The sequence below is a fragment of the Micromonospora chokoriensis genome (genome assembly GCF_000718555.1).
Classification (GTDB): domain Bacteria; phylum Actinomycetota; class Actinomycetes; order Mycobacteriales; family Micromonosporaceae; genus Micromonospora; species Micromonospora chokoriensis_B.
The window spans coordinates 55,309-111,869 of record NZ_JOAN01000001.1; the positions used below are offsets into that span (position 1 = coordinate 55,309).

Here is a 56,561-nt window from a genome sequence, read left to right on the forward strand (position 1 = left end):
ACCCGCACCGACACCGCTCGGGTGGTGCTCACCGCGCTCAGTGCCCTGCTGGCGACCCTGGCCGGGCTCGCGGCGCTCACCGTGTTGGCCATCCCCACGCCGGCGGCGACGGATGAGAACCAGACCAGGTGGTCGGAGCAGTACCACAACGCTCTGCTGGCGGAGCCTGGGTTGCGCGGCGGTACGGCGTTCGCGCTGCTGATGCTGATGATCCCGGTGCTGGCGCTGGCCGGTCAGTGCGCCCGGCTCGGCGCACCGGCACGGGACCGCCGGTTGGTCGCGCTCCGGCTGGCCGGTGCCACTCCGGGCCAGGTCACCCGGCTGGTGGTGCTGGAGACCGGCGTGGCCGCCCTGCTCGGCACGCTCGTCGGGCTGGGTGTCTACCTGATTGGCCGCGATCTGCTGCACCGCCCGGACGCGCGAGGTCAACTGATCCTGCCCACCGATGTGCTGCCGTCGCCCGGCGCGCTGGCCTGCGTGGTGCTCGGTCTGCCGGTCGTCGCGGCGCTGGCCACCGCCCTGATGCTGCGTACGGTCACCACCAGCCCGCTCGGGGTGAGCGGCAAGGCCGCCCGTGAGCGCGGTCCGGGCCCATGGGCCGGGCTCCTGATCGGGTTCGGCGTGGCCTCGTTCGCGCTGGTCCGCCCGGCGGTAGATCGGTTCGACGACAGTGAAGAGTTGGCCTGGCTGGCGCCGCTGTTGTTCGCGGTGGGTGCGTTCGCGGCGATGATCGGGGTGGTGATCGGCACCGGCTGGATCTCGTACCACTGCGGGCGGCTGCTGCGTCGGCACGCCCGCCGTGCGCCGGGCCTGCTCGCGGCGGGCCGGCTGATGGCCGATCCGTGGGCGGGCAGCCGTACGTTCGCGGCGCTGCTCGCCGCCCTGATCTTCGGTGCGGGTGCGGCAGCCCAGCGCGCCTACTTCGCCGCCAAGGACCAGCTCGAGCGGGAGCAGAGCCGACTCGTCGGGGTGGACGGTGGCGGCGACAACCCCTTCTATCTGTCGACGATGGATCTTGTCGATAGCGCGGTCGCCGTGGCCATCCTGATCGCGACGGGCGGGCTGATCGTCGCGCTGGTCGAGGGGATCGTTGCCCGTCGACGCGCTTACGCCGCGTTGGTCGCCACCGGGGTGCCCCGCGCCACGCTGAGTCGTTCGGTGGCCTGGCAGGCGTTGACGCCGGCCGTGCCGGCGATCCTGCTCGCGCTCGGCGTGGGCACGCTGCTCGGCCGGGGGCTCGCGGCGGAGGTGTCGGCGGGCGGCGGGTCGACGTCGACCTGCGAGGCCACGGCTGCGCTCTGCGCCGACCCTGCGACCCAGGAGCAGTACACCCGGATCGTGCACATTCCCGTGGTGCAGCGAGCCGTTCCCGTACCTCTGGAGCACCTGGCGTGGCTCGGGGCCGGCGCGTTGGCGGCGGTGCTGGTGACGGTCGGTGTCGGCCTGCTCTTCCTGCGCGCCAGTACCGCCCTGGACGAGCTGCGGACGACCTGAACCGGGCCGGCGTGACCCGCTCGGCCAGGTCAGGCGCTGAGCAGACCGGAGGAGAGTGCGACAAGCGTGCCGACCACGGCCGAGCAACAGCAGACCAGGAGGCCGGCGACAATCGCGAGGATCAGCCAGACGCGGCGGTCCCGCGCCACCGCGGCCACGCTCGGTCGGCGGACGTCCTCGGCGGCCCTGCCGTCACCATCCGTAGCCTCGGTCACCCCGGAAGTCTAGGCTCCGGCATCCCCTGCGACCCGGAAAGGCCAGGCCGTGCGGCGCGGAACGCCCGCGCATACGGGACTTGGCCATGATCGCGCCCGATCAGGGAAGTAGTGGTCTCCCCGAGCTGCCGAGGGGACTACTTCCACGATCGAGCGCGATCATGCCGGCCCGACGGGTCAGGCGTGACCGATGCGGTCCAGGATCCAGGCGTTGATGAACGCCTCTTCGCGCCAGGAGTCGTAGCGACCGCTCGGGCCGCCGTGCCCGGCACCCATCTCGGTCTTCAGCAGATAGTCACCGCCCGGGGCGACCGCCCGCAGCCGGGCGATCCACTTCGCCGGCTCCGAGTAGAGCACCCGCGTGTCGTTGAGGCTGGTCACCGCGAGGATCGCGGGATAGTCCACGGCGGTCACGTTCTCGTACGGCGTGTAGGACTTCATGTACGCGTACACCTCGGGGTCGTCGAGTGGGTTACCCCACTCCTCCCACTCGGTGACGGTCAGCGGCAGCGACGGGTCGAGGATCGACGTGAGCGCGTCCACGAACGGCACCTGCGCCACGATCCCGGTGAACGCGTCCGGCGCGAGATTGGCCACCGCACCCATCAGCAGGCCACCAGCCGAGGCGCCCCGGGCGACCAGCCGGTCGCTGGCCGTCCAGCCGGCCTTGACGAGGTGCCGGGCACAGGCGACGAAGTCGGTGAAGGTGTTCTTCTTGGCCAGCAGCTTGCCCTGGTCGTACCAGCGGCGGCCCAACTCGCCGCCGCCCCGGATGTGCGCCACGGCGAAGACCACGCCCCGGTCCAGCAGGGACAGTCGGGCCACCGAGAACCACGGGTCCATGCTGGCCTCGTACGAACCGTAGCCGTACAGCTCGGCGGGTGCCGAGCCGTCCCGGGGGGTGCCGACGCGGCAGACCACCGAGATCGGCACCCGGGTGCCGTCGTCGGCCAGTGCCCAGTCCCGGTGCTGCTCGTACTCGGCCGGGTCGTACGGCCGCCCGTCCGGCCCGGGCAGTACGGGCTTCTGCTTGAGCAGCACCATCTGCCGGGTGACCAGGTCGTAGTCGTACACCGAGTCGGGGGTGATCAGTGAGGAGTAGCGCAGGCGGACCTGCCCGGTGCGGTACTCCGGGTTGGCGTCCAACCCGACGCTGTACAGCGGCTCGGGGAAGTCGATGTCGTGCGAGTCGTCGCTGCCCACCGGCAGCACCCGCAGCCCGGTGAGCCCGTCGGTGCGCAGCGACACCACGAGGTGGTTGGCGAAGGCGTCGACGGACTCCAGCCGGGTGCCGGGGGTGTGCTCGATCAGCGGCACCCAGTCGCCCGGCGCGTCCGCCGAGGTGAACGCCAGCGCGAAGTCCTCCGCGCCGTCGTTGTGCAGGATCAGGAAACGGTGGCCGTGGTGCTCCACCGCGTATTCGACGCCCTGTCGGCGAGCAGCGATCACGGCCGGCACGCCGGTCGGGTTGCCGGCGGGGATGACCAGCACCTCGCTGGTCACCTTGCTGTGCACGTCGATGAGGATGAACCTCTCCGACCGGGTCAGCTCCACGCCCACCCAGAACCGCTCGTCGTCCTCCTGGTGGACGACGACGTCCTCGGCGGCAGCGGAGCCGACGGTGTGCCGCCAGACCCGGTTCGGCCGCCAGGCGTCGTCCACGGTCACGTAGAACAGCACCGAGGCGTCGGCCGACCAGGCAGTGCCGTAGAACGTGTCAGGTACCTCGTCCGGCAGCAGCTCGCCGGTGGTCAGGTCCTTCACGCGCAGGGTGAACCGCTCGTCGCCGGAGAAGTCGGTGGAGTAGGCCAGCCAGCGACCGTCCGGGCTGACGTCGAACGCGCCCAGCGAGAAGAAGTCGTGCCCCTCGGCCAGCAGGTTGCCGTCGAGCAGCACCTCCTCGCCGTCGAGCGGGGCGCCGTCCGTGCTGACCGGCGGGTCGGTCTCACCGTCGCGGACCGCCCGCCGGCACTGCACCCCGTACTGCTGCCCTTCGACCGTCCGGGTGTAGTACCAGTGCCCGCCCTTGCGGGTCGGCACGGACAGGTCGGTCTCCTGGGTGCGTCGGCGAGTCTCCTCGAACAGGTCGGCGCGCAGTTCGGCCAGGTGCGCCGTACGCGCGTCGGTGTAGTCGTTCTCGGCGGTCAGGTAGGCAATCGTCTCCGGGTCGTCCTTGGCGGCGAGCCAGGCGTACTCGTCGACGACGGTGTCGCCGTGGTGGGTGCGCTCGCTGGGCACCCGCTTCGCCGCGGGCGGGGCAATCTCGGTGGTCACGGCGGCCACGTTACCGGCCGGCAGTCGCACCGCGCCGGACCAGCGCCATCCCGATAGTCGCCACCACGACTTTCGAACACATGTACGATAGCCGGCATGGCGGCAGCAGCGAGTTCCCTCGGCCGGTCCGGAGCCCTTGAGATCACCCGGCGGTTGGCGGCGATCTGCGGTCCACCGTTCTCCCGGCTGGCCGGGCCCGCTGACGAGGTGGCGGGGCGGCCGGCGCGCTGGGTGGCCGTCCCGGGCGGCCCGCATGCCGCCGCCGAGGTGCTGCGACTGGCTGCCGCGCACGACCTGGCCGTGGTGCCCCGAGGTGCGGGCACGAAGATCGACTGGGGTGCCACACCCGTTCAGGTCGACATCCTGCTCGACACTGGCCGGCTGGCCGGCATTGGTCACGAGCCGGCCCACGCGCCGGTGGTCGACGTGGGAGCAGGCACCCCGCTGCGGGCGGTGCAAGCCACACTGGAGCGCACCGGGCAGCGGCTCGCGATGGACGCCCCATCACCCGGCGCGACCCTGGGTGGTGTGCTCGCCGCCGGCGAGGCCGGCCCGTTGCGCCACCGCCACGGCAGCCCCTGCGACCAACTGCTCGGTGTGCGCTACCTCGCCGCTGACGGCGAGCTGATCAGCGTCGACGGTGGCGCTCCCGGGCTCGACCTGGCCCGCCTGCTCTGCGGCTCCCAGGGCGCGCTCGGCGTGCTGGTGTCGGCGAGTCTGCGGGTGCAGCCGATGCCGGCGAGCAGGCTCTGGGTGTCCCGCCCGGTGTGGACACCGCTGGAGGTGCACGACCTGGTCCGGACGATTCTCGCCGCTCGGCTGGAGCCGTCGGCCATCGAGCTGGACCTGCCCGGAGGCACCCCCCGGCCACGTACGCCGTACCCGCCCGGTCATCCGTCGGCCACCGCTCGAGAACGCCACCCGTCGATGTCCGGTCGGGTCGGCGCACCGTCGCGGGCCGGGAGCCTGGTGGTGCTGCTGGAGGGCGGCCCCGCCGATGTCAATGAGCGTGCCGAGCGGTTGGTCGGTCTGCTGCACGGGGAGGCGACGATCGCCCACTCCGCGCCGACGTGGTGGCGCCGCTATCCGTTCGCGCCCGGCGACACGGCGCTGCGGCTGGAGGTGCCGATCGGCGACCTGCACGCCGCCGTCTACGCGCTGCGCGACGCGGCCGGCGCGCCGGTGCCGGTGCGCGGGTCCGCCGGGCTGGGCATGGTGCACGCGGCACTGCCCGGAGCGCTGGCACCCGACCGGGTGGCGTCCATCCTGGCCGCCGTTCGAGGAGTGCTGGTGGCTCGGCAGGGCCGCTGCGTGGTGATCTCCGCTCCCACGGCGGTCCGCCAGGCCGTCGACCTCTGGGGTGAGCTTGCCGGTCTGGCCCAACTGCGAGCCGCGAAGAGGCACCTGGATCCGGAGCACCGGCTCGCCCCCGGGCGGCTCCCCGGCGGGCTGTGAGCCAGCCCGGTCAGTCCATCCACCACCGGTGTATGTCCAACAGCGGCGGGGTCAGCCGAGCAACCAGCACCAACACGCTGCCCGCCGCGCTGACCAGCAGCAGTGTCCGGGTTGCCCTGGGCATGTCCGCGCCCTCCCGGGCGGCCAGCGCCACCGCGACGATCGCCAACGGCAACCCGAGCACCGCACCCGCCAGGTAGAGCAGGGCCACCACAATGTGGAACACCCCGAACACGGCCATGTCCTTGGGGTCGTACGCGCCGGTCAGCATCTCGGCCGGGCCGACGCCAGCGGTCGCCATCCGACCGACGTAGAGCAGCACCACGGCGAGGAACGCGCCGATGGTCGCGAACTGCGCGACGAGCAGGGCACGAACCATCGGCCGCGAGTACGACGAGACCTGCGCGACGCTCGACATGGCCGCCAATCTACCGAGCGGACCCGAATCCCGAGGCCCTGCGCAGGGTCAGGTCGCGTCGTTGCGGAGCACCAGGATGGCGATGTCGTCCCGGGGTGGCTCGACCGAGAAGTTGATCGCCGCAGCGCGCAGCCGGGCGGCCACCACGTCGGCTGAATAGCCGGCCAGGGGTGCGGCGGCGTCCCGCAGCCGGTCGGTGCCGAACAGTTCCCGGCCCCGCCGCCGCTCGGTGACGCCATCGGTGTAGAAGATCAACGAGTCGCCCGGCCCGAGCGTGATCTCCGCCGTCGGCGAGGTGATCGTGTCGAGCAGGCCTAGCGCGGTGCCGCTGGTGCCGACGAACTCGGCGCCGCCCGACCCCGCCAGCAGCACCGGCCGGTCGTGTCCGGCGAGGTGCAGCGACACGTCCAACTGGTCGCCCTCGCCCGGCCCGACCGCCGCCAGCGCCAGCGTGCAGTAGCGACCGCCACCGCGCTCCACAAGCGTCTCGTTGAGCCGAGCCAACGCCTCCGGCAGCGGTTTGCCGTCGCCGACCAGCACCCGGATCACGTCCCGGACCAGCCCGGTCACCGCTGCGGCCTGGACGCCCTTGCCCGAGACATCACCGATCACCACCAGCCAGCGCCCGTCGGGCAGTGGCACCACGTCGTAGAAGTCGCCCCCCACCTCGGCGTCGTCGCCGGTCGGGACGTACTCGGCGGCGAAACCGATCCCGTCCACCACCGGCAGCACCGGCGGCAGCAGGGACTGCTGGAGCGTCTGCGCCACGCGGCGGCGCTCGGCGTGGATCCGGGCGTTCTCGATGGCCAGCGCGGCCCGCCGAGCCACGTCCTCCAACACGGCCACCTCGTCGGGGTCATGCCGGTGCCGCTGGTGTCGCCCCACCGCCAAGGTCCCGAGTCGCTGCCCGCGCGCGATCAGCGGGACCGCGAAACCCTCCATCGGCCCGCCCAGGGGGATCTGCGCCGCGCTGCGGGACGCCTCGCGCAGGCGGGCCTGGATCGAATCCGGCCCGGTCTCCGCCAGCACCTTGTGCAACTGCGGAAGCATCGACTCGTCGGCGTGGCTGGCCGCCGCCAGCCGGAGCCGGCCCCACTCGTCGGTGGTGTGCACCGCGCACCACTGACCGAGCCGCGGCACCACCAACTGCGGCACCAGCGCCATGGTCAGGTCGACGTCCAACGACTGGGCCAGCAACTCGCTCGCCTCGGCCAGGAACGTCAGCCACACCTGCCGGCGTACATCGGCCCTGCGCAGCCGGTCGTTCTCGAGATGCAGCGACAGCCGCTCGGCGGTGAGCACCGCCAACGGTTGGGCGTACGCCGACGGCGCGGCGTCCAACTCCAACTCCCCGGCGTACGGGCGGTGCACCGTCAGCGGCACCCGGAGCAGCTCGCTGTCGGGGCGGGGCGATCGACCGAAGCGGGCCAGCACCTGGCGGCCCTGCCCGTCGCCCCGGTCCAGGCGGATCGTGCCGCCGGCCGCGCCCACCATCTCGGCGACCCGGCTGAGCAGGCTGGTGGCGAAGTCGGGCAACGGGTCGTCCCCGTACAGGTCGGGGGCGGTCTGCATGAGTTCGCTCATCGCGCTGGCGCTCGGCGTGGACCGGTCGGCGCTCGTTGCAGGGCCGGCGCTGGCGGGTGTCGACTCGCCGATAGTGCCCTCGGCCGGCGGGTCGGCGCCGGGGCGGTCCAGTCGGAACCAGACGCCCTTCCCGGTGGGCAGGTAGGTCGTGCCCCAGCGGCTGGCGAAGTGGTCGACCAGCAGCAGGCCCCGGCCGCGTACGGAGACTTCGTCGATCTCGGTGGAGTCGTTGCGGGCGCCGACGGTCAGCTCGTCGCCCGAGCCGGGGGCGAAGTCGGAGACGGTGACGGTGATCCCGACCTCGTCGGCGACGACCTCGATGTCCAACTCGGTGCGGGCGTGCTCGACGGCGTTTGTGGTCAGCTCGGTGGTGAGCAGCAGGGCCTCGTTGGCCAACTCGTCGAGGTGTGACTCGGTCAACACCGAGCGGACGACGGCGCGGGCGGCGGCCGGCGTACGACGGTCTGCGGGCAGGCGGACACGCCGGACGGCCCCGTCCCGGGCCCCGGCCGTCGCGGCCCCCGCCTCGGCTGACACCCCCGTATCCTCCACCGTCCCCCTGTCAGGTGCCAAGCCGATCACCAATCGTGGGCTGTCGCGTCGGTCAGCGGCACCGCTGGCAGTGCGGGGTCCGCCGCGTCGAAACGACGGGTCCGGGAGCAGGGCGAGGTTTGCGACAGACCGCGTCGATCGGGCGGGTCGACGCGGCGATCGATGCCATCTGGCGGGTCGCGCACCCTGGCACTGCGGCGCGCGCGGGCACAATATGGGGTGCCGGTGTGTCCGCACGGACCGGCGCCCCCGAGTTGAGCGAGGAATGATGACCACGGCGAAGCAGTCGGTGGCGGATCCGTCCGCGCCCGACCACGAGGCGCTCCTCGGTGAGTTGACCGAGGCACTGCGACGGATCGGTCGCGGTGACCTGAAGGTCCGGCTTCCCCGCCGCGCCGGCGCGGCCGGTGAGGTGGCGGACGCCTTCAACGAGGTGGTCTCGCTCCAGGAGCGGCAGTACCTCGACCTGCGGCGGATCAGCCGGATCGTCGGTCGCGACGGCCGGCTTACCGAGCGGCTCGACGACGAGGGGTTGGACGGCTCCTGGGCAGAGGGGCAGCGAGCGATCAACTCGCTGATCGACGACCTGGGTCGGCCGACCACCGAGATCGCCCGGGTCATCGTGGCGGTGGCCGACGGCGACCTGTCCCAGCACATGGCGTTGGAGATCGACGGCCGGCCGCTGCGGGGTGAGTATCTGCGCATCGGGCGCACCGTGAACACGATGGTGGACCAGCTGTCGTCGTTCTCCAACGAGGTGACCCGGGTGGCCCGTGAGGTGGGCACCGAGGGCAAGTTGGGCGGCCAGGCCGACGTGCGGGGTGTCGCCGGCACCTGGAAGGACCTCACCGACTCGGTGAACACCATGGCGTCGAACCTGACCGGCCAGGTGCGGTCGATCTCGCAGGTGGCGACGGCGGTGGCCAAGGGCGATCTGTCGCAGAAGATCACGGTCGGCGCGCGTGGTGAGGTGGCCGAGCTGGCCGCCACGATGAACTACCTCACCGACACGCTGCGGCTCTTCGCCGAGCAGGTGACCCGGGTGGCCCGCGAGGTGGGCACCGAGGGCAAGCTCGGCGGCCAGGCCGAGGTGCCGAACGTGGCGGGCACGTGGAAGGACCTCACCGACAGCGTCAACTCGATGGCGTCGAACCTGACCGCCCAGGTCCGTAACATCGCGCAGGTCTCCACGGCGGTGGCGCGCGGTGACCTGTCGCAGAAGATCACGGTGGCGGCGCAGGGCGAGATCCTGGAGCTGAAGGACACCGTCAACACGATGGTGGACCAGTTGTCGTCGTTCGCCGACGAGGTGACCCGGGTCGCGCGTGAGGTGGGCATCGAGGGCAAGTTGGGTGGTCAGGCGCAGGTACGCGGCGTCTCCGGCACCTGGCGGGACCTCACCGAGAACGTCAACCAGTTGGCCGGCAACCTCACCAGCCAGGTCCGCAACATCTCCCAGGTCTCCACGGCGGTGGCCAAGGGTGACCTGTCGCAGAAGATCACGGTGGACGCCCAGGGCGAGATCCTGGAGCTGAAGAACACCGTCAACACGATGGTCGATCAGTTGTCGTCGTTCGCCGACGAGGTGACCCGGGTGGCCCGCGAGGTGGGCACCGAGGGCAACCTGGGCGGCCAGGCGCAGGTGAAGGGCGTCTCCGGCACCTGGCGTGACCTGACTGACAACGTGAACTCGATGGCGTCGAACCTGACCAGTCAGGTCCGCAACATCGCCTCGGTGACCACCGCCGTGGCGAAGGGTGACCTGTCGCCTGACCGACAACGTGAACTCGATGGCGTCGAACCTGACCGCCCAGGTGCGCAACATCGCCCAGGTCTCCACGGCGGTCGCGAAGGGTGACCTGTCGCAGAAGATCACGGTGGACGCGCGGGGCGAGATCCTGGAGCTGAAGTCGACTGTCAACACGATGGTGGACCAGTTGTCGTCGTTCGCCGACGAGGTGACGCGGGTGGCGCGTGAGGTGGGCACCGAGGGCAAGCTCGGTGGTCAGGCGCAGGTGAAGGGTGTCTCCGGCACCTGGCGGGACCTGACTGACAACGTGAACTCGATGGCGTCGAACCTGACCAGTCAGGTCCGCAACATCGCCTCGGTGACCACCGCCGTGGCGAAGGGTGACCTGTCGGAGGTCGGCATCGAGGGCAAGCTCGGTGGTCAGGCGCAGGTTAAGGGTGTCTCCGGCACCTGGCGCGACCTCACCGAGAACGTCAACCAGCTCGCCTCGACGCTGACCACGCAGTTGCGTGCCATCGCCCAGGTCTCCACCTCGGTGACCCGTGGCGACCTGACCCAACGGATCGCGGTCAAGGCGCAGGGCGAGGTCGCCGAGCTGAAGGACAACATCAACCAGATGATCGTCACCCTCCGGGAGACGACCAAGAAGAACGCCGAGCAGGGCTGGCTGGACTCCAACCTCGCTCGGATCGGCGGTCTGTTGCAGGGTCAGCGCGACCTCGGCGAGGTCTGCCGCATGATCATGACGGAGGTGACCCCGCTGGTCGACGCCCAGCTCGGCGCCTTCTTCCTGGCCGACGACGCCGACGGCAGCATGCGGCTGCGGCTGACCTCCTCGTACGGGTACGTGGCGCGGGGGCACGACGTCACCTTCGGGCCGGGTGAGGGGCTGGTCGGGCAGACCGCGCTCTCCCGTCGCACGATCCGGGTCAGCGCCTCCCCGAACAGCCGGCTCACCCTGCGCTCCGGTCTGGCCGAGACACCCCCGTCCGACCTGGTGGTGCTCCCCGTGCTGTTCGAGGGTGAGCTGCTCGGGGTGATCGAGTTCGCAAGCGTGTCGGCCTTCTCCGAGCTGCACCTGTCGTTCCTGGAGCGGCTGGTGCTCACCATCGGCATCGCGGTCAACACCATCCAGGCCAACCGGCGTACGGAGCAACTGCTGGCCCAGTCGCAGCGGCTGGCGCACGAGATGCAGGAGCAGTCGGCGGAGTTGCAGCGCACCAACGCCGAGTTGGAGGAGAAGGCCACTCTGCTGTCCGAGCAGAAGGGCAACATCGAGACGAAGAACCGGGAGATCGAGCTGGCGCGGCTGGGCCTGGAGGAGAAGGCTCAGCAGCTGACCCGGGCGTCGGCCTACAAGTCGGAGTTCCTGGCCAACATGAGCCACGAGCTGCGTACCCCGCTGAACTCGTTGCTGTTGCTGGCCCGTCTGCTGGCCGAGAACTCGGAGCAGAACCTCAGCCCGAAGCAGATCGAGTTCGCCCGGACCATCCACGGGTCCGGCTCCGACCTGCTGCGTCTGATCGACGACATCCTCGACCTGTCCAAGATCGAGGCGGGTCGGATGGACGTCGAGCCGACCGAGATCCGCTTCTCCGAGCTGCGCGGCTTCGTCGAGCAGGCGTTCGCGCCGCAGGCCGAGGAGAAGAACCTGGACTTCCAGGTACGGGTGAGCAAGGATCTGCCGCCGGCGTTGGTGACCGACGCGCAGCGATTGCAGCAGATCCTGCGCAACCTGCTCTCCAACGCGGTGAAGTTCACCGACAACGGTGCGGTGACACTGCGGATCGCCCCGGCGGCGGAGAACGTGGTCTTCGACGTCCCGGCGCTGACGAACGCTCAGCAGGTGATCGCGTTCACCGTGATCGACACCGGGATCGGCATCTCCGACGACAAGTTGTCGATCATCTTCGAGGCGTTCCAGCAGGCCGACGGCACGACCAGTCGCCGCTATGGCGGCACCGGCCTGGGGCTGTCGATCAGCCGTGATCTGGCCCGACTGATCGGCGGCACCATCACCGTCTCGTCGGCGCCCGGTCAGGGTTCGACCTTCACCCTCTTCGTGCCGCAGGTGTTGGCCCCGGACGCCGTGGTCGCGCCTCAGTCACCGTCTCCGCAGCGCGCTGGCCTGCCGTCGTCGCTGCTGATGCCGCCGCTGGAGTTGTTGCCGGAGCGGCCCGAGGCGCCGGTCACCCGCCAACTGGATGGCGCCACCGTGCTGATCGTGGATGACGACGTCCGCAACGTCTTCGCCTTGACCAGCGCGTTGGAGTTGCACGGGATGACCGTGCTGTACTCGGACAACGGGGCGGACGGTGTCCGCCTGCTGGCCGAGCACCCGGAGGTGGACATCGTGCTGATGGACGCCATGATGCCCGACCAGGACGGTTACGAGACCACCCGCCAGATTCGCCGCAACCACCGGTTCGCCGACCTGCCGGTGGTCTTCCTGACCGCGAAGGCGATGCCGGGTGACCGCGAGTCGGCGCTCGCCGCTGGCGGCAGCGACTACATCACCAAGCCGGTCGACCTGGACGACCTGATCGAGTTGATGTCGTCCTGGATCAACGGCAGCCGGACCGAGGAGACTTCGTGACCCAGATGGCCAAGGCGCTGCTCGTGGACGACCGGCGGCAGAATCTGACGGCCCTGGAGGCGATCCTTCAGGGCCTGCCGGTCCAGTCCGTTGCGGTGGAGAGCGGCGAGGCGGCGCTCAAGCAGCTGCTGGTGGACGACTTCGCGGTGATCCTCTTGGACGCGCAGATGCCGGACATGGACGGCTTCGAGACGGCGAGCCACATCAAGCGCCGCGAGCGGACCCGGCATGTGCCGATCATCTTCCTCACCGCCGCCGACCGGGACGCCCAGCTCGCCCTTCGGGGTTACCAGGTGGGTGCGGTGGACTACCTGACCAAGCCGTTCGACCCGTGGGTGCTTCGGGCCAAGGTGTCGGTCTTCGTCGAGCTGTGGGTGAAGACCCGCCAGTTGGCCACCCAGTCGGACCTGGTTCGGGAACGCGACATGCAGTGGCGGCGGCTCACCGACGCGGTCGACGAGGCGACGGCCCTGCTGCGCTCCGACGATCCGGAGGTCCGCGACCGGGCGGTACGACTGCTCGAACAGGCCCGCTGGGGCAACAACTCCTAAGCTCAGCCCTCGCCGGGTCTGACGTGGCCGGTGGCGGCCCGCCGCTCCCGCCAGCGCTGACCCATCGAGTCGATCTCCTCCTGGACGAAGATGAAGAAGTCGCGCATCTCGGCCACCCGTTCGCCGGCCGGCGTGTTGGGGCCGTCGAGGGCGCTAACGCCGCCATCTGCGACGTCGATGAACGTCTTGTAGAGCACGGTCTTCGTGATGGTGGCCTCGTACCAGGGGTTGTCTGGCATCCGGTAGCGGTCCCGGCGGGACCGGGGGACCGGCTCGCGGATCAGCATCCCGAACTGGGTGAGGTAGCGGACGGCACCGCTGACCGCCGCCGCGCTCACTCCGAGCCGATCGCCGATCTCGGCGGCGGTCAGTGGGTCGTCCGCGCTCATCACCGTGAACAGCACCCGGGCGGCCATCCGCGGGAACCCGACCTCCGCGAAGGCCAACGCCATCCGTTCGACGAAGAGATGCACCGGGTCGTGGCTGTCAGTGGCTGCCATGGCGGTCCCTCCATCGTCACGAGCACCCGATGGTGCCCTGGCTCTCGCAATCTTCACAACTTTGTGAAACAAGTGTAGCTTCCGATATATGGAAACTCCGATTGAGGTTTCCGGCCTGGTCAAGACCTTCGGCCGGACCCGGGCGCTCGACGGTCTCGACCTGACCGTCCGCACCGGCGAGGTGCACGGCTTCCTCGGCCCGAACGGCGCCGGCAAGTCGACCACCATCCGGGCACTGCTCGGCCTGTTGCGGACGGACGCGGGGGTCGTCCGCCTGCTTGGTGGCGACCCGTGGCGCGACGCGGTGGCTCTGCACCGTCGGCTGGCGTACGTGCCGGGCGACGTGACGCTCTGGCCCAACCTCTCCGGCGGTGAGGTCATCGATCTGCTCGGCCGGATGCGCGGCGGCCTCGATCCGGCCCGCCGAGCCGAGCTGCTCGACTCCTTCGAGTTGGACCCGCGCAAGAAGGGCCGGGCCTACTCCAAGGGCAACCGGCAGAAGGTCGGCCTGGTGGCCGCCCTCGCCTCCGACGCCGAGCTGCTCATCCTGGACGAGCCGACCTCCGGCCTGGACCCGCTGATGGAGGAGGTCTTCCAGAGCTGGGTCCGCCGGGCCAAGGCGGACGGCCGCACCGTGCTGCTCTCCAGCCACATCCTGGCCGAGGTGGAAGCGCTCTGCGACCGGGTGACGATCATCCGCAACGGGCGGGACGTGGAGACTGGCACCCTCACCGAGCTGCGCCACCTGCGGCGGACCTCGATCGAGGCGGAGCTGACCGGCCCGGCGGACGGCCTGGGCCAGCTCGCCGGCGTGCACGACCTGCGGGTGGACGGCCATCGGGTGCGCTTCGACGTGGAGAACGCCGCGCTGGACGCCGCCCTGCGCAAGCTCACCGACATCGGCGTACGGAGTCTGGTCAGCCAGCCCCCGACGTTGGAGCAGTTGTTCCTGCGGCACTACCAGGCCGACCAGGTGCGGTCATGACCGCCTACACCGGCACCCGGCACCTCGTCCGGCTGATCCTGCGCCGGGACCGGGTCGTGTTGCCGATCTGGGTTCTCCTGTTGGCGGTGCTGCCCGCCAGCTATGCCGGCGCGTACGCCGAGCTGTACCCGACCGCCGCCGAACGGGCCGCGTACCTCGCCGGCACGGCCAGCAACCCGTCGATCGTCGCCCTGCTCGGTCCGGTGTACGGCGACAGCATCGGTGCCCTCACCGTCCAGCGCGCCGGTCTGCTGGCCCTGATCGCCGGGCTGGCCAGCGTGCTCACCGTGGTCCGGCACACCCGCACCGAGGAGGAGGCCGGTCGCCGGGAGCTGCTCGGTGCCACTGTGCTGGGCCGGTACGCCGGGCTGACCGCCGCGCTGCTGGTTACGTACGCCGCGAATGTGCTGCTCGGCCTGCTCGTCGCCGCCGGCCTGGTCGCTGCCGGCCTGCCCGGCGCGGGTTCGGTGCTCTTCGGCGCCGGCGTGGCGCTCACCGGCATCGTCTTCGCCACGGTCGGCGGGCTGACCGCGCAACTCACCGAGAGCGCGGCGGGAGCGCGCGGGATCGGCCTGGGTGTGCTCGGGCTGGCCTTCGTGCTGCGGCTGGGCGGCGACGCCGGGGCCTCCGGCGGCACCGGTGGGAGTGCGGAGTGGCTGAGCTGGCTCTCGCCGCTGGGCTGGGCGGCCCGTGGCCGGGCGTACGCCGACGAGCGCTGGTGGGTGCTGCTGCTGCCGGTGCTGTTCAGCGTGCTGGTCGCGCTCGTCGCGTACCCCGTCTCGGTCCGCCGTGACCTCGGCGCGGGAGTGCTCCCGTCCCGGCTCGGCCCGGCCACCGCCGGCGCGGGGCTGGCCGGCCCGATCGGCCTGGCGTGGCGGCTGCACCGGGGCCAACTGCTCGGGTGGACCGTCGGTTTCGGGCTGCTCGGCCTGGTGCTCGGTGGCGCGGCGGACGCCGCTGGCCAAGCCGTCGAGGGCAACCAGCAGCTCGCCGAGATCCTGTCCCGCCTCGGTGGCAGCTCCGCGCTCGCCGAGGCGTACCTCGGTGGGACGTTGAGCCTGACCGGGTTGGCCGCCGCCGGGTACGGCATCCAGGCCGCCCTGCGAGCGCGGGCGGAGGAGGTCGCCGGGCGGGCCGAACCGTTGCTCGCGACGGCGGTGAGCCGGAGCCGCTGGCTGGTCGCGCATCTGATCTTCGCGCTGCTCGGCCCGGCGGTGGTGCTGGCGGTCGCCGGGCTCGCCACCGGGCTGGCCTACGGTCTGAGCGTCGGCGATGTCGGCCGTGAGCTGCCGCGGCTGCTCGGTGCCGGGCTGGCCCAGGTGCCGGCGGCCTGGGTGCTGGCCGGGCTGGCGGCGCTGCTGGTCGGCTGGCTGCCCCGTCTCTCCGGGGTCGCCTGGGCAGTGCTCGCCGCCTGCCTCCTGCTAGGTCAGCTAGGCGCGGTGCTGAAGCTCAACCAGTGGGCGCTGAACCTCTCCCCATTCACCCACACCCCACAGGTCCTCAGCCCAGATTGGTCCGTCACCCCCCTACTAGCCCTGAGCGCCCTAACAGCCGCCCTGCTAGCCCTATCCCTAAAAACCTTCCAAACCCGAAACATCCCCACCCCCTGACCTCGTTGATCATGCTGACCCACGCGCTGATCATGAGGTTGGCGGATCGATCGGGCCCTGAATCGCCCGTCAACCTCATGATCAACCGAGGAGGGAGGGCAGGGCGGGGGTTAGCCGGTGGGTTGGTCGTTGCGGATCATCAGGGCGCTGCGGAGGCCCGTGATGTCCAGGACGCGGATCAGGAAGTCGCCCACGTGGGTCAGCATCAGCAGGCTCTGCGCGTGGCTGGCCTTGCGGCTGAGCACGACCAGGGTGCCCAGACCCTGCGAGTCGCAGAAGGTGACACCGCCGAGGTCGAGCACGATCCGCGGGGGCGGGTCGGCCAGCACCTCGTTGACGACGGTGGAGAGCTGCGCCGCCGTGAGCATGTCGATCTCACCGGCCAGGCGCAGCACTGCTTCGTCGCCCGTCCGGTGTAGCGTGATGGACAGTTCGGCACGATCCACCCGGTCAGCCTAGCGCGATCCGACCGACCCGGCCTGTCGAGACCGCGAGCCGCCGACGCCCCAGGCCCCGAGCCACTGCCGCCGCAGGCCTCGAGCCCCCGCCGTCCAGGCCGCTAGCTCCCCGCTGACGAGCGCTGGCCATGGGTGAGCCGGGTAACCCCACCACGGGGTGGCTGCTGGTTGACCCTTCGGCGCTGTCACAATGGCGGCATCGTGACCGACATCTTTCCCGCCGGATCCGGCCGCTACCCAGCCGATGCGCCGGCCTCCGAGGCCCTGTTCGACCGCGCCCGCGCCATCGTGCCGGGCGGGGTGAACTCCCCTGTGCGTGCCTTCCAGGCGGTCGGCGGCACCCCACGCTTCATGGTCCGTGGTGAGGGCCCGTGGCTGTATGACGCCGACGGTCGCCGCTACGTCGACCTAGTCTGTTCCTGGGGTCCGCTGATCCTCGGGCACGCCCACCCGGAGGTGGTGGACGCCGTCCAGACCGCCGCCGCGCGGGGCACCAGCTTCGGCACGCCCACCCCCGGTGAGGTGGAGTTGGCCGCCGAGATCGTCGCCCGGACCCCGGTCGAGCAGGTCCGCCTGGTCAACTCCGGCACCGAGGCGACCATGTCGGCGATCCGGCTGGCCCGGGGCTTCACCGGCCGCTCGAAGATCGTCAAGTTCGCCGGCTGCTACCACGGCCACGTCGACGCGCTGCTCGCCGCCGCCGGGTCCGGCGTGGCCACCCTGGGCCTGCCCGACTCGCCCGGCGTGACCGGCGCGGCGGCCAGCGAGACGATCGTTCTTCCGTACAACGACATTCGGGCCGTCGAGGAGGTCTTCGCCGCCGAGGGCCAGCACATCGCCGCCGTGATCACCGAGGCCGCCGCCGGCAACATGGGCGTGGTGGCCCCCCGCGACGGCTTCAACCAGCAGCTCGCCCGGATCGCGCACGCACACGGCGCGCTGCTCGTGGTGGACGAGGTGATGACCGGGTTCCGGGTCTCCCGCGCCGGGTGGCACGGCCTCGACGCCTCCGACGCCGACCTGTGGACGTACGGCAAGGTCATGGGTGGTGGCCTGCCCGCCGCGGCGTTCGGCGGGCGTGCGGACATCATGGCGCGACTCGCGCCGGCCGGGCCGGTCTACCAGGCCGGCACGCTCTCCGGTAACCCGCTCGCCTGCGCCGCCGGTCTGGCGACCCTGCGGCTCGCCGACGACGCGCTGTACCAGCGCCTCGACTCCACGGCCGGCGTCGTGGGCAAGCTGGCGTCCGACGCGTTGGCCGCCGCCGGAGTCCCACACCGCTTGTCGTACGCGGGCAGCATGTTCTCGATCTTCTTCACCGACGCCGACGTGGTCGACTACGACAGCGCGCGCACCCAGCAGGTGCCGGCGTTCAAGGCGTTCTTCCACGCGATGCTCGCCGCCGGCGTCTACCTGCCGCCGAGCGCGTTCGAGTCGTGGTTCGTGTCGGCGGCGATCGACGACGCCGCTCTGGAGCACATCGCCGCCGCGCTGCCCACGGCGGCGAACGCGGCGGCAGCGGCTGGTCACGGGGGTTAGCGTGAGCGCGAGGAGTGAGCCGGTCTTGCGAGCCCCGCAGTCGCGAACTAAGGGGGCGCAGCGGTGAGTAAGACGGTGGTGCACGTGCTTCGGCACGGCGAGGTGTACAACCCCGACCAGATCCTCTATGGCCGGCTGCCCGGTTTCCGCCTCTCCGAGCTGGGTGTGCAGATGGCCAAGGCCGCCGCGCAGGGCCTGGCCGAGCGGGAGATCGTGCACGTGGTGGCCAGCCCGCTGGAGCGCGCCCAGCAGACCGCCGAGCCGATCGCCGCCCAGTTCGGGCTGCCGGTCGGGGTGGACGAGCGGCTGATCGAGAGCGCCAACTGGTTCGAGGGCAAGAAGGTGTCCCCGGGTGACGGGTCGTTCCGCGACCCGCGCAACTGGTGGGTGCTGCGCGACCCGGTGACCCCGTCCTGGGGTGAGGCGTACCGGGTGATCGCCGAGCGGATGTTCGCCGCCGTGCACGCCGCGCGGGTGGCCGCCGAGGGACGCGAGGCGGTGCTGGTGTCGCACCAGCTCCCGATCTGGACGCTGCGTCGCCACGTCGAGCGCAAGCGGCTCTGGCACGACCCGCGCAAGCGGCAGTGCGGGCTGGCGAGCCTCACCTCGTTCCACTTCGACGGCGCGAAGGTGGCGGGCATCGGCTACAGCGAGCCGGCCGCGCACCTGATCGCTCTCTCCGCGACAGCCCGGACGGCCAAGGGGGCCTGATGAACGCCCGGAGGTGGACCGCTGGTCTGCTCGCCACCGTAGCCGCGGTGGCGCTGGTCGGCTGTACGTCGTCGAAGGGGCAGGAGAAGACCTGCACGACGACCACCGACGGGATCTTCGAGTGCGCTCCGGACCAACGCTCCAAGCCGCCGAAGCTCGCGGGTGAGCTGCTTCTCGGCGGCAGCTACGACGTGAGCCAGGCCCGCGGCCAGGTGGTGGTGGTCAACTTCTGGGGCTCCTGGTGTGCGCCGTGCCGGGCCGAGGCGGACGACCTGGAAGCCGTCTACCAGGCCACCAAGGGTTCCGGGGTGAACTTCCTCGGCATCAACGTTCAGGATTCGCGCGACAAGGCCAAGGCGTTCGAGCAGGGCCGGGTCACCTATCCGAGCCTCTTCGACCCGTCGAGTAAGACGGCGCTCGCGCTGGACATTCCGCCGAACAGCGTGCCGGCGACGGTGGTGCTGGACCGGGAGGGTCGCATCGCGGCGGTGATCCGGGCCGCCGTCAAGCAGGAGGGCCTGCAACCGATCGTCGAACGGATCGCCGCCGAGAAGCCGGCCCCGAACTGATGGGCGAGACCTTCAGGGAGTTGGCTCTCAGCGGGCCGCTGCTGCTCGCCATCGGCGCGGCGGCGCTCGCCGGCCTGGTCAGCTTCCTATCTCCGTGCGTGCTCCCGCTCGTCCCCGGCTACCTGTCGTACGTGACCGGTCTCGCCGGTGCCGACCTGGAGGGCCGACGGCCGACAGCGGACCCCGCACCGACCACCGGCGGTGTCGCGGTCAAGGAGCGGGTCGCGCGGGTCGGCGCGGTCAAGGGCCGGGTGCTCGCGGGCACGCTCCTCTTCATCGCCGGCTTCACAGTCGTCTTCGTCGCCAGCGCGATCCTCTTCGCCAGCATCGGTCGGGTCTTCTTCGACTACGAGCGGCAGTTGGAGATCGTCGCCGGCGCGCTGATCATCGTGCTCGGTATCGCCTACCTCGGGATGATCCCGGCCCTGCAGCGGGAGTTCCGGATCTCCCGGCTGCCCGCCGCCGGCCTGCTCGGCGCACCGGTCTTCGGGGCGGTCTTCGCGCTCAGCTGGGTGCCCTGCACCGGCCCCACCCTCGGCGCGGTCATGATGATGGCCACCGCCAGCGGTCAGACCGACCGTGCCGTGGTGCTCGCCGTGGCGTACTGCCTCGGGTTGGGGATACCGTTCATCGTCTTCGGGCTGGGCTTCGAGCGCCTGCTCGGGGTCTTCCGCGCCGTCCGGCGCAACAGCCGCTGGGTCACCCGGGTCGGCGGCGCCCTGCTCATCCTGATCGGCCTGGCACTCATCACCGGCGGATGGCAGAGCTTCGTGATCTGGTTGCAGACCACCGTCGGGGTGGGCGAGGTGAGCATCTGATGACGGCCGTCGACGACCGACCGGAGACCGTGGCCCCGGCGCCCCGGCGTCGGCCCAACCGGCTGCTCGCCCTGCTGCGCAACTCGTGGCGGCAGCTCACCAGCATGCGTACGGCGCTGATCCTGCTCTTCCTGCTCGCCATCGCCGCCATCCCCGGCTCGGTGCTGCCGCAGCGCGGGATCAGCCCGGAGAAGGTCAACGAGTACTTCGTCGACCACCCGGACCTGGCCCCCCGGCTGGACCGGATCGGCGCGTTCGAGGTCTTCGGCTCGGTCTGGTTCTCCGCGATCTACCTGCTGCTCTTCACCTCTCTGATCGGCTGCATCACGCCCCGGCTGCGCGACCACTTCCGGGCGTTGCGGTCCCGGCCGCCGGCCGCGCCGAAGCGGATGGCACGGCTGCCGCAGCACACCGTGCTGCCCGCCCCGCCCGGTGGCGTGGCGGCGATCGCCGAGGTGCTGCGCAAGCGCCGCTGGCGCGTCGAGGTGCGCGGCGACGAGGTCTCCGCCGAGAAGGGCTACCTCAAGGAGACCGGCAACCTGCTCTTCCACACCTCGCTGATCGCGGTGCTGATCGGGGTGGCGCTCGGCTCGTGGTACGGCTGGAGCGGCAACCGGCTGCTCGTGGCCGGCGCGGACAACGCGTTCTGCAACACCCGCCAGCAGTACGCCGAGGCGAAGCTCGGCCCCCGGGTGGACAGCGCCGACCTGCCCCGCTTCTGCCTGCGGCTGGACGACTTCCAGGCCCGGTTCCTGCCGTCCGGCCAGCCGGAGTTCTTCAACGCCACGGTCACCGTCGACGGCCCGGACGAGCCGACCCGCAGCGCCGACTTCTCGGTCAACTCGCCGCTGCGTCTCGGCGACGCGAGCGTCTACCTGCTCGGTCACGGGTACGCCCCGGTGATCCGCTACACCGACCGGTTCGGCAACAGCCAGCTCAGTGACGAGCCGTTCCTGACCACCGGCGACATGGGCCTGACCAGCGAAGGGCTGGCCGCTTTCCCGGATGCGAACGTCGACCCGGCCACCGGTGCGCGCGCACCGGATCAGCAGATGGCGTTCACCGGCATCTACCTGCCCACGGCACCCGAGCAGGCACCGTTCGTCCGCTCGCAGTACCCGACCGAGCGCAACCCGGTGCTGAACCTGGTCGCCTACCGGGGCAACCTCGGCCTGGACGCCGGCATCCCCGGCTCGGTCTACCAGCTCGACCAGCGGCAGGTGCGGACCGGCAAGGTCAAGGAGGTCGGCACCAAGCTGCTCCGCAAGGGCGAGACCTGGAAGCTCGACGACGGCTCGACAGTCGAGTTCCTGGGCACCGAGCGGTACGTCACCCTCTCCGTCCGGCACGACCCCGGCGCGACGCCGCTGCTGATCAGCTGTGCTGCCTTGCTGGTCGGGCTGATGGGCTCGCTCTTCGGACGACGCCGCCGGGTCTTCTTCCGGGTGGTGCCGGGCGACCCCGGGGAAGGATCTCCGACAAGCGGTAGTAGCTTGATGGAGGTCGGTGGGCTGCCGCGTACCGACTATCCAGGGTTCGCCGACGAGTTCACCCAACTCGTCGCCGCGGTCAACGGTGCCGAACGGCCTGAAGCTGAGGCCACTGAGCGGGCCGGCGTGCGAGAAGGAGCCGAGTGATGTCCGCACTCTCCGACAATCTGGTGACCTTCGCGATCCTGGCGTACCTGGTTGCCATGATCGGCCATGCCGTCGAGTACGCGCTGGGCAACGCGCGTACCCGGGTCGCCACGGCGGCTCCGGTGCGCGAGTTGGTCGGTGCCGGCGGCGGTGTCGTCCCGACGCCGCCCGCGCCGGTGAAGTCGTCGCCCACGGACGACCGTCCCGCGCGGCGTGCCCGGCTCGCGGGCCTGATCGGGGTGGGTGCCACCGCGGTCGCCGCCCTGCTGCACCTGGCGGCGCTTGTCACCCGGGGGCTCGCGGCCGACCGGATGCCGTGGGGCAACATGTACGAATTCGTGCTCACTGTGACGTTCATCGGTGTCGCCGCCTGGCTGGTGGTGCTCTGGAAGCGACCGTCGCTGCGCAAGCTCGGGCTGTTCCTGACCCTGGTGATGGTGCTGCTGGTCGCCACCGCCGAGCTGGTGCTGTACGTGCCGATCGTGCCGCTGGTGCCGGCCCTGAACTCGTACTGGTTCATCATCCACGTCTCGACGATCGTCTTCGCATCCGGCATCTTCCTGCTCGGTGTGGTGCCGGCGGTCGGCTTCCTGATGCGCAGCGGGTACGAGCAGGGCAAGCGGAGCTTCCCGTACATCCTGGCCAAGCGGTTGCCCGGCGCGGTCGGCCTGGAGCGGCTGACCTTCGCGCTGCACGCCTTCGCGTTCCCGATCTTCACCTTCGCGGTGATCGCCGGTGCCATCTGGGCCGAGGCGGCCTGGGGTCGGCCGTGGGGCTGGGACCCGAAGGAGACCTGGGCGTTCATCTCCTGGGTGGTGTACGCCGGTTACCTGCACGCCCGCGCCACGCCTAGCGTCAAGCGCAACGTGGCCACCTGGATCGCCGTGCTCGGCTTCCTCACCATGCTGATGAACCTGTTCGGCGTGAACATCTTCTTCACCGGCCTGCACTCCTACGGCGGGCTGGACTGACCTGTTCGATGACGCGCGGGCCGGCCACGGGATCCTCCGTGACCGGCCCGCATCGTTCAGCCTCGGTCAGCTCACGGTGACGGGGGCGATGTCGTTGCTCGGGTTGTCGTCCACTCGCGGGTAGCGGCCGTGCGGCTCGACCTGTCCGGCAGCGCCGCCGAGTCGCTCGATCCGCAGGTCGAACGTGACAGTGTGGCTGGTCCCGGCGAGGAACACCGACACCCGCCCGTCGCAGTACCAGGTAGCCGGTGCATCCGCGGTGCCCTCGTCGTCGCCGAACGGCCAGCAGTCCGACGGGTGGCCCACGACGGTGACGCCGACGGGTGGGGTGAAGTAGAACGCGCCGACGACGTCGCCGGAGTTGGTGCCGTCCGGCACGCCCGGCCCGACATTGCGTAGGCCCACGGTGGCCTGGACGGTGTCACCGACGGCTCCGGTAACGGCGGCACCTTCGGCGACGATGTCGAAGGCGCCCCGGATCTGATCCAGGTAGGTCCCGCCGCCGGCGCTGGTCACCTCGACCGGGACGACGTCGAGCGGTGCGCCGACCGGCCGTAGGCGCAGTGCCTGGTCGGCGTCGCGGCTCTTGAACTCCACATTGCTCGGCAGCGGCTCGGCGCTGGCCAGCGGCTCCACGATCTGGTTGATTCGCTTACCGCCCAGGGCGGCCGGACCGACAGCGGTGGGGAAGCCACCGCGCAGTTCGTACCGCTGGCCGGGTGCGAACGTGCCCCGCACGGTGCAGGCGACCCTGGTGCCGAGCGCCTGGTCGGTGCCGTAGCGGCAGTTGCGGTAACTGGCCGGAACCAGGCCAACCGGAAAACGGAAGGTGAGTCGGAGATCCACGGCCGGCTGGTTGCCGGCGTTGACCACGGCCACCGGCATGGCGTAACTCTCACCGACGTCGACGCCGGCGACGTTCTCGTTGACCATGTCGAGCAGTTCGGGCCCGGATCGCACGGTGACGACCGACTGTTGGGTCTGTGGCTCGGTCTGCTCGCCGAATGTCGTGTAGGTGAGGATGCCGGTCGCGCCGTCGGCGGCGCCGGGGGCGGCTCGGAACACCACCGGCACGTCGCCAGTGGTCGAGCCGGACTCGTCGGGGGTAGCGGTCGGGGGCATCGGGCAGGTGACCGAGGTTGCGTCGGTGACGCACCAGGCGGGGAAACTGGTGGTGGCCACCCCGGCCAGGCCGGTCAGGTCGAGGGTCACCCGGGGCTGGGCAGCCCGGTAGCTGTTCAGGGTCAGCGGCATCGTGCGGCCGGGCGAGCCGGAGGTGCCGATCGTGACATCACGGAACCAGCCGCCAACCCAGCCGGGGTCGTCTTCTGCCGCAGCCGGCCCAGCCGCCACGCCGATCCCCGCGACGACCACGACGAGCGCGGTCAGGCCGCGCGTTACGTGCACAGATCTCATCGATCTCCTTGGGAAGGGATGAGCCGGTCGGAAGAAGCCGGGACCGCATCACCCCGACCCGATCGGCATCCATGATCTTAGAGATGGCCTGTGACAGGCTTCGATCAGTCGACCGGCCGGCGAACCCCGTCGAGACGGGCCTCGGTCGGTGGCTGCCGCGCCGGCCGCCAGGCCCACAACGTCCGCTCGACCTGGATCGTGACCTGGTAGGACACCTCCGGCAGATCGGCCAGCTCGATCCGCTCACCGCGCAGCGCGAGTTGGGCGTGCAGCTCCCGGGCGACGGCGTCGCGAAGCTCGACAAGCAGGGGCGACAACCCGTCCGGGTCACCGACGACGTAGGCGTCCGACATGGATCCACCCTGCACCCGCGTCCCGCCGTTCCGCCGTTCCGCCGTTCCGCCACGAACGGTGAGATGTGTTCGCCAGGCTTGACCTGGCCGTCGTCGGCCTTGCTCGGTGTCCCGCACCCGGTCGGCCGTTGATCCACTCGGGTTCCGGGAAGTCGGGGTGTTCTGCGGCCCAGGACGCCCCGACTTCTTGCAAGCCGAGTGGATCTTGTGATGGTGGTCGTTGGGCCGGGTGGTGAGGCGGCGCCTCCGCTCGCGTTACCCCGATATGCCTGTCATGGGGTGACGCAGCGTCGAGCGCTCGCTACCGTGCGACAGGTGGGTTGCGTGACCCACCGTTTGCGGCGGGAGGTGGGGCGCAGTGACCACAGTGGTGTCTACGGCGACGCTGATCAGGGAGCAGCTCCGGCGGTCGCGGCTCGCGGCCGGGCTGACCCAGGAGGAGTACGGCAAACGCGCGCACTACTCGCCGTCCATGGTGTCGGCGGTCGAGCTGGGGCAGACGGCGCCCAACGAGGCGTACCTGATCCGCGCCGACGAGGTGCTCGACACCGGCGGCCTGCTGGTCTCGCTGCGTGAGCTGGGTCGGCGCGACGGCGAGCCGGTCTGGTTCCGCCCCTGGCTGGAGGTCGAACGGGTCGCCACCCAGTTGCGTTGTTTCGAGGCGACGATGGTTCCCGGGCTGTTACAGACCGCCGACTATGCCCGGGCGGTGTTCCGGCTCGACCTGGGGCTGACCGCCGATCGGGTGGAGGAGTTGGTGGCGGCCCGGCTGGAGCGGCAGACGATCCTCGACCGGGAGCACCCGCCGCAGCTCACCGTCGTGATCGACGAGGCCGCGTTGCAGCGCTTCGCGGAGGGCTGCGCCGGGGTGCTGGCCGAGCAGCTCCGGCACCTGGTGGCGTGCGCGCGTCGCCCGCACATCCGCGTGCACGTGCTGCCGCAGGGGGTGGGCCTGCACGCCGGCCTCTTCGGGCCGTTCATCCTCGGCCGCACCGCAGACGGCAGTTGGCTCGGCTTCCTCGACAGTCAGACCGGCGGCACCGCCGTGGACGACGTCAACGAGGTGGCGACCCTGCTCGGAAGGTGGGAGAGTCTGCGCAGCGACGCGCTGCCCCGGCAGCAGTCCATCGACCTGCTCGAGGAGATCGTGAAGCCATGGATCTGACCGGAGCCCGCTGGCGCAAGTCCACCCGGAGCGGCAACAACAGTGGCGCGTGCGTCGAGGTTGCCGACAACCTGCCCGGCCGAGTGCACGTCCGCGATTCCAAGGACCGCGACGGCGGCCTGCTGACCTTCACCCCGGCCGCGTGGCGGGCCTTCGTCGAGCAGGCCCGCACCCACTGACCCCGGGCAATCGGCGCCGGGCGGCCCGGACGGGCCCGGCAACCGCCACGTCGACGGCGGGAGCCCCTGCTCAGGCCGCCTGAAGGAAGTCGCTCAGCAGGGCGAGCATCTCGTCCGGGCGCTCCTCGTACAGCCAGTGCCCGCAGTCCTCGATCACCTCACCGCGCACCGTGTCGGCGTACCGGCGGACCTGCTCGGCGATCTGCCCGCCGAGGCTGGCCGCCGCCCCGACGGCCAGCACCGGCATGGTCAGCTTCGTGGCCCGGTACGCCTTGTTGTCGGCGATGTCCCGCTCGAACGCCCGGAAGTAGGCGAAGCTGGCCCGCAGATGCGCGGGGTCGCGCAGGTGGCTGGCGAACTCCTCGATGTCGGGCGCGGCGATGCTGCCCTTGCGCACCATCAGGGCGTCGGTGAACTTGTCCACCCAGAGCGACTCCCGCCCCTTGACCAGCTCCTCCGGCAGCCCGTTGCCGAGGGAGAAGTAGCCGAAGTTCCACACCCCGGTCCCGGCCGAGGTGAGCGCGGGGAACGTGTAGATGCTCTCGTCGGGGATCGGTGCCTCGGTGAGCGCCAACCGGCTCACCCGCTGCGGATGGGCGGCGGCGTACGCGTACGCCACCATGGTCCCCAGGTCGTGCCCGACCAGCCGGAGGTCACTGGTCAGGCCGAGCTGGTCGAGCAGCCCGTGCAGGTCGGCGGCGACCGTCTTCTTGTCGTAGCCGCCGGCCGGGGCGTCGCTGTCGCCGAAGCCGCGCAGGTCGGGCGCGACCACGTCGAAGGAGCGCCCCAACTCGGGCAGCAGGTGTCGCCACATGTACCAGCACTGCGGATACCCGTGCAGCAACACCAGTGGCGGCCCGGTGCCGCCCCGGACGTAGTTCATGGTGATCTGGTCGACCCGCGCCTGTTGCTCACTGAACCCCGCCGGAACTCGGTCCCCGCCCATTCGCCGCCTCCGCCTGCTGCCCGTCCAGGGCCCGCCGTCCGCCCGCTGCCGGGCTACCCGCTCCACCGCCTGCCATGCGCGAGAAGGCCGTTGATCCACTCGGGTTGCAGGAAGTCGGGCCATCCCAGGCCGCTGGACACCCCGACTTCATGAAACCCGAGTGGATCAAGACGCGCCGCCGCGATGCCGGGTCATCATGAGCGTCACAGCACCCGGCTTGGGTCGTACGGGAGCCGGTGCGGGAGACTTGGCGACATGGCGGCTCGTGGCTTCCCGTACACCGATCTCAAGGACTTCCTCGCGGCGCTGGAGCGCGCGGGGGAGCTGCGCCGGGTCGACGTCCCGGTCGATCCGACGCTGGAGATCAGCGAGGTGGTCACCCGGACGGTGCGGGCCGGCGGCCCGGCGCTGCTCTTCGAGCGTCCGACCCGGGGCGACATGCCGGTGGCGATCAACCTGTTCGGCACCGAGAAGCGGATGGCGATGGCCCTCGGCGTCGACTCGCTTGACGAGATCGGCGCCCGCATCGGCGCGCTGATCAAGCCGGAGCTGCCGGTCGGCTGGTCCGGCATCCGGGAGGGCCTCGGCAAGGTCATGCAGCTCAAGTCGGTGCCGCCGCGCAAGGTGAAGACCGCACCCTGCCAGGAGGTCGTCTACCGAGGCGAGGACGTCGACCTCAACCGGCTGCCGGGGTTGCAGGTCTGGCCCGACGACGGCGGGATCTTCCACAACTACGGGCTGACCCACACCAAGCACCCGGAGACCGGCAAGCGCAACCTCGGCCTGTACCGACTTCAGCAGCACGGCCGCAACACCCTGGGCATGCACTGGCAGATCCACAAGGACTCCACGGCCCACCACGCGGTCGCCGAGCGGCTCGGGCAGCGCCTGCCGGTCGCGATCGCGATCGGCTGCGACCCGGTCGTCTCGTACGCGGCCAGCGCGCCGCTGCCCGGCGACATCGACGAGTACCTGTTCGCAGGGTTCCTGCGCGGCGAGCGGGTGGAGATGGTCGACTGCCTCACCGTGCCGTTGCAGGTGCCAGCGCACGCGCAGATCGTGCTGGAGGGCTACCTGGAGCCGGGTGAGCGGCTGCCCGAGGGGCCGTTCGGCGACCACACCGGCTACTACACGCCGGTCGAGCCGTTCCCCGTGCTGCACATCGAGGCGATGACCATGCAGCGCAAGCCGGTCTACCACTCGATCGTCACCTCGAAGCCGCCGCAGGAGGACCACGGCCTCGGCAAGGCCACCGAGCGGATCTTCCAGCCGCTGCTCAAGCTGATGATCCCGGACATCGTCGACTACGACCTGCCGGCCGCTGGCGTGTTCCACAACTGCGCGATCGTCTCCATCCGCAAGCGCTACCCGAAGCACGCGCAGAAGGTGATGAACGCGATCTGGGGCGCGCACCTGATGTCGCTGACCAAGCTGATCGTGATCGTCGACGAGGACTGCGACGTGCACGACTACAACGAGGTCGCCTTCCGGGCCTTCGGCAACGTCGACTACGCCCGCGACCTGTTGCTCACCGAGGGTCCGGTGGACCACCTCGACCACTCGTCGTACCAGCAGTTCTGGGGCGGCAAGGCGGGCGTCGACGCGACCCGCAAGCTGCCCACCGAGGGCTACACCCGCGGTTGGCCGGAGGAGATGCAGATGAGTCCGGAAGTCACGGCGCTGGTCAACAAGCGCTGGAAGGAGTACGGCATCTGATGGTCGTCCTCGACGCGTCGCCGGCCGAGAAGCCGGGCCGAATCAAGTCCTTCCTGAAGCTCGTCGCGATCGAGCACTCCGTGTTCGCGTTGCCGTTCGCGTTCCTCTCGGCGCTTGCCGCCATGCAGGTCGACGGCGCGCGGGTGCGCTGGCTCGACCTGCTGCTGATCACCGTGGCGATGGTCGGGGCACGGACGTTCGCGATGGCCGCCAACCGGATCCTCGACCGTCAGATCGACGCGCGAAACCCGCGTACCGCCGGGCGGGAACTGGTCACCGGAGCGGTGAGCGTGCGGACGGCCTGGACCGGCGCGGCCGTCGCGCTGGTCGTGTTCCTCGTCGCTGCCGCCCTGCTCAACCCGCTGTGCCTGGTGCTCGCGCCGCTCGCCGTGATTCCGCTGGTCGTCTACCCCTACGCCAAGCGGTTCACCAACTGGCCGCACGCCATCCTCGGGGTCGCCCAGGCGGTCGGCCCGGTCGGCGCCTGGCTGGCGGTCACCGGCACCCTGGCCGGCTCCGGGCCGGCCTGGCTGCTCGGCGCGGCCGTCGGACTGTGGATCGGCGGCTTCGACCTGATCTACGCCTGCCAGGACTCCGAGATCGACCAGGAGATCGGCGTGCACAGCGTGCCGGCCCGCTACGGTCGACGCTTCGCGCTGCACGCCTCCACGGTCGCGCACGTGGTGACCTTCGCGCTGTTCGTCTGGTTCGGCGCGTTGATCGGCCTCGGCTGGCTCTGGTGGATCGGGCTGGCGTTGACCGCGGTGGCGTTCGCCTACCAGCACCTGGTGGTCACCCCGACCGACCTGAGCAAGGTCAACCGGGCGTTCTTCACCGCCAACGGGTTCGTCGGCATCGCGCTCTTCGTCTTCGCCCTGCTCGACCTGGTGATCCGGCTCGGCCTACGGCCCTGAGCTGACTGGTTACGGCCCAGCGGCGGGCGGTGCGGTGCTGACGGGGTAGCGGGCGCTCTCGAAGGTCCAGTCGACGGTCCCGCGTACGGCGTACGCCACCCCGTCTAGATGGTCGGCGACCGCCTCGTCCAACGCCGGGCCGAACGACGGCACTGCGGCGCGCAGTGCGACGAAGCGCCGCATCGCGTCCCGCCAGTGCTCGGCCGCCCGCTCGACCGCCTCCGCCTCGGGCACGGCCAACTCGGCCTGCAGGGCGAGGACCAGGTTGTGCCCGCCAGCGGTCGCCCGGTCCCGCTCCAGCGAGGCCAGGTCGTTGTACCAGGAGAGCAGGTCGTTGCCGGTGCGGCCGATCTGACGCAGCAGCGGGTGGTGGTAGACCGGCTCGGGCAACGGTCGGCCGCTGACGAACTCCACAAGCGGGTACGACACCTCCGCCGCCGAGGTCGACCGGCGCAGCTCGACGTACTCGTCGACGCTCAGGCGGCGGCCGGTCTGCTTGTTGACCGCCTCCTGCCAGGTGCCGTCGAGGTGCCGGGCCACCGCGTCGGCGAAGCGCTGCCGCCACCTGGCCGGCATCCGGCGGCGCGGCTCCCGCCAGGCCAGCACGAGCAGTCGCCGCAGCGGGCCGGTCAGCCCGGGGTGCCGCAGCCGGGGGCCGTCGTGCAGCAGCGCCAACGTGCCGTTGCGCAGCGCCCGGATCTGCTCCGGGGTCAACCGGTTCGGCCCGTCGCAGGCATCATCGATCAGGAAGAACCAGGTGAACAGCGCGGTCAGCACCCGCAGGTCGGCTTCGGTCGCGTCCGGGTAGAGCCGCCCCGCGTACCTGGCGAAAGCCCCCCGGGACAGCCGGCGCAGGGCGGCGTCGTCCAGGGTGAAGCCAAGCTCGGGCAGTAGGCCGAGCAGCCATCCCTGCACACGGTCGGCGTGTGCTGGAAACCGGGACGGGATCGGACATTCGGTACGCAGCGCCCGGAGGGTCTCGCCGGTCGTCACCGATGCCTCCTCTGCGAGATGGTTCCGGTGCGAATCGCCAGCCGCAGCATGTCAGGCCGGCGGGATGCGCACGTACCCGACGGACATGTCGGACCGGACCATCCCGGGGGTGCCCACCAGCGGGCCAGCCGGACCAGGCAGGCTGGGGGCATGCGGGAACCATGGGTGGTCGGGGTCTCCGGTGCCTCCGGTACGCCGTACGCGGCGGCCGTCATCGGAGGGCTGCTCGACGCGGGTGAGTCGGTGGACCTGATCGTGTCCCGGGCGGCACGCCTCACCGTGCTCGACGAGACCGGCCGGCCCTTCCGGGACGGGCACTGGGCCGAGGACCTCGCCGCCTGGCTCGACCGGGACCTGAGCGCAGCGGACCTGCGGCACTGGCCGGCCGGCGACCTGGCCGCCGGGCCGAGCAGCGGCTCCTACCGGGTACGCGGGATGGCAGTGGTCCCGGCCAGCACGGCAGCCTGCGCGGGCGTCGCGATCGGGCTCTCCAAGGATCTGTTGCAGCGCGCCGCCGAGGTCAACCTCAAGGAACGGCGTCCGGTGGTGATGGTTCCCCGGGAGACACCGGTGACCCGCAGCCACCTGGAGCACCTCATCGCGCTGCACGACGCGGGCGCCGTGGTGCTGCCCGCCAGCCCCGGCTTCTACGGTGCCGGCGCGGCGGCCAGCGCCCAGCAGCTTGTCGACTTCGTGGCCGGCAAGGTGCTGGACGCGCTCGGCGTCCCGCACACCCTGTTCCGGCGGTGGTCCGGCCAGCTCGGCGCAGCCCGAAGCTGAGCCGTCACGTTGTGCCGGTGGTTGGCCAAGGCGGGACGCGGACCGGACGGATGCCCGGTCCGCGTAGCGTTGTCCGCACCAGTTCAGTACATGCCGGCGTTGGCCGGACCCGGCCCCGTGGAAGCGGCCGGCCCCACATTTCGTGGCTTTCCGACCTCATCCACCTCGTCCAGCATGCCCTCCCCCTCAAGCAGGGCTCGCACCTCGGATTCCCGAAACCGGCGATGCCCGCCTGGAGTCCGGATGCTTCCTATCCGGCCGGCCGCCGCCCATCTCGTCACAGTTTTCGGGTCTACCCGAAACAGCGCGGCGACCTCACCCGGTGTCAGCAGGCGATCTCCAGTGTCCACAGCCCCCTCCTCGCGTCGACGAAGCCCCCGGCTGAACACACTGCCCCCGGCTGGTGCGTAGCCCAGAGCCGTCATGAGGGACGTATGGCAATTACAGCACCAGGGACATGGCCTGTCCGCCCAAACGCGAAAAATGCACTGAGTGGGGAGTTAGTAATGTTACTGGTGCTACCTAAGCCCTGACCGGCGGTTTCTCAACAGTGACTCACCGCTCAGTCCAACGGATGCCGAAGACCTCACGTGACGCGTGAGCGGTTAAGGTCACTCTCTGTGGATGCCATCGACCTGAGCCTCGTCGACCTGCTGCGCGGCAACGCCCGTCTCTCGTACGCCGAGCTGGCCCGACAGGTGGGCCTCTCGGCCCCGGCCGTGCACGAGCGGGTCGGCAAGCTGGAGAGCAGCGGTGTGGTCCGGGGTTACCGCGCGGACGTGGCCCCGGAGTCGATCGGGCTGGGCGTGACCGCGCTGATCGGCATCGTCGAGGACTCCGGCGCCGACACCGACGACATGCTCGAATCGCTGCGGGTGCTACCCGAGATCGAATCCTGCTACTTCATGGCCGGTGTGGAGTCGTTCCTGCTCAAGGCGCGGGTCGGCACGATCGCCGAGCTGGAGCAGTTGATCGTGCGGCTGAACCGGACTCCCGGGGTCGCCTCCACCCGTACCGCCATCGCCCTCTCCACCAAGTGGGAGAACCGACCCCAGCCGGTCGGCCCGCCGGCGGCCTGACTGCCAAGGACCGGCGTGGACCACCGCTGGCCTGCTGCTAGGTTTCCGAGCGTGACTCATCTTGACCGGTGCGACGAGGCCAGCCGGACCTGGGTGACGCAGGCGATCGCTGCCGTCGAGGCGGACGCGAACCGCTCGGCCGACACCCACCTGCTGGCGTTCCCGCTGCCCCGGGAGTGGGGGATCGACCTCTACCTCAAAGACGAGTCGTCACACCCCACCGGCTCGCTGAAGCACCGGCTGGCCCGCTCGCTGTTCCTCTACGGGCTCTGCAACGGCTGGATCGGCCCGCGCACCACGATCGTCGAGGCCTCGTCCGGCTCCACCGCGGTCTCCGAGGCGTACTTCGCCCGAATGCTCGGCCTGCCGTTCATCGCGGTGATGCCCGCCTCCACCTCGCCGGAGAAGATCGCGCAGATCGAGTTCCAGGGCGGCCGGTGCCACCTGGTCGACGACCCGGCACGCGTGGTGGTCGAGGCCCGCTGGCTCGCGGAGGACTCCGGCGGGCACTTCATGGACCAGTTCACCTACGCCGAGCGGGCGACCGACTGGCGGGGCAACAACAACATCGCCGAGTCGATCTACGCGCAGTTGGAGCTGGAACGGCACCCGATCCCCGCCTGGGTCGTGGTGGGCGCCGGCACCGGCGGCACCAGCGCCACCATCGGCCGGTACGCCCGGTACCGCCGACTCGCCACCAAGCTCTGCGTGGTCGACCCGGAGAACTCGGCGTTCTACCCGGCCTGGCTGGCGGCCGACTGGTCGGTACAGACCGGGAAGGGCTCCCGCATCGAGGGGATCGGCCGTCCCACCGTGGAGGCGTCGTTCCTGCCCTCGGTGGTGGACCGGATGGTCCAGGTGCCGGACGCGGCGTCACTGGCCGCCATGCGGGCCGGATCGGCCCTGCTCGGCCGCCGGGTGGGCGGGTCCACCGGCACCAACCTGTGGGGCGCGTTCGGCCTCATCGCCGCGATGCTCGCCGAGGGGCGGACCGGCTCGGTGGTCACCCTGATCTGCGACCCGGGCGACCGGTACGCCGACACGTACTACGCCGACGACTGGGTGGCCGCCCAGGGTCTCGACCTGACCCCGCACCTGGCCACCATCGACCGCTTCCTGACCAGCGGGGCCTGGCCCGCCTGAGCTGCCCAGCCCAGCCCGAGCCGGTCAGCGCGGGTCGATCCGTTCGGCCAGCCCGGGGTAGCGCACCACGTAGCCGCTGTCGTCCAGATCGATGTCGGCCGTGAAGGTGCCGCTGGCGAAGCGCACCCGACCCGGCCCGAGCCCGGTGTAGATCTGCTCGGCCGCCACCACCTCCAGGCCGGGCAGCAGCACCCAGGCCACGGTTATCCGGTGCGCCAGGTCGGCCGGCTCGGCCGCCAGCCTGAGTCGGTGGACCGGCAGGGTGTTGAACAGTGGCGAACCGCTCAGGTCGACATCGAGCGCGTCGGCCAGCCGGTCCGGGTCATCCGTGCCCGGCAGCCCGGCCCGGGGATGACCGGCCGCGACCAGCGCCGCGTCCAGGTCGCCCTGCTCGGCGGTGGTCACCCGCCACCGGCCTGCCGCCCGCTCCAGATTCACCCGACGCAGCCAGCCGAGACCTTCGGCCTCGACCTCGACCCGGGTGGCGGCCCAGTCCGGCGTGGTCGTCAGCTGGTAGCGGGCGGTCCAGGGGATCGGGTCCACGGCGAGCAGGGTGCCCCGGGCCGACAACCCGTGGCTGTCGTCGAGCAGGACCTGCTCGCTGCCGGCGGTGTCCGTCCGGGACCAGAAGATTGACTTCGGCATGGTCGGCATGAGCCGGACGTTACGCGACCTGGTCGGCGTCGGCAGGGCATGCGCGAACGCCGCCGCGAAGCATGGGCTTCGCGACGGCGTTCGGTGGATCAATCAGTGGGTACGCGCTGGCGGTCGCCCGCCGAAGCCGCGCCGGTCGTCGCGCGGCCGGTCGTCACGGGGCCGGTCATCGCGCGGCCGGTCGTCCCGGACCCGGCTCTCCGGGCGGAAACCACCCCGAGTGTCCCGGTCGCCGAAGCGGCGCTCGCCGGTCGGTCGATCGCCCCGACCATCCCGGTCACCGAACTGCGGCCGGTCGCCGAAGCGCCGCTCGCCCTGCGGCCGGTCGCCGTACCCCCGGGTGTCCCGATCGGCGTAACGCCGCTCGCCAGCCGGCCGGTCACCGTAACCCCGGTCGCCCTGCGGCCGATCGCTCTGCGGGCGGTCGCCGAAGCGGCGCTCGCCTTGCGGGCGGTCGCCGTACTGGCGGTCGCCCTGGGGGCGGTCGCTGTAGCGGCGCTCGCCGGTGGGTCGGTCGCTGTAGCGGCGCTCGCCTTGCGGGCGGTCGCCGTACTGGCGGTCGCCCTGGGGGCGGTCGCCGAAGCGGCGCTCGCCGGTGGGCCGGTCGCCGTAGCGGCGCTCGCCCTGCGGGCGGTCACCGAACCGGCGCGGGCCGCCGGAGCGGTCGCCGTAGCCCCGGGGCTCCGCCTCGATGCGGACCGGAACGCCACTGGGCTCGCGGGCACCGACCAGCTCGGCCAACACCGCGTCCCCGACCCGGACCCGGGTCTCGGCCGGCGCGACGCCGGCCTTCTCCATCATCGCCAGGGTGGTGCGGCGCTGCTTGGGCAGCACCAGCGTGGCAACCGCGCCCGACTCGCCGGCCCGGGCGGTACGCCCCGCGCGGTGCAGGTAGTCCTTGGGGTCCTTCGGCGGGTCGACATGCAGGACCAGGGTGACCCCGTCGACGTGGATGCCCCGGGCCGCCACGTCGGTGGCGACCAGCACGTTCATCCGGCCCTCACGGAACTCGGCAAGCGTCTTGGTGCGCATCCGCTGGGTCTTGCCGCCGTGCAGCCCGCCGGCGCGTACGCCGACGGCTGCGAGTTGCTCGACCAGCCGGTCCACCCCGAGCTGGGTCCGGGCGAAGACCATGGTCCGGCCGTCCCGGGCGGCGATCGAGGCCGCCACCGGGAACTTCTCGTGCGGCGGGATCAACAGCATGTGGTGGTCCATGGTGGACACCGATGCGGTGGAAGGCGCCGTGGAGTGGGTGACCGGGTCGTTCATGAACCGCTTGACCAGCGCGTCGACGTCACCGTCCAGAGTGGCCGAGAAGAGCAGCCGTTGACCGTTCGCGGGCGTCTTCGCCAGCAGGTCGGTCACCTCGGGCAGGAAGCCCATGTCGGCCATCTGGTCGGCCTCGTCGAGCACCGTGACCTCGACGTCGTCGAGCTGGCAGATGCCCCGCTCGATCAGGTCGCCGAGCCGGCCCGGGGTGGCCACGATGATCTCCACGCCGCGGCGCAGCGCGTCGATCTGACGGTCGTACGGAACACCGCCGACGGCGGTCTTGAGGAAGATGCCGACGGCCTTGCCCAGCGGGACCAGGGCGTCGTTGACCTGCATGGCCAGCTCGCGGGTGGGAACCAGGATCAGGGCACGCGGACGCATCGGCCGGGCCCGGTTGCGGTTGGCCAGCCGGGCGATCACCGGCAGACCGAAGGCGAGCGTCTTGCCCGAACCGGTCTGCCCGCGGCCCAGCACATCGCGGCCGGCGAGCGCGTCCGGAACGGTGGCCCGCTGGATCTCGAACGGGCTGGTGATGCCCTGCTGCGCCAGCGCGCGGACCACAGGGTCGGGCAGCCCGAGGGAGGCGAAGCTGATCGGTTCGTCGGTCTCCGTCGGGGCGGGCTCGCCCGGCTGAGCGGCCGTCGCGGCCGGCGCCGTGCCGGCCTCGCTCGGAGCCGCGTCGAGCAGCTCCTGGGCGGTCTCGGTCGCCGGGACTGAGTTGAAAACGGACGTAACGGTGCTGGGGTCAGCAGAGGTGGTCAACAAAAACCTTTCGAGCGGGGCGCATCTTCGCGATGGCCTGCCGCGGCTGTACCGCCGGATCGCCCGCAAGATCGCCCAGGGGCGCACACCACGCGCGCCGGGTCAGTGATCTCAGCCAGTGTACGGCGGTCTGGCCAACCCGCCAGTCGGTTGCCCACCGGTAGTGGGCGGACTCACCATCGCTGCCACTCGCTGGATCACCCGTTGAGCACGCTGCCCACCAGACCGTCCAGGGCGTCGCCGGCCAGCAGGACGACCATGACGCTTATCGCTACCAGCAGCCCCAGAGCGGCGGCCAGAACGATCAGCACCCGGGCGTTACCGGACCGCTCGGTCGGCGTGTCCGCCCAGCCCTGGGCCAGGATGTGCCCGGTCAGCGAGCCGGAGGTCTCGACCGCGTTGGCGGGTATCGCGATCGTGGTGAAACCGGCACCCTCGCCGTTGCCGTAGACAGTGCCGGCCAGGTCGGAGCCGCCGTCGGGCGGCCCACCACGGGTGCCGGTCGCGTCCCGTCCGGCCGGGCTACCCGATGGGCTGCCCGTCGGTGCGGTCATGCGGGAGTTTCCGGTGCTGTTGCTGGTCGACCGAGGAGCCACGGCGGTGGACGGTGGCCAACTCGGCAGCGCAGGCGCGGGCACCACCGGTGGTGCGGCGGCAGCATTCTCGGTCCATCCGCCGCTGGAAGTCGGGCGGTTCGCCCCGGCGGTGGACGGCCACCCGGCCGGCGGCGCGGAGACCGATGCGCTGGCCCGTACGCCGGGCGTGTCGATCATCGCCGGCGGCGGCGGAAACGGCGGGGCCGGCATCGGGCCGGGCGGGGCCGGCGGCGCGGGCACCGGCGGGCCGGGCGGCGGCAGCGGCGGGCTCGGCACGGGCGGCGACGGCGGGCCGGGGATGGGTGGCACCGGCGAGGGCGGTGGGATGGGCGGGCCCGGGACAGGCGGAACCGGGCCGGGCGGCGGCGTGGGTCGGGGGCCCGGCGTCGGCATCGGACCGGGCGGGTACGGACCTGGGGCCGGCGCGGGCTCCGGTTCCGGTGGCGACGGCTGGGTCGGCCCGGGTGGCGTGGGCTCCGGAGTCGGCGGCTTCGGCGGCGTCGGTGGCTGGGCCGGCTCCGGCTCGGAACCCGCCGGCGTGGCTCCGTAGACGGCGGGCGTGTTCCCCCGAGGGGCTGGGGTGCCCAGGGCGCCGGCCGTGCCCCGGCTGCTGCTGGGAACCGTGGCGCTGGCCCGCGCCGACGCGGCCGAGTCGTTCCGCTGCCCCGGCAACGACCCGTCGGCCGGGCTGGCCGAGCCGGTCGCCCGGTAGGTGGTTGCGGTGCCCGGAGCGCTGGCCGGCAGGTCACTGCGGAGCGCCCCGGCGGTCGCGACGCTGGCGCGTGCGCGTACCGGTGCGGCAGCCGCGTCGTCACCGGCGTCGCTGGCGGCCGGGCTGGCGGTGCCCGACCCGGGCGAGCTGGCCTGGTCGACCACCGGGTCGACAGTCTCCGCCGGATCTCTCTGCTCGGCCATTTCCGCCCTCCGCGCCATGCTCGCACCCGGACCCGTGACGTCGGGTCGGATGTGCCTGGTTGTCACGGTGCCACAGATCTTCCCGAGCGGACAGCCGGAGCCGGTCGTGGCGGATCAGCCCGTGGTGCTTGGACTGCCCGTCGCGCTGGCACCGCCCGTCACGCTCGTGCTGGCCTTCGGTGTGGTCGCCGGAGGCTCGCTGGTCGGCGCGATGGTCGGTGCCGAGGGCAGCGTCGTCGGCGTGTTGGTCGGGCTGCCCGACGGGCTCGACGTGGCGCTGCCGGTCGGCGTGGGCGTCGCGCCTCCGGTGGGCTTCGGGGTCGCGGAGCCGGTCGGCGTCGGGGTGAGCGTCGGCTTGCCGGTCGGCGAGGACGTCGGCGAGGACGTCGGCTTGGTGGTCGGCGTCGGCTTCGGGGTGGGCGTCGTGCTCGGCGGCGAGACGGGCGGGGGCGGGGGCGGGGCAGTCACGACCGGTGGCGCCGGCACCGCGCCGATCACGCGGGTGGCGGCGTACAGCCCGGACCAGCGCACGACCGAGATCTTGACCACGTCGCCGGTGGTGGGCGACTGCACCATCTTGCCGTTGCCGATGTACATGGCGACGTGGTGGATCGTCGTCCAACTGCTGCCGGAGGCGAAGAAGAGCAGGTCGCCGGGGAGCAGCGCGCTCTGCGGCACGGTCCGGCCGCGGGTGGCGGCGTACTGGTCCCGGGAGACCCGGGGCAGGTCGTAGTAGTCGGCGCCGGGGGACCGGTACGCCGCCCACATCAGACCGGAGCAGTCGAACTCGTCCGGCCCCTCCTCGGACCACACGTAGTCGTCGCCGAGCTGGGCGAGCGCGTACCGGACCGCGGCCAGCGCCCGGGGGTGCGCGGTCATGCCGCTGATGCTCTGGTTGTTGACGTAGCCGGCGCCGATCTGCTGCTCGGCGGCCTCCTGCTGGCGCTCGATCTCGATCAGCGCGGCGGCGTTGTCCCGGCGCAGCTTGAGCAGGCTCGCCTCGGCGGTGCGCAACGCGGCCTCGCCCGTGGTGAACTCCGTCTCGGCGGCGTCGAGCAGAACCTTTGCTTCGGCGTGCTTCTGGTACGCCTCCTGCTCACCGGCGCGAGCACGGGACAGCTCCCCGGCCACTCCGGCGGTGCCGCCGTCGACCTTCTCGCCCCGGCTGATCCGCTGGAGGCGGCTCAGCCCACGGATGTCCCGGGCGAGGTCGCCGGGTGGCAGCGCAGCGGCTTCCTTGACAGCCGAGGCGGCGGCCTCGTCGGCCGTCTGCTGGGCCCGGAGCAGAGCGTCCTGGGCGGTGGCCAGCGCCTTGCCGGCCGCGTCGAGCCGCGCCTGCGCGTCGACGCGTTTCTGCCGGCTCAGCAGCAACGCCTCGCCGAGCGCACCGACCTGAGTCTCGCCAGCGGAGATCGCGGTGGCCAGTGGGCCGTTGCCGATGTTGACCACCGGCGGCACGGGCACCCCGGAGACCGGTGGGCCACCGGGCAGCTGGACCGCGGTGATGGCCGGTGGGCGCGCGCCGGTGTCCGGCACGGTGGTCGGCACGCCGGGCTCCGCGTACACCGGGGTGGCCAGCACGGCTGCGGCGATCGCGCCGAGCAGGGCGGCCCAGAGCTTCGGACGCAGCACCGGCGAGATCACCGGGCTCCGTCGTCGCTGCCGTCGCCCGCGCCCGCTGTAGACCATGCCGCTCCCCGTCCGACTGCTCGTCGCCGCGCTCGGTGGGCGCGACCGCCGGGACGGTACCAGTGTGTGTGTTCCGCCCCATCTTGTTACTACCGCACCTCGCCACTCATGTCGATGCGTTGCCGGGTTACGGGAGGCTGAGAGTTCGGTGAAGTGAGTCGCTGCCGGCGACCGTGCCGCCGGGCCCGTCAGCCCCGCGACGTACGCTCGATCAGGACCGCAGGTGGAAGGGACGTGCCATGGACGCCGGACTCAAGCGTGAGCTCGAAGCGAAGGTGTACGCCGGTGAGCGGCTGACCCGGGAGGACGGGGTCGCCCTCTACGACAGCGACGACCTGACCTGGTTGGGGCGGCTGGCGCACCACAAGCGCACCGAGTTGAACGGCGAGCGGGTGATGTTCAACGTCAACCGGCACCTCAACCTGACAAACGTCTGCTCGGCCTCCTGTGCGTACTGCTCGTTCCAGCGCAAGCCGGGCGAGAAGGACGCGTACACGATGCGCATCGACGAGGCGGTCCGCAAGGCCAAGGAGATGGAGGATGAGCAGCTCACCGAGTTGCACATCGTCAACGGCCTGCACCCCACGCTGCCCTGGCGTTACTACCCCAAGGTGCTGCGCGAGCTGAAGGCGGCGCTGCCGAACGTCAAGCTCAAGTGCTTCACCGCGACCGAGGTGCAGTGGTTCGAGAAGATCAGCGGTCTGAGCGCCGACGAGATCCTCGACGAGCTGATGGACGCCGGCCTGGAGTCGCTGACCGGCGGTGGCGCGGAGATCTTCGACTGGGAGGTCCGGCAGCACATCGTCGACCACGCCTGCCACTGGGAAGACTGGTCACGCATCCACGCCCTGGCACACAGCAAGGGCATGAAGACCCCGGCGACCATGCTGTACGGCCACATCGAGGAGCCCCGGCACCGCGTCGACCACGTGCTGCGGCTGCGCGAGTTGCAGGACGAGACTGGCGGCTTCGCGGTCTTCATCCCGCTGCGCTACCAGCACGACTTCGTCGACTCGGCGGACGGCAAGATCCGTAACCGGATTCAGGCGCGCACCACGATGGCCTCGCCGGCCGAGTCGCTGAAGACGTTCGCCGTCTCCCGGCTGCTCTTCGACAACGTGCCGCACGTCAAGAACTTCTGGGTGATGCACGGGCTGTCGGTGGCCCAGCTGTCGCTGAACTTCGGCGTGGACGACCTGGACGGCTCCGTCGTCGAATACAAGATCACGCACGACGCCGACTCGTACGGCACCCCGAACACCATGCACCGCGACGACCTGCTGAACCTGATCTGGGACGCCGGCTTCCAGCCGGTCGAGCGGGACACCCGCTACAACGTGGTCCGGGAGTACGACAAGGCCCCGTCGCTGGCGCAGCGGCGCGCCGAGCCGCAGCAGGTCTGGGCCTGAGCCACCACGTACCCTCGCAGTCGATGACCGAGCAACGAGGACCTGAGCAGCAGGGCGGGTTTCCCCGCCGGGACGCCGAAGGGCGCATCCGCACCCTGGGCGATCTGCTCGGGGTGTGTCTGGCTGGCCTGGTCATCGGTGTGCTCGCGTTGGTGCTGTTCGACTGGGCGTTCGCCTCGATCGGGGCCGGTGACTTCGGGCACACCAACGGCTGGCTGGCGGTGATCCTGCCGGCGTGGCTGTTCTGGGACGACTTCCGGGCCTGGGAGTTCGGGGCGGCCCGGGTGGTGGCCGCGGTGGTCGCCGCTGCCGTCGGGGTGTTCGTGGGGCTGCTGATCGCAGGTCTGGGCGCGGGGTTGCCGCCGCTGCTCTCCGGCGCGCTGGCGGCTGGGGCGTTCACGGTGGCGTACGCGGCCCTCTGGTTCCCGGGCGTCCGCTGGCTGGCCCGCCGGACCGGCTGACCGCGACCGCCCGCCGGGCGGCTCGACCCTCCCGCCGACGGTGGCGGGCGACGGAGAGAACGGAGTGGTGCAGGTGAGCGCCGCGCTCAAGTACACGCTGGGCCGGATCGGGCTGTTCGTCGCCGTGCTGGGCGGCCTCTGGCTGATCGACATGAACGTGTTCCTGAAGCTGATGCTGGCGTTGGTGTTCTCCGCCGCGCTCTCCTTCTTCCTGCTGCGCGGTTGGCGGGACGAGATGGCCGGCGAGATCGCCGAAGCATCCGAGCGCCGCCGCACCGAAAAGGAGCGCCTCCGCTCCGCCCTAGCCGGCGAAGACCAACCCACCCCCGAACCCCCCACCCAGGCCCCCGACTCCCAGCGTTGATCAAGAGGTTTGCGTCACCAGGACGGCTTCCGGTGACGCAAACCTCTTGATCAACGCGTATGTGGTCGGCCGGGTGGGTTACCAGTTGGTGGAGCCGGGGACCTTGGGCCAGGGGGTTGAGGTGGGCTTGATCAGGTAGGCGATGCCGCCGGAGCCGCCCGAGACGCCGCCGCTGGCGTTGGTGCGCTTGGTCCGCAGCCAGATCTGCTCGAACTGCGCACGCTTGTAGACGTTGCGCACCACGTCGTTGCTGGACGAGGCGGGGTCGTTGACGATCACGTCGCCGTCGGCGGTGAAACCGACCACCACGAAGAGGTGCCCGGAGGTGCCGTAGTTCGCCCCGTCCAGTTCACTGGCGAGAAAGGACTGGCTGGTCACGACGGGGATGCCGGCGGCGATGAAACGCTCCAGCTCGTCCAGCGAGTGCAGCCGGGTCACCCGACCCTCCAGGCCGGGGAAGCTGGCCGCGTACGCGGTGTTGAACGGCCAGTTGCCGGCGCCGTCGTACGCGTAGTCGAAGGTCATCCGCGCGGCATGGTTGACGGTCGGGTCGGGGTAGGTCGGGTCCACCCAGGAGGTGTCGGCCGCCGAGGGCTTGCGACCCCAGTACTCGAGCACCATCTCCGTCGAGGTGGGCGAGCACCACGCCTCGCCGCCGCCGTCGTACTCGGGGTAGTGCCCGGCGTGCACGTTCTGCGAGTAGCGCGGCACCGGCAGCTCCCGGCCCCAGGCGATGTGCCCGGCGCTCGGCGCCACGGTGAACCGGTCCGGCACGGTGGAGCTCATGGCCCCCAACATTCGGACCACCGGCGCGGCGCTCTGCCCGGGTGCGCGGTAGAGGGTGAGCTTGAGCTGGTACGACCGCAGCAGCACCCCGGCGGTGGCGTCGTCGATGCTGAAGGTGTCGGTCCAGATCGAGGACCAGGGGTCGCCCTGCCCGTCGACGCTTGTCCGCAAGATGTCCGTGTCGCCGGACGCCCAGCGACCCAGCACGTACCACGGGGTCTGGTCGCCGCTTGTGTAGTTGCCCTGCATCTCCACCTGGATCCAGGTGCCGGCGGGGGTCTCCGCGTTCCAGGAGGCGATCAGCTCGGTGGCGTCGAACCCGATCTGGGTCACCGGTGAGGTCCAGGTGCCGTACTCCCAGGTGCGGGTGGCGCCGGTGTGCGGGTCCGCGTACTCGATGGTGCCGGCCGGGCGGGCCAGGGTGACGCCCGCTCGGGCGCCGGGCACGACGCGGGTGCCGGCCCGGCTGCCCCGGTGCCAGTCGGCGGGCCCGGACCAGTCCTGGAAGGTGATCTGTTCGTCGTGGGCGGTGGCGGGCGGGTGGGCCGCCATCGCGGGCACGGCGGTGGCGAGCAGGGTGAGCGTGGTGACGCCGGCGAGGGTGGCCGCGCTCAGGCGGGATCTGGCCATGGGTGCTCCGCGGTGTCGAGGGGGCATCGTCGCTGGCCAGTTTTCCGCTTGGAGAGAAGTTTCGCCAGATGTTGATGAGTGGAAAATCATTGCCGCCGTGATGATCCGCCTGGGATGCATAAGGCAGCGAGCAATATTGATATGACCATGTGACAGGTGGTGAAGTGTCCTTCATCGAGCGGGATCTCCCGCCCATCGAGGAGGTAGTCCATGGCCCTCCGCACGCTCACCCCTCTCCGTCGCGTCCTGGTGCTCGCCGTCGTCACCGGGCTGGGAATCGTCACCGTCGCCGCTGGTCCGGTCGCCGCCCGACCGGCACCGGACCGCACCGCCGAATCGGCCGCTGCTGGCTACCGGGTGCTCGGCCCCCGGACCCTCGCCGACCGCAACGCGGTGGCCCGTACCGGAGCCGCCATCGACTACTCCGAACATGGCGTGCTGCACATCTCGGCCACCGCGGGTGAGGCCGCCGCGATCGGCAAGCTCGGCTTCCGACTCGAACCGCTCGCCCCACCGCCAAACGCCGAGCGCGGCGCCGGCGAGATCGGCACGATGGCCTTCCCACCGGCCGACTCCAACTACCACGACTATGCGGAGCTGACCGCCGTCGTGAACCAGGTCGTCGCCGACCATCCGGCGATCGCCCGCAAGATCAGCATCGGTTCGTCGTACGAGGGCCGCGACCTGATGGCGGTGAAGATCTCCGACAACGTCGGCACCGACGAGAACGAGCCGGAGATCCTGTTCAACTCCCAACAGCACGCCCGTGAGCACCTGACCGTCGAGATGGCGATCTACCTGCTCAACCTCTTCACCGACAGCTACGGCAGCGACTCCCGGATCGCCAACATCGTCAACAGCCGTGAGATCTGGATCGTGCCGACGGTCAACCCGGACGGCAGCGAGTACGACATCGCCACCGGGTCGTACCGGTCCTGGCGCAAGAACCGGCAGCCCAACAGCGGCTCGTCAAACGTCGGCACCGACCTGAACCGCAACTGGTCCTACAACTGGGGATGCTGCGGTGGCTCGTCCGGCACCACCTCGTCGGAGACCTACCGGGGGCCGTCGGCGTTCTCCGCACCCGAGACGCAGGCGCTGCGCAACTTCGTCAACGGCCGGGTGGTCGGCGGTGTGCAGCAGATCAAGGCCAACATCGACTTCCACACGTACTCGCAGCTGGTGCTCTGGCCGTACGGCTACACCACCGCGAACACCGCGACCGGGATGAGCGCGGACCAGTACAACACCTTCGCCACCATCGGGCAGCAGATGGCGGCCACCAACAGCTACACCCCGCAACAGTCCAGCGACCTCTACATCACCGACGGGGACAGCCTCGACTGGATGTGGGCCACCCACAACATCTGGGCGTACACCTTCGAGATGTACCCGGGCTCGTCCGGCGGTGGCGGCTTCTACCCGCCCGACGAGGTGATTCCGGCGCAGACCTCGCGCAACCGGGAGGCGGTGCTGATCCTCAGCGAGTACGCCGACTGCCCGTATCGGGCCATCGGCAAGCAGGCGCAGTACTGCGGTGGCGGTGGTGGCGGCACCACGGTCTGGTCGGACACCTTCGAGACCGCCACCGGCTGGACCATCAACCCGGCCGGCACCGACACCGCCACGGTCGGCGCGTTCGAGCTGGGCGCCGCCCAGGCGACCACGTCCTCCGGAGCCAAGCAGCTCACCCCGTACGCCGGCTCCAACGACCTGGTCACCGGCCGGCTCGCCGGCTCGGCGGCCGGTGACTACGACCTCGACGGCGGCGTGACAAGCGCCCGGTCCCCGGCGGTGACCCTGCCGTCGTCCGGCACGCTGACCCTCTCGCTCGCCTGGTACCTGGCGCACGGCTCGAACGCCTCGTCGGCGGACTACCTGCGGGTGAGCGTGGTGCACAACGGCGGCACCACCGCGCTGCTCACCCAGGCCGGCGCGGCCACCAACCGCAACGGGAGCTGGACGGTCGCGAACCTCAACCTCACCCCGTACGCCGGCCAGTCGGTCCGCGTGCTGGTTGAGGCCGCCGACGCGTCCGGAGCCAGTCTCGTCGAGGCGGCTGTGGACAACGTCACCATCACGTCCTCCTGATCGGGTGGGGCCCCGTCCCGCCCCGGCGGGGCCCCACCACCCGCTCCGATCCAGCCCATCGTGGCGGTGCGCTACCGTCTTACCGACCAGTCCGCAGCGAAGCCGGTGCGAAACCCGGCGCTGTCCCGCAACTGTGATGCCCCACCAGCCGGTGGGGACGAGCCAGGTCGCCTACGGATCGGTCGCGAAACGCGCTCTCGAGGAAGGGCGCCTCGTGGGCGGGCGTACGAAAGTCCCTGTCGGCGAAGCACCACACTCCTCGACCGACAGGAGGCCCCCATGTCCAGACGTACCCCTCGGCTCTTCGCTGCGACCCTCGCGGTCGCCGCGCTCGCCCTCGGCGCCTGCGCCGAGAAGGCCGACGACAAGCCGAGCCCCGGCACCGCGGCCGCCGCCTACCCCGTGACGGTCGGCGCGCTCACCCTCGACAAGCGCCCCGAGAAGATCGTCGTGCTCTCGCCCACCGCCACCGAGATGCTCTTCGCGATCGGTGCCGGCCCGCAGGTGACCGCCGTCGACGACCAGTCGAACTACCCGGCCGACGTGCCCAAGACCGACCTCTCCGCCTTTCAGCCGAACGCCGAGGCGATCGCCGGCAAGAACCCCGACCTCGTGGTGCTCTCCGACGACCGCAACAAGATCGTCGAACAGCTCGGCAAGCTGAAGATCCCGGTCTACCAGACCCCGGCGGCGAAGACGCTCGACGACTCGTACCGGCAGATCACCGAGCTGGGCACGCTCACCGGGCACGCCGACCAGGCCACCGACGTCACCACCCGGATGAAGGACGACATCGCCAAGCTGGTCAAGGACCTGCCGCAGCGCGCCGAGAAGCTCACCTACTTCCACGAGCTGGGCCCGGAGCTGTACAGCGCCACCAGCAAGACCTTCATCGGCTCGCTCTACAGCCAGGTCGGCCTGACCAACATCGCCGACCCGGCCGACGCGGACGGCAAGGACTTCGGCTACCCGCAGCTGTCCCAGGAGTTCATCGTCAAGGCCGATCCGGACTTCGTCTTCCTGGCCGACGCCAAGTGCTGCCAGCAGAGCGCCGACACGGTCAAGGCCCGCAGCGGCTGGGCCGGGCTCACCGCGGTGAAGAACAACCAGGTCGTCGCCTTGGACGACGACATCGCCTCCCGCTGGGGGCCGCGAGTCGTGGACCTGCTCCGGGTGATCATCGACGCGGTCGCCAAGGTGCCGGCGTGACCGTCGTCCGTCGATGACCGGGCCACTGTCGGTGGCCCGGCCTGCGGGTCCGCTGTCGGTGGCCCGGCCCGCGGGGCTGCGGAAGCGTTGGCTGGTCGCGGGGTTGTTCGCGGTGCTCGTGGCGCTCGTCGTCGGGGTGTCGCTCGGCCCGGTGAGCCTGCCCCCGGGCAGCGTCGCCGCCGAGCTGCTCAACCTGTTTCCCGGGGTGCACCTCGACAGCGGGCTGACCGAGCGGGAAATCGCGATCGTCACCGAGCTGCGCCTGCCCCGCGTGGTGCTGGGCCTGCTCGTCGGCGGTCTGCTCGCCCTCGCTGGCGGCTGCTACCAGGGCGTGTTCCGCAATCCGCTGGCCGACCCGTACCTGCTCGGCGTGGCCGCCGGGGCGGGCCTCGCGGTCACCGCGGCGATCGCCCTCGGCGGCGCCGGCCAGCAGGGCTCGCTCTCCGGGCTGCCGATGACCATTCCGCTGGCCGCGTTCGCCGGTTCCCTGCTCGCCGTCACGATGACCTACGTGCTCGGCGCGGCCGGCGGGCGACGCGGGTCACCGGCGATGCTGATCCTGGCCGGGGTGGCGGTCTCCGCGTTCCTCTCCGCCGGGCAGACGTACCTGCTGCAACGACACGCCGACAGCATCCAGCCGGTCTACTCCTGGCTGCTCGGCCGGCTGGCCACCGCCGGCTGGCACGACGTGCTGCTGGTGCTGCCGTACGCCGCGCTGACCACCGTGGTGGTGCTGCTGCACCGCCGCGAGCTGGACGTCCTCGCGGTCGGCGACGACGAGGCGAGGAGTCTGGGCCTGCACCCGCAGCGCACCCGCTATCTGCTGATCGCCGCCGCCTCCCTGGGCACCGCGGCGGCGGTCTCCGCGACCGGGCTGATCGGCTTCGTCGGCATCATCGTGCCGCACACCGTCCGGCTGCTCGCCGGATCGAGCTACCGGGCCATCCTGCCGCTGTCACTGCTGTTCGGCGGTGCGTTCCTGGCGCTGACCGACGTGGTGGCCCGCACCGCCGCCGCCCCGTCCGAAGTGCCGATCGGAGTGGTGACCGCCCTACTGGGTGGCCCGTTCTTCGTTCTCGTGCTGCGAACCGCCCGGCGAGTGCTCACGTGAGCCGCAAGCCCGCCGCCGGCCTGCCCGCCGCCGGCCCGCCTGGAGATCGTTTGGGCGGAGGCGGCGATGGCGGGGTGCCGGCCGTCGAGGTGCGAGGGCTGCATGTCGACCTCGACGGCACGCCGATCCTGACCGGCGTCGACCTCACCGTCGCCGTCGGCGAGTGGGTCACCGTGATCGGCCCGAACGGCGCCGGCAAATCCACCCTGTTGCGCGCCGTCGGCGGCCTCCTGCCCGCGCCGGGTGCGATCACCCTGTTCGGTACGCCGAGTGCGGCGCTACGCCGTCGGGACCGCGCCCGGGTGGTGGCCACGGTGGCACAGTCTCCGGTGGTGCCACCCGGCATGTCGGTGCTGGACTACGTGCTGCTCGGCCGTACCCCGTACATCGCGACGCTGGGCCGGGAGTCGACCGCCGACGTCGACGCCGTGCACGAGGTGCTCGGGCGGTTGGACCTCACCGGCTTCCACCGTCGCGAGCTGGCCACCCTCTCCGGCGGCGAGCGGCAGCGGGTGTTCCTCGCCCGAGCGCTCGCCCAGGGCGCGACGCTGCTGCTGCTCGACGAACCCACCAGCGCACTCGACATCGGCCACCAGCAGGAGGTGCTCGAACTCGTCGACCAGCTACGCCGCGAGCACCGCCTGACCGTCCTGGCCACGATGCACGACCTCTCCCTCGCCGGTGAGTACGCCGACCGGATGGTGATGCTCGCCAGCGGTCAGGTGGTGGCCGCCGGGACCCCGACCGAGGTGCTGACCGAGAATCTGCTCGCCACCCACTACCGGGCCAGCGTCCGGGTGGTCCTCGGAGCCCACGGCCCCCTGGTAGTCCCCATCCGCCCCACCCGCCCCCAATAACGGCTCCCGGGGTGGGTTGGTCAGGGGCCCAGGTCGATGACGGAGAAGAGGGCGCCCTGGGGGTCGCGGAGGGCTGCGAAGCGGCCCGCTGGGATGTCCCGGGGCGGGACCAGGATCGTTCCGCCCAGCTCGGAGGCGCGGGCCGCGGCGGCGTCCGCGTCGGCCACCGCGAAGTACACCGTCCAGTACGCGGGCAGGTCGGCTGGGAAGTCGTCGGCCAGCGGCGGCATCATCCCGGCGACGATCTGCGTCCCGAGCCGCCACCCGGTGTACGTCATCGTGCCCACCGGCTGGTCGTCGGGCTGCCAGCCGAACACCAGCTCGTAGAAGACCTTTGCGCCCTCGGGGTCGGGGGTGACCAGCTCATTCCAGCTCATCGCGCCGGGCACGTTGAAGACTTCGGCGCCGGCCATGGCCAGCGGCTGCCAGACGCTGAACGTGGCGCCGGCCGGGTCGGCGAAGACCGCCATCCAGCCTCGGTCGAAGACTTCGAACGGCGGTACGACGATCTGCCCGCCGGCCCGTTCGACCCGGCCGGCGACGAGTTCGGCGTCGTCGGTGGCGAGGTACGTCGACCAGATCGGCACCTGGTCCGGGATCGCTGGTGGGCCGGCACCGGCCACCGGCTTGCCGTCGAGCAGGAAGACGGTGTAGCCGCCCGCCTCGGGCTCGGGTGTGACCTGGCCGGTCCAGCCGAACAGCTGCGGGTAGAAGCGCCGCGCGTCGGTCAGGTCCGGGGTGGCCAGGTCGGCCCAGCAGGGCGTACCCGGCGGGACGGTGCTCACGTCAAGACCCCTCTCGGCCCGGGCGGCCACGGCGACCCCCTGCCGGAATCCTGGCACCGTCCCGCTGCGGCTCGGGGCGGAAACGGACGAATCGTCAGCTGAACCGGCGACCCTCGTCCCGTCGGTAGGCCCAGGCGGCGAGCGCGGCGAGCAGCACCACCCAGACCCCGAGCATGATCAGTGCGAGCGGCTCGACGCGGTAGTCACCCACCGACGCCCACATCAGTTCGGCCGCGCCTCTGGTCGGTAGGTACGGCGCGATCGTCTCGATGAACCCGGGCGCGTCTCCGGGTGCGGAGAGCAGGCCGCCGCCGAACGCCAGCGGCAGGAAGACCACCTGCGCGACCACGATCGCCGCCTTGCTCGGCAGCGAGTAGCCGATGGCGAGCCCCATCAGCGTGAATGGCACCGAGATGACGGCCACGGTGCCGAGGGCCAGCAGGAACGCCGCCGGGGTGAGCTGGGCCGCGGTCAGTGTCGCGCCGATCACCACGACCGGGATCAGCGACAGGTAGGTCAGCGCCAGGCCGGCCAGCACCCGGCCGGCGAACCGCGGTGCCGGCCCGGCCGGCAAGGTTCGGGTGTACGGGTTCCAGGGCTGGTCGCGGTCCTCGGCGACGCCGACGCCGTACTGGAAGATGTTGGCACTCATCACCGAGAAGGTGACCATCGACGCGGTGGCGTAGGTGGCACCGACCGGGTCGTCACCGGCGAAGGGCACCACGAAAAAGATCATGGCGGCGGCCGGGAAGAAGGCGCTGCCGAAGACGGCCACCGGAATCCGGATGATCTCCAGAAGTTGGTAGCGGGCGTGGACCAGGGCGAGCTGCACGGTCGCCTCCTCAGACGGTGGTGGGTTGGCCGCCGGCAGCGGCGGGGGCGGGCTGGCCGGTGCTGGTGGGTTGGTCCGCGTCGCCGCTGGTGATGGCGAGGAACGCCTCCTCCAGCGACGTCGGCCGTACCTCCAGGTCGGTGAACGGGGTCTGGGCGGTGACCAGCGCTCGGACCAGCTCGTCGGCGTCGGTGGTGAGCAGGTGCAGCCGGCCGTCGACCCGTTCGGTGCGTACGACCCCGGGCAGGTCGGGCAGGTGGTCGGCGATGAGGCTGACCCGGCGTACGCCGACGATGCCGCGCACCGCGTCCACGGTGTCGTCGGCGAGCACCCGGCCCTGCCCGATGACCACCACCCGGTGGGCGAGCGCCTCCACCTCCTCCAGGTAGTGGCTGCTCAACAGCACGGTCCCGCCATCGTCGTGGAATGCCCGGATCGCGTCCCACAGGGTGTGCCGGGCGGCCACGTCCAAGCCCGTGGTGGGTTCGTCGAGCAGCACCAAGCGGGGTCGGCCGACGAAGGCCAACGCCACCGCCAACCGACGGCGCTGCCCACCGGAGAGCCCACCGGTCTGCCGTCGGACAAGGTCGGCGAGGCCGAATCGGTCGAGCAGCTCCGCTCGGGGCACCGGGTCGGGGTAGTGCGCGGAGACGAAGTCGACGACCTCGCCGACGCGCAGCGTGCCGGGCAGGCCGGTCTCCTGTGGGGTGACCCCGATCTGTCGCCGGCTGGCCGGGTCGCGGGGGTCGCCCCCGAACAGCTCGACCCGCCCGGAGCTGGGTCGGCGCAGGCCCACCAGCAGGTTCATCAGGGTGCTCTTGCCGGCGCCGTTCGGCCCGAGCAGGCCGACCAGCTCACCGGCGGAGACTTCCAGGTCGACGCGGTCGAGGGCGAGGACGTCGCCGTACCGGCGGCTGGCCTGTAAGGCACGGGCGAGGGTCATGACTGCTCCTTCGACGGGGTGGGGTCGAGCAGGGTGCGGATCGCTTCGGTGTACTCCTCGAACGCGAGCTGGCCCCGCCGGCTGAGCCGGACCAGAGTCGCCGGGGTGCGGCCCCGGTGGGTCTTGCTGATCTCCACGTAGCCGGCGTCCTCAAGCTTGCGCAGGTGCACGGAGAGGTTGCCGGCGGTCATCGCGAGCAGCTCCTGCAAGCGGGGGAACGCGATCTTGTCGCCGTCGCCGAGGGCGGAGAGGCTGGCGACTACCCGCAGCCGGGCCTGCGCGTGAATGACCGGATCCAACTCGGTCACGGCTGCTGCCGCTGCCGCTGTCGCCGCCGGGCGAGGGCGCCGACGACCAGAATTCCGCCGCCGCCAGCCACCGCGACGACCAGCGCGTGCCAGCCCGGCCCGGCGATCGCACCGATCAGGTTGATCACGCTGATCCAGACGCCCAGCCGGAACAGGTCCCGGTCCAGCCAGATCGCCCCGCCGGCCATCTCCAGCGCGCCGGTGAACCCGACGGCGGTCGCCGACCAGAGCAGCGCCGCCAGGTCGTGCGGCAGGTGCTCGGAGATCCGGCCGAGCCCCGCGTAGACGCCCACGGAACCGAGGGCCCAGGCGTACCCGTACCACCGCCCACGCCGGGCGGAGTCACCGCTCACCTGGCCGTAGGCCCGCTTGCTGGCCACCGCCTGGATCGCTCCGGCAACCGCGAGCAGGACGAAGAGGACGGTCAACGGCAGCCAGTTCGGCAGGTCGACCAGCGCCCGCTCACCGGGGGTGAACCGCAGGAAGAACAGCCCGAAGCCGACCAGCCAGGCGACACCCCACGGCCAGTAGAGCAGGCGGGCATCGGGATTGAGTCGGCGTGCCGTCGCCGACTGCTGGTCCTCGATCAGCCGGAGCGCCGCTGCGGCGTCGGTGGGTGGCGGGTCGTCGTCGAGGTTCACGCAAAGAACTTTACGCCACAAAGTCGAGGTGGGGTGACCCCGTCGTCACGGACAGGCCCCACGGTTGCGGCGAGGAGTGCCTATGGTGGAGCGGCTGATCCGTCGCACAGGACACAGGGGAGGGTCCGTGTCGAGCCCGAGTAGTGCGGACCTCAACTATCAGGAACGGCTGACTCAACTCGTTGAGCCAGGGGAGCAGGTGCTCGCCGTCGCGAATGCGACGATCGCCCAGGGCGTGCTGCCACCCGACCCGCCGGCCGCGCAGCAGCCGGAAACCCCCGGCGAGGCCCCCGGCCCCGGTGGCATCCTGCTCGGCGTGCTGCTCAACCTGCTGTCGCCGCTGATCTCCTTCGCGGCAGGGGACCGGCTCGTCGATCGGGTCACCTACGGTGTGGCCGGCCGGGGCGCCTCCGGCTCGTACGCTTCGACCCTGCAACACGCCCGACGGCCAGTGCCGCCCGCAACGAAGATCGTGAACACCATCCTCGCCGTCACCGACCAGCGCTTCGTCGTCTGCGCGTCCGGGCCGGTGAAGCTCTGGTCGAGCCAGGCCGACGACGAGCGGGCGATAGCCGAAACCCGGGTGGTCTGGTCGGCACCACGGGCTGCGGTGGCCGGCGCTCGGGTGGGCTGGCACCGGCTCAACCCGAAGCGGCTCCGGGTCGAGTTCACCGACGGCTCGTGGTTGGCGTTCACGGTGCCGATCGCCGAGCCCGGCCAGCCACTGCGCGAGATCGCCGCAGCCCTCACTGCCCGCTAGCTCGCCGCGGTCGCTGAGCCCGTCGGCAGTGGCGCGCTCAGCAGGGGTGCGGGCAGCGGCTCGTGGTGCAGCACTGCCAGCCGGGACACCGCCCGGGTGAGCACCACGTACAGCCGGTGCAGCCCGCGTGGCTCGGCCGCGACGATCGCGGCCGGCTCGACCACCACCACGTGGTCGTACTCAAGGCCCTTGACCAGCGTCGCGGGCACCACGGTGACCCGCTCCGCGGCCGCCACGTCGTCGGCGGTCGCGGTCTCGACACCGGCCTCGGCCAGCGCCGCGCGCAGGCCGTCGACCGCGTCGTCCGCGGCGATCACACCGACCGAGCCGTCGTGCGCGAGCGCCGCGCGCACCTCGGCCACCGTCGCCGAGGTCAAATCGGTCACCGTGCGCACGTCCAGGCCACCGTCGTGGCGCAGCGACTCGGCCGGCGGTACGTCCACCGCGAGCGCCGGGAGCAGCAGGTTCGCGAACGCGACAACTTCGGCGGGCACCCGGAAGCCGACGGTCAACGGGACCACCACGGCGTCTGGCTTGCCCAGATGGGCAAGGGACTCCCGCCAGTCCGTCGCCGCCCACGGCGCGGTGCCCTGGGCGAGGTCACCCAGGAGCGTGACCGAGCCGTGCTCACTGCGTCGAGCGATGGCCCGACACTGCATCGGGGAGAGATCCTGCGCCTCGTCCACCACCACGTGCCCGAACCCGGAGGGCCGTTCCAGCAGCCCGGTCGCCTCGTCGATCAGCACCGCGTCGGCGGCGGTCCAGCGGGTCGCCTTCGGGGTACGGGCCGGCTTGGCCCAGGTGAGCTGCGCCTGCTCGACGTCGCTGAGCAGCCCGTCCGCCGCAGCGGCGAGCCGGCCCGGGTCGGAGAGCAGGCCGTGCACCAGCCCTTCCGGGGTGAGCGCCGGCCAGACCGCGTCCAGGAAATCGACCACCGGCCGGCAGCGACTCATCCGACGTAGCCAGGCATCGCTGGGCGACTCGGCGCGTCGCGCCTCAGCCTGCCGTTGCAGCAGGCTCACCACCCGTGCCCGGACGCGTTCCCGGCCCGTGCCGTACGGCAGCCCTTCCCGGCGGGTCTCCTCGACGATCCGGTGCAACGGCTCCAGCCCGATCCGCCAGCGGAACGAGCCGTCCGACACGGTGATCGAGTCGGTCGGCGAGCCGATCTGTGCCTGCACGGCGCGCCGCAGCACGCTCGCCATCCGTACGTCGTGCTTGAGCGCCGCCACCGCGGACGCCTCGACCGCCCGGACCGGCACCCGAGTGATCAACTCCTCGACCGTGGCCTGTTCGACTTCGACCTCACCGAGCGCTGGCAGCACCGCCGCGATGTACGACAGGAATGCCTTGTTCGGTCCGACGATCAGCACGCCCGCCCGCCGCAACCGCTCCCGGTGCAGGTAGAGCAGGTACGCGGCCCGGTGCAGGCCCACCGCCGTCTTTCCGGTGCCCGGTGCCCCCTGCACGCAGATCGAGTCGGCGAGGTCGGCCCGGACCAGCTCGTCCTGCTCCGGCTGGATCGTGGCGACGATGTCCCGCATCGGCCCGACGCGCGGGCGCTCGATCTCGGCGGTGAGGATCCGACTGGTCGTGCCCAGCTCTTCGCCCCGGTCCAGTCGCTCATCCTCGAAGCTGGTCAGCACGCCATTGCTGAACCCGAACCGCCGCCGGACCGCCACCCCCTGCGGATCCCGCGCACTGGCCCGGTAGAACGAGCGGGAGACAGGTGCCCGCCAGTCCAGCACCAACGGCTCGCCCCGCTCGTCGGAGACGTGCCGCCGCCCCACGTGATAGCGCCGACCGTCGTGATCACCGCTGGTGTCGGCCGCGGTCTCGGCAGGCGCGGGCCCGCTGTGCGTGTGTCCGCTGTCGGTGGTCTTGGTGCTCGCGGTCCCGCTGGCGGTGGGCTCGCTGACGGTGGTGCCGCCGAAGTCGAGGCGGCCGAAGAAGAGCGGTGTGGTCGGGTCGTCGGCCAGCTCGGCGACCCGGCGGGCCAGGGTGCGGCCGAGCGTCTCCGCCGCGTACGAGTCGCCGGCCACCTGGTCACCGGTGGCGAAGAGAGACTCGGCCCGCTCCCGCATCCGGCGCAGCGCCGCTCGCGAGGTGGTGAGGTGTGCGCGTTCGGCGGCCAGGTCCGCGTCGAGGTCGCTGTCGAGCGGGCTGTCGAGGTCAAGTGCGGGCATGCTGACGTCCCATCGTTCACATCTGCTGCGCGCTCGCGTGTCCGGGGGCGGATGGCCGGCCGCCCGGCGCGAAGACGTCCGTTCCGGTGCAGCTCACCTCGGCCGTCAAGCGGCCTGCAACCCTACGCTCCTCAACCCGCCGCAGCCAGCGAATTACCGACGCGACCACCCGTTCGAGATGGCGGGTCGCGCTGGTGAGCGCCGCTGCGGGTGCTGCGGTGAGCGGCTTTCGGGTGTTGATCAATGGATGAAGGTGGTTTGCTCCGGGCGGGACGTGGGGGTGTTGGCAGGTTGGGGGAGCCGGCCGAGCCAGCCGGCGAGCAGCCGGGCCAGGTGCGGGCTTGGCCACTCCGAGCCGGCCCGCCGAGCCGGAGCCGGACGCCGGGGATACGGTCGAGCCATGGCTGAGCGCATCGCACGCCCGCGGGTCGGGCACATCCAGTTCCTGAACTGCCTGCCGATCTACTGGGGTCTGATGCGCTCCGGTGCCCTGCTCGACGTCGACCTGCACAAGGACTCGCCGGACCGGTTGAGCGCGGCGCTTGTCGCCGGCGACCTGGACATCGGCCCGATCACCCTGTTGGAGTACCTGAAGCACGCCGACGAGCTGCTGCTCCTGCCGGACCTGGCGGTGGGCAGCGACGGGCCGGTGCTCTCGGTCAACATGGTCTCCACCCGACCCCTCGCCGAGCTGGATGGCGCTCGGGTGGCGCTCGGCTCGACCTCGCGGACCGGGGTCATGCTGGCTCAGCTGCTGCTCGCCGAGCAGTACAACGTGCGGCCCGAATACTTCCGCTGCCCGCCGGATCTGACCCAGATGCTGCTGGAGGCCGACGCCGCGGTGCTGATCGGGGACGTGGCGCTGCGGGCGTACTACGAGGCGCCGCAGAAGGGCCTCACGGTCACCGACCTCGGGCAGGCCTGGCGGGAGTGGACCGGGCTGCCGATGGTCTTCGCCGTCTGGGCGGTCCGCCGCGACTTCGCAGCCGCTCATCCGGGCCTGGTCAAGGAGGTGCACGAGGCGTTCCTGCGCTCGCGGGACCTCTGCCTGGCGGAGCTGGACCAGGTCGCCGAGGCGGCGGCGCGCTGGGAGACGTTCGACGCGGCGACGCTGACCACGTACTTCCGGACCCTGGACTTCTCGCTGGGTGACCGGCAGGTCGCCGGCCTGCGCGAGTGGGCCCGGCGGGCCGCCGCCATCGGCGAGGCCCCGGCACTACCGGACGGCGGCCCGGAGTTCTTCGCCGGCTGAGCTGCCAACCCAGGCTTCGCCGGGCTGGAGCGCGGGCCCGGCTTCGCCGGGCTGGAGCGGGGCTGACGCCGGGCCAGAGTTGCCGGCGTCAGCCTGAGCGGCTCAGGTGCCGGGGCGGAGCAGGGCCTCGGTGATCTTCTGGCACTTGTCCATGCCGTAGTCCCAGCCCAGGTTGAGCGGGTACTTGAGCATCACGCCCATCGTCCAGGTGTCACCGATGGCCATGCAGTTGATGTGCATCTCCTGCCACTCGGGCCGGTCGACCCACCCGTTCTTGATGGCGATCTGCTTGCGCTGGGCGGTCGGGAAGGCCTTGCGGATGCCGAAGTCGCCGACGCCGCGAACCAGTCTCATCTCGTTGAGCAGCCACTTGGTCCACTTCGGCCCGGCGGCCGTGCCGGTGGCGATGCAGTTGCCCATCCGGGCGGCGTCGCGGGGGGAGAGCCTCGTCTCGCTCCAGCCGCGGTCGGGGGCGACCTTGCTGTCGGTCAGCTTGCACATGGAGATCAGCCGCTTGATCGAGGCGTCCCGGCCAACCTGGTTGTAGAACTGCTGGGCCCGGGTGTTGTCGCTGTCCCGGATGATCAGCGTCGCATCGGCGAGCTTCGCGTCGCTCGGCGTCTGGCCGGCCTCGTCCGCGCGCCGCAGGTAGTCGGCGACGACCCAAGCCTTGATCA

52 protein-coding genes and 1 pseudogene (2 of these 53 only partly in view) are annotated in these 56,561 nt (G+C 71.3%); 30 read left to right on the forward strand and 23 right to left on the reverse strand.

Translation table 11 applies throughout. The features are described from left to right. On the forward strand, positions 1-1,494 hold the 3' portion of the coding sequence (locus tag IF46_RS0100285; protein WP_030486202.1) for an ABC transporter permease. The gene continues 39 nt to the left of window position 1, outside the view; the window shows 1,494 of its 1,533 coding nt (coding positions 40-1,533); its start codon lies off the left edge, out of view; it ends in the stop codon at positions 1,492-1,494. A gap of 29 nt (positions 1,495-1,523) precedes the next feature. Here the strand turns inward: IF46_RS0100285 and IF46_RS32055 are convergent, their stop codons facing one another. Then, a complete protein-coding gene (locus IF46_RS32055) occupies positions 1,524-1,709 on the reverse strand; it encodes a hypothetical protein (RefSeq protein WP_036390785.1) in 186 nt (61 codons plus the stop codon). A 177-nt stretch (positions 1,710-1,886) separates the two neighbouring features. Beyond that, positions 1,887-3,983: a S9 family peptidase gene (locus IF46_RS0100295; RefSeq protein WP_030486203.1), complete on the reverse strand. Its 2,097-nt coding sequence runs from the start codon at positions 3,981-3,983 to the stop codon at positions 1,887-1,889. 96 nt (positions 3,984-4,079) lie between these two features. Between IF46_RS0100295 and IF46_RS0100300 the strand changes: the two genes are divergently transcribed. Beyond that, the gene (locus IF46_RS0100300) at positions 4,080-5,438 is read left to right on the forward strand and encodes an FAD-binding oxidoreductase (RefSeq protein WP_030486204.1); all 1,359 of its coding nucleotides are present in this window, start codon (positions 4,080-4,082) and stop codon (positions 5,436-5,438) included. A 10-nt stretch (positions 5,439-5,448) separates the two neighbouring features. Here IF46_RS0100300 and IF46_RS0100305 read toward each other — a convergent pair whose 3' ends face one another. After that, the gene (locus IF46_RS0100305) at positions 5,449-5,856 is read right to left on the reverse strand and encodes a hypothetical protein (protein WP_030486205.1); all 408 of its coding nucleotides are present in this window, start codon (positions 5,854-5,856) and stop codon (positions 5,449-5,451) included. A gap of 48 nt (positions 5,857-5,904) precedes the next feature. Continuing rightward, the gene (locus IF46_RS0100310; protein ID WP_030486206.1) at positions 5,905-7,977 is read right to left on the reverse strand and encodes a SpoIIE family protein phosphatase; all 2,073 of its coding nucleotides are present in this window, start codon (positions 7,975-7,977) and stop codon (positions 5,905-5,907) included. A 283-nt stretch (positions 7,978-8,260) separates the two neighbouring features. Between IF46_RS0100310 and IF46_RS32060 the strand changes: the two are divergent. Together IF46_RS32060 and IF46_RS0100320 are read left to right on the forward strand one after the other, a co-directional pair. Then, positions 8,261-12,338, forward strand: a pseudogene (locus IF46_RS32060) (HAMP domain-containing protein). After that, positions 12,335-12,889, forward strand: a complete 555-nt coding sequence (locus tag IF46_RS0100320; RefSeq protein WP_030486207.1) for a response regulator — start codon at positions 12,335-12,337, stop codon at positions 12,887-12,889. Before IF46_RS32060 ends, IF46_RS0100320 begins: the two are co-directional and overlap by 4 nt. A gap of 2 nt (positions 12,890-12,891) precedes the next feature. Here IF46_RS0100320 and IF46_RS0100325 read toward each other — a convergent pair whose 3' ends face one another. After that, positions 12,892-13,389 carry a GbsR/MarR family transcriptional regulator gene (locus IF46_RS0100325; protein ID WP_030486208.1) on the reverse strand — a complete coding sequence of 166 codons (498 nt, stop codon included), beginning with the start codon at positions 13,387-13,389 and terminating at the stop codon, positions 12,892-12,894. Positions 13,390-13,477: 88 nt separating this feature from the next. Between IF46_RS0100325 and IF46_RS0100330 the strand changes: the two genes are divergently transcribed. Both IF46_RS0100330 and IF46_RS0100335 read left to right on the forward strand, forming a co-directional pair. Further along, a complete protein-coding gene (locus IF46_RS0100330; RefSeq protein ID WP_030486209.1) occupies positions 13,478-14,374 on the forward strand; it encodes an ABC transporter ATP-binding protein in 897 nt (298 codons plus the stop codon). Further along, positions 14,371-15,984 carry an ABC transporter permease gene (locus IF46_RS0100335; RefSeq protein ID WP_030486210.1) on the forward strand — a complete coding sequence of 538 codons (1,614 nt, stop codon included), beginning with the start codon at positions 14,371-14,373 and terminating at the stop codon, positions 15,982-15,984. Before IF46_RS0100330 ends, IF46_RS0100335 begins: the two co-directional genes overlap by 4 nt. Before the next feature lie 110 nt (positions 15,985-16,094). On the opposite strand, the gene IF46_RS0100340 is transcribed toward IF46_RS0100335, so the two are convergent. Next, positions 16,095-16,430: an STAS domain-containing protein gene (locus IF46_RS0100340; RefSeq protein WP_007454492.1), complete on the reverse strand. Its 336-nt coding sequence runs from the start codon at positions 16,428-16,430 to the stop codon at positions 16,095-16,097. 213 nt (positions 16,431-16,643) lie between these two features. On the opposite strand from IF46_RS0100340, the gene hemL reads away from it, so the two are divergent. The 6 genes from hemL to ccsB all read left to right on the forward strand — a co-directional run bounded on the left by hemL (position 16,644) and on the right by ccsB (position 22,687). Beyond that, a complete protein-coding gene (gene hemL, locus IF46_RS0100345; protein ID WP_030486211.1) occupies positions 16,644-17,981 on the forward strand; it encodes a glutamate-1-semialdehyde 2,1-aminomutase in 1,338 nt (445 codons plus the stop codon). A gap of 63 nt (positions 17,982-18,044) precedes the next feature. Beyond that, positions 18,045-18,692 (forward strand): histidine phosphatase family protein, encoded by a 648-nt coding sequence (locus tag IF46_RS0100350; protein WP_030486212.1) that lies wholly within the window; start codon positions 18,045-18,047, stop codon positions 18,690-18,692. Then, positions 18,692-19,261 (forward strand): TlpA family protein disulfide reductase, encoded by a 570-nt coding sequence (locus tag IF46_RS0100355; protein ID WP_030486213.1) that lies wholly within the window; start codon positions 18,692-18,694, stop codon positions 19,259-19,261. The genes IF46_RS0100350 and IF46_RS0100355 overlap by 1 nt, the downstream gene beginning before the upstream one ends. After that, positions 19,261-20,079 carry a cytochrome c biogenesis CcdA family protein gene (locus IF46_RS0100360; protein ID WP_030486214.1) on the forward strand — a complete coding sequence of 273 codons (819 nt, stop codon included), beginning with the start codon at positions 19,261-19,263 and terminating at the stop codon, positions 20,077-20,079. The genes IF46_RS0100355 and IF46_RS0100360 overlap by 1 nt, the downstream gene beginning before the upstream one ends. Further along, entirely contained in the window at positions 20,079-21,716 is a 1,638-nt protein-coding gene (resB, locus tag IF46_RS0100365; protein WP_030486215.1) for a cytochrome c biogenesis protein ResB, read from the forward strand. The genes IF46_RS0100360 and resB overlap by 1 nt, the downstream gene beginning before the upstream one ends. Further along, positions 21,716-22,687: a c-type cytochrome biogenesis protein CcsB gene (gene ccsB, locus IF46_RS0100370; protein WP_030486216.1), complete on the forward strand. Its 972-nt coding sequence runs from the start codon at positions 21,716-21,718 to the stop codon at positions 22,685-22,687. The genes resB and ccsB overlap by 1 nt, the downstream gene beginning before the upstream one ends. A gap of 66 nt (positions 22,688-22,753) precedes the next feature. Here ccsB and IF46_RS0100375 read toward each other — a convergent pair whose 3' ends face one another. Both IF46_RS0100375 and IF46_RS0100380 read right to left on the reverse strand, forming a co-directional pair. Further along, positions 22,754-24,103, reverse strand: coding sequence for a hypothetical protein (locus IF46_RS0100375; protein ID WP_157562487.1), 1,350 nt, complete (start codon positions 24,101-24,103; stop codon positions 22,754-22,756). Positions 24,104-24,207: 104 nt separating this feature from the next. Continuing rightward, a complete protein-coding gene (locus tag IF46_RS0100380) occupies positions 24,208-24,456 on the reverse strand; it encodes a hypothetical protein (RefSeq protein ID WP_051723541.1) in 249 nt (82 codons plus the stop codon). 358 nt (positions 24,457-24,814) lie between these two features. Here IF46_RS0100380 and IF46_RS0100385 point away from each other — a divergent pair, with 358 nt between their 5' ends. Together IF46_RS0100385 and IF46_RS0100390 are read left to right on the forward strand one after the other, a co-directional pair. Continuing rightward, positions 24,815-25,621 carry a helix-turn-helix domain-containing protein gene (locus tag IF46_RS0100385; RefSeq protein ID WP_051723542.1) on the forward strand — a complete coding sequence of 269 codons (807 nt, stop codon included), beginning with the start codon at positions 24,815-24,817 and terminating at the stop codon, positions 25,619-25,621. Further along, on the forward strand, positions 25,612-25,800 hold the full coding sequence (locus tag IF46_RS0100390) for a DUF397 domain-containing protein (protein WP_030486220.1): 189 nt from the start codon (positions 25,612-25,614) through the stop codon (positions 25,798-25,800). The genes IF46_RS0100385 and IF46_RS0100390 overlap by 10 nt, the downstream gene beginning before the upstream one ends. Before the next feature lie 70 nt (positions 25,801-25,870). On the opposite strand, the gene IF46_RS0100395 is transcribed toward IF46_RS0100390, so the two are convergent. Then, a complete protein-coding gene (locus tag IF46_RS0100395) occupies positions 25,871-26,746 on the reverse strand; it encodes an alpha/beta fold hydrolase (protein WP_030486221.1) in 876 nt (291 codons plus the stop codon). Between the two features lie 255 nt (positions 26,747-27,001). On the opposite strand from IF46_RS0100395, the gene IF46_RS0100400 reads away from it, so the two are divergent. Together IF46_RS0100400 and mqnP are read left to right on the forward strand one after the other, a co-directional pair. Next, positions 27,002-28,462 carry a menaquinone biosynthesis decarboxylase gene (locus IF46_RS0100400; RefSeq protein WP_030486222.1) on the forward strand — a complete coding sequence of 487 codons (1,461 nt, stop codon included), beginning with the start codon at positions 27,002-27,004 and terminating at the stop codon, positions 28,460-28,462. Next, positions 28,462-29,376 carry a menaquinone biosynthesis prenyltransferase MqnP gene (mqnP, locus tag IF46_RS0100405; RefSeq protein WP_030486223.1) on the forward strand — a complete coding sequence of 305 codons (915 nt, stop codon included), beginning with the start codon at positions 28,462-28,464 and terminating at the stop codon, positions 29,374-29,376. The genes IF46_RS0100400 and mqnP overlap by 1 nt, the downstream gene beginning before the upstream one ends. 9 nt (positions 29,377-29,385) lie before the next feature. Here mqnP and IF46_RS0100410 read toward each other — a convergent pair whose 3' ends face one another. Continuing rightward, positions 29,386-30,369, reverse strand: a complete 984-nt coding sequence (locus IF46_RS0100410) for a terpene synthase family protein (RefSeq protein ID WP_036390788.1) — start codon at positions 30,367-30,369, stop codon at positions 29,386-29,388. Between the two features lie 150 nt (positions 30,370-30,519). Between IF46_RS0100410 and IF46_RS0100415 the strand changes: the two genes are divergently transcribed. Beyond that, the gene (locus IF46_RS0100415; RefSeq protein ID WP_030486225.1) at positions 30,520-31,149 is read left to right on the forward strand and encodes a UbiX family flavin prenyltransferase; all 630 of its coding nucleotides are present in this window, start codon (positions 30,520-30,522) and stop codon (positions 31,147-31,149) included. Between the two features lie 83 nt (positions 31,150-31,232). On the opposite strand, the gene IF46_RS33515 is transcribed toward IF46_RS0100415, so the two are convergent. Beyond that, the gene (locus tag IF46_RS33515; RefSeq protein WP_007454516.1) at positions 31,233-31,499 is read right to left on the reverse strand and encodes a BldC family transcriptional regulator; all 267 of its coding nucleotides are present in this window, start codon (positions 31,497-31,499) and stop codon (positions 31,233-31,235) included. Between the two features lie 270 nt (positions 31,500-31,769). Here IF46_RS33515 and IF46_RS0100425 point away from each other — a divergent pair, with 270 nt between their 5' ends. Together IF46_RS0100425 and IF46_RS0100430 are read left to right on the forward strand one after the other, a co-directional pair. Then, on the forward strand, positions 31,770-32,228 hold the full coding sequence (locus IF46_RS0100425) for an Lrp/AsnC family transcriptional regulator (RefSeq protein WP_030486226.1): 459 nt from the start codon (positions 31,770-31,772) through the stop codon (positions 32,226-32,228). 51 nt (positions 32,229-32,279) lie between these two features. Continuing rightward, positions 32,280-33,371: a PLP-dependent cysteine synthase family protein gene (locus IF46_RS0100430; protein WP_030486227.1), complete on the forward strand. Its 1,092-nt coding sequence runs from the start codon at positions 32,280-32,282 to the stop codon at positions 33,369-33,371. Positions 33,372-33,395: 24 nt separating this feature from the next. Here IF46_RS0100430 and IF46_RS0100435 read toward each other — a convergent pair whose 3' ends face one another. From IF46_RS0100435 to IF46_RS0100445, 3 genes are all read right to left on the reverse strand, one after another. After that, the gene (locus IF46_RS0100435) at positions 33,396-34,016 is read right to left on the reverse strand and encodes a putative glycolipid-binding domain-containing protein (protein WP_036390843.1); all 621 of its coding nucleotides are present in this window, start codon (positions 34,014-34,016) and stop codon (positions 33,396-33,398) included. A 102-nt stretch (positions 34,017-34,118) separates the two neighbouring features. After that, the gene (locus IF46_RS0100440) at positions 34,119-36,059 is read right to left on the reverse strand and encodes a DEAD/DEAH box helicase (RefSeq protein ID WP_036390791.1); all 1,941 of its coding nucleotides are present in this window, start codon (positions 36,057-36,059) and stop codon (positions 34,119-34,121) included. 197 nt (positions 36,060-36,256) lie between these two features. After that, the gene (locus IF46_RS0100445) at positions 36,257-36,613 is read right to left on the reverse strand and encodes a hypothetical protein (protein ID WP_084597704.1); all 357 of its coding nucleotides are present in this window, start codon (positions 36,611-36,613) and stop codon (positions 36,257-36,259) included. Between IF46_RS0100445 and IF46_RS35460 the strand changes: the two genes are divergently transcribed. After that, positions 36,612-37,205 carry a hypothetical protein gene (locus IF46_RS35460; RefSeq protein WP_157562488.1) on the forward strand — a complete coding sequence of 198 codons (594 nt, stop codon included), beginning with the start codon at positions 36,612-36,614 and terminating at the stop codon, positions 37,203-37,205. The genes IF46_RS0100445 and IF46_RS35460 overlap by 2 nt on opposite strands. 30 nt (positions 37,206-37,235) lie before the next feature. Then, entirely contained in the window at positions 37,236-37,367 is a 132-nt protein-coding gene (locus IF46_RS35465) for a hypothetical protein (protein ID WP_269637667.1), read from the forward strand. A 317-nt stretch (positions 37,368-37,684) separates the two neighbouring features. Here IF46_RS35465 and IF46_RS0100460 read toward each other — a convergent pair whose 3' ends face one another. Continuing rightward, positions 37,685-39,259, reverse strand: coding sequence for a C40 family peptidase (locus tag IF46_RS0100460; RefSeq protein ID WP_030486232.1), 1,575 nt, complete (start codon positions 39,257-39,259; stop codon positions 37,685-37,687). Between the two features lie 239 nt (positions 39,260-39,498). Here IF46_RS0100460 and mqnE point away from each other — a divergent pair, with 239 nt between their 5' ends. The 3 genes from mqnE to IF46_RS0100475 all read left to right on the forward strand — a co-directional run bounded on the left by mqnE (position 39,499) and on the right by IF46_RS0100475 (position 41,493). Beyond that, entirely contained in the window at positions 39,499-40,668 is a 1,170-nt protein-coding gene (gene mqnE / locus IF46_RS0100465; RefSeq protein WP_030486233.1) for an aminofutalosine synthase MqnE, read from the forward strand. A 23-nt stretch (positions 40,669-40,691) separates the two neighbouring features. After that, a complete protein-coding gene (locus IF46_RS0100470; RefSeq protein ID WP_030486234.1) occupies positions 40,692-41,129 on the forward strand; it encodes a hypothetical protein in 438 nt (145 codons plus the stop codon). A gap of 73 nt (positions 41,130-41,202) precedes the next feature. Continuing rightward, entirely contained in the window at positions 41,203-41,493 is a 291-nt protein-coding gene (locus IF46_RS0100475) for a DUF4229 domain-containing protein (protein ID WP_030486235.1), read from the forward strand. 78 nt (positions 41,494-41,571) lie between these two features. On the opposite strand, the gene IF46_RS0100480 is transcribed toward IF46_RS0100475, so the two are convergent. After that, on the reverse strand, positions 41,572-42,909 hold the full coding sequence (locus IF46_RS0100480) for a C39 family peptidase (protein WP_030486236.1): 1,338 nt from the start codon (positions 42,907-42,909) through the stop codon (positions 41,572-41,574). A 210-nt stretch (positions 42,910-43,119) separates the two neighbouring features. Here IF46_RS0100480 and IF46_RS0100485 point away from each other — a divergent pair, with 210 nt between their 5' ends. The 4 genes from IF46_RS0100485 (at position 43,120) to IF46_RS0100500 (ending at position 48,177) form a co-directional block, all read left to right on the forward strand. Further along, positions 43,120-45,000 carry a M14 family metallopeptidase gene (locus IF46_RS0100485; RefSeq protein ID WP_030486237.1) on the forward strand — a complete coding sequence of 627 codons (1,881 nt, stop codon included), beginning with the start codon at positions 43,120-43,122 and terminating at the stop codon, positions 44,998-45,000. A gap of 279 nt (positions 45,001-45,279) precedes the next feature. After that, entirely contained in the window at positions 45,280-46,209 is a 930-nt protein-coding gene (locus IF46_RS0100490) for an ABC transporter substrate-binding protein (protein WP_030486238.1), read from the forward strand. A 13-nt stretch (positions 46,210-46,222) separates the two neighbouring features. Further along, positions 46,223-47,320 (forward strand): FecCD family ABC transporter permease, encoded by a 1,098-nt coding sequence (locus IF46_RS0100495; RefSeq protein WP_030486239.1) that lies wholly within the window; start codon positions 46,223-46,225, stop codon positions 47,318-47,320. A gap of 74 nt (positions 47,321-47,394) precedes the next feature. Next, on the forward strand, positions 47,395-48,177 hold the full coding sequence (locus IF46_RS0100500) for an ABC transporter ATP-binding protein (protein ID WP_036390793.1): 783 nt from the start codon (positions 47,395-47,397) through the stop codon (positions 48,175-48,177). 20 nt (positions 48,178-48,197) lie between these two features. On the opposite strand, the gene IF46_RS0100505 is transcribed toward IF46_RS0100500, so the two are convergent. The 5 genes from IF46_RS0100505 to IF46_RS0100525 all read right to left on the reverse strand — a co-directional run bounded on the left by IF46_RS0100505 (position 48,198) and on the right by IF46_RS0100525 (position 51,686). Continuing rightward, positions 48,198-48,962: a VOC family protein gene (locus IF46_RS0100505; RefSeq protein ID WP_030486241.1), complete on the reverse strand. Its 765-nt coding sequence runs from the start codon at positions 48,960-48,962 to the stop codon at positions 48,198-48,200. A 94-nt stretch (positions 48,963-49,056) separates the two neighbouring features. Continuing rightward, complete coding sequence (locus IF46_RS0100510; protein ID WP_030486242.1) at positions 49,057-49,794, reverse strand: ABC transporter permease; 738 nt, start codon at positions 49,792-49,794, stop codon at positions 49,057-49,059. A gap of 10 nt (positions 49,795-49,804) precedes the next feature. Continuing rightward, the gene (locus IF46_RS0100515; RefSeq protein ID WP_051723543.1) at positions 49,805-50,737 is read right to left on the reverse strand and encodes an ABC transporter ATP-binding protein; all 933 of its coding nucleotides are present in this window, start codon (positions 50,735-50,737) and stop codon (positions 49,805-49,807) included. Beyond that, complete coding sequence (locus tag IF46_RS0100520; RefSeq protein ID WP_030486244.1) at positions 50,734-51,045, reverse strand: transcriptional regulator; 312 nt, start codon at positions 51,043-51,045, stop codon at positions 50,734-50,736. Before IF46_RS0100520 ends, IF46_RS0100515 begins: the two co-directional genes overlap by 4 nt. Then, a complete protein-coding gene (locus tag IF46_RS0100525) occupies positions 51,042-51,686 on the reverse strand; it encodes a hypothetical protein (RefSeq protein ID WP_030486245.1) in 645 nt (214 codons plus the stop codon). Before IF46_RS0100525 ends, IF46_RS0100520 begins: the two co-directional genes overlap by 4 nt. Before the next feature lie 127 nt (positions 51,687-51,813). Here IF46_RS0100525 and IF46_RS0100530 point away from each other — a divergent pair, with 127 nt between their 5' ends. Further along, a complete protein-coding gene (locus IF46_RS0100530; RefSeq protein WP_030486246.1) occupies positions 51,814-52,446 on the forward strand; it encodes a hypothetical protein in 633 nt (210 codons plus the stop codon). On the opposite strand, the gene IF46_RS0100535 is transcribed toward IF46_RS0100530, so the two are convergent. Beyond that, positions 52,443-54,632: a HelD family protein gene (locus tag IF46_RS0100535; RefSeq protein WP_030486247.1), complete on the reverse strand. Its 2,190-nt coding sequence runs from the start codon at positions 54,630-54,632 to the stop codon at positions 52,443-52,445. The genes IF46_RS0100530 and IF46_RS0100535 overlap by 4 nt on opposite strands. A gap of 400 nt (positions 54,633-55,032) precedes the next feature. On the opposite strand from IF46_RS0100535, the gene IF46_RS0100540 reads away from it, so the two are divergent. After that, a complete protein-coding gene (locus tag IF46_RS0100540; RefSeq protein ID WP_030486248.1) occupies positions 55,033-55,884 on the forward strand; it encodes a menaquinone biosynthetic enzyme MqnA/MqnD family protein in 852 nt (283 codons plus the stop codon). Between the two features lie 102 nt (positions 55,885-55,986). Here the strand turns inward: IF46_RS0100540 and IF46_RS0100545 are convergent, their stop codons facing one another. After that, positions 55,987-56,561, reverse strand: the 3' portion of a protein-coding gene (locus IF46_RS0100545; RefSeq protein ID WP_030486249.1) for a hypothetical protein. Its footprint extends 379 nt past the window's final position; 575 of the gene's 954 nt are visible here — the last part of the coding sequence; the start codon falls outside the window, past its right edge; it ends in the stop codon at positions 55,987-55,989.

Excerpts from the sequence above, each read along its gene's own strand:
- IF46_RS0100300 (WP_030486204.1), top strand. The coding sequence starts at position 4,080 with ATGGCGGCAGCAGCGAGTTCCCTCGGCCGGTCCGGAGCCCTTGAGATC.
- IF46_RS0100305 (WP_030486205.1), bottom strand. The coding sequence starts at position 5,856 with ATGTCGAGCGTCGCGCAGGTCTCGTCGTACTCGCGGCCGATGGTTCGT.
- IF46_RS0100325 (WP_030486208.1), bottom strand. The coding sequence starts at position 13,389 with ATGGCAGCCACTGACAGCCACGACCCGGTGCATCTCTTCGTCGAACGG.
- IF46_RS0100330 (WP_030486209.1), top strand. The coding sequence starts at position 13,478 with ATGGAAACTCCGATTGAGGTTTCCGGCCTGGTCAAGACCTTCGGCCGG.
- IF46_RS0100335 (WP_030486210.1), top strand. The coding sequence starts at position 14,371 with ATGACCGCCTACACCGGCACCCGGCACCTCGTCCGGCTGATCCTGCGC.
- IF46_RS0100355 (WP_030486213.1), top strand. The coding sequence starts at position 18,692 with ATGAACGCCCGGAGGTGGACCGCTGGTCTGCTCGCCACCGTAGCCGCG.
- IF46_RS0100360 (WP_030486214.1), top strand. The coding sequence starts at position 19,261 with ATGGGCGAGACCTTCAGGGAGTTGGCTCTCAGCGGGCCGCTGCTGCTC.
- resB (WP_030486215.1), top strand. The coding sequence starts at position 20,079 with ATGACGGCCGTCGACGACCGACCGGAGACCGTGGCCCCGGCGCCCCGG.
- ccsB (WP_030486216.1), top strand. The coding sequence starts at position 21,716 with ATGTCCGCACTCTCCGACAATCTGGTGACCTTCGCGATCCTGGCGTAC.
- IF46_RS0100375 (WP_157562487.1), bottom strand. The coding sequence starts at position 24,103 with ATGAGATCTGTGCACGTAACGCGCGGCCTGACCGCGCTCGTCGTGGTC.
- IF46_RS0100380 (WP_051723541.1), bottom strand. The coding sequence starts at position 24,456 with ATGTCGGACGCCTACGTCGTCGGTGACCCGGACGGGTTGTCGCCCCTG.
- IF46_RS0100390 (WP_030486220.1), top strand. The coding sequence starts at position 25,612 with ATGGATCTGACCGGAGCCCGCTGGCGCAAGTCCACCCGGAGCGGCAAC.
- IF46_RS0100395 (WP_030486221.1), bottom strand. The coding sequence starts at position 26,746 with ATGGGCGGGGACCGAGTTCCGGCGGGGTTCAGTGAGCAACAGGCGCGG.
- IF46_RS0100400 (WP_030486222.1), top strand. The coding sequence starts at position 27,002 with ATGGCGGCTCGTGGCTTCCCGTACACCGATCTCAAGGACTTCCTCGCG.
- mqnP (WP_030486223.1), top strand. The coding sequence starts at position 28,462 with ATGGTCGTCCTCGACGCGTCGCCGGCCGAGAAGCCGGGCCGAATCAAG.
- IF46_RS0100415 (WP_030486225.1), top strand. The coding sequence starts at position 30,520 with ATGCGGGAACCATGGGTGGTCGGGGTCTCCGGTGCCTCCGGTACGCCG.
- IF46_RS0100435 (WP_036390843.1), bottom strand. The coding sequence starts at position 34,016 with ATGCCGAAGTCAATCTTCTGGTCCCGGACGGACACCGCCGGCAGCGAG.
- IF46_RS35460 (WP_157562488.1), top strand. The coding sequence starts at position 36,612 with ATGCGGGAGTTTCCGGTGCTGTTGCTGGTCGACCGAGGAGCCACGGCG.
- IF46_RS0100445 (WP_084597704.1), bottom strand. The coding sequence starts at position 36,613 with ATGACCGCACCGACGGGCAGCCCATCGGGTAGCCCGGCCGGACGGGAC.
- IF46_RS0100460 (WP_030486232.1), bottom strand. The coding sequence starts at position 39,259 with ATGGTCTACAGCGGGCGCGGGCGACGGCAGCGACGACGGAGCCCGGTG.
- mqnE (WP_030486233.1), top strand. The coding sequence starts at position 39,499 with ATGGACGCCGGACTCAAGCGTGAGCTCGAAGCGAAGGTGTACGCCGGT.
- IF46_RS0100470 (WP_030486234.1), top strand. The coding sequence starts at position 40,692 with ATGACCGAGCAACGAGGACCTGAGCAGCAGGGCGGGTTTCCCCGCCGG.
- IF46_RS0100480 (WP_030486236.1), bottom strand. The coding sequence starts at position 42,909 with ATGGCCAGATCCCGCCTGAGCGCGGCCACCCTCGCCGGCGTCACCACG.
- IF46_RS0100485 (WP_030486237.1), top strand. The coding sequence starts at position 43,120 with ATGGCCCTCCGCACGCTCACCCCTCTCCGTCGCGTCCTGGTGCTCGCC.
- IF46_RS0100490 (WP_030486238.1), top strand. The coding sequence starts at position 45,280 with ATGTCCAGACGTACCCCTCGGCTCTTCGCTGCGACCCTCGCGGTCGCC.
- IF46_RS0100495 (WP_030486239.1), top strand. The coding sequence starts at position 46,223 with ATGACCGGGCCACTGTCGGTGGCCCGGCCTGCGGGTCCGCTGTCGGTG.
- IF46_RS0100515 (WP_051723543.1), bottom strand. The coding sequence starts at position 50,737 with ATGACCCTCGCCCGTGCCTTACAGGCCAGCCGCCGGTACGGCGACGTC.
- IF46_RS0100535 (WP_030486247.1), bottom strand. The coding sequence starts at position 54,632 with ATGCCCGCACTTGACCTCGACAGCCCGCTCGACAGCGACCTCGACGCG.
- IF46_RS0100540 (WP_030486248.1), top strand. The coding sequence starts at position 55,033 with ATGGCTGAGCGCATCGCACGCCCGCGGGTCGGGCACATCCAGTTCCTG.